A 57,671-nucleotide genomic window follows, 5' to 3' on the forward strand; every position below is an offset into this window, starting at 1 on the left:
AGTATTCATTAGAAAACCTCCTGTTTTGTAGTTTGGCGACCACAAAGTTCAGGAGGTTTTCGCTTTTTTAGTCAGACCAAAAATTCGGGATGACTCATGTTTGTTTGTATCTGAATTAACTTATTGATATTGAATATACATTGGCTTCGGCGTTAGGGCTAAAACCTCTTCAGGAGTCATGATACGTGAACCCGGTTTGCGGAAATCGTTGTCGTAGAACAGTTTAAATCCTGTGTATTGAACAGGCTCTTTCTGAATATAGTCATGATACGAGTCTTTTTTCAGAACTGGTGGACCCCAGCCATCCATGTCCATTACGATCTGTACGTTTGGGTCGAGCTTGATATTTTTGTAATTCTTAATCATACCCTGCGTAAAGCGGTGAACGACCAGCACTTTCGGAGGCAAATTATTGTCTTTAACTATTTTGCTCAAAAATCGCACGGCCTGATTAACATCGGCCGCATCGTAGCTACCAATTTTTGTACCTGGCTTATGACCAGTCACCATTGAAAACTCGGGGTCGATACCGAGGTGAACGAACGGTAATTTCAGGTATTTCGTCAGGTATTCCATTTCGCCACCCAAATCAGCATGGCCCCGCTGAATATCCAGGAAAACGATGGATTTATGCTCATTTCCCCATTTAATGACTTTTTTGATGGTTTTGTCCGACATTCTCAGTCGATAACCGCCATCTTTACCCGGAGCGCCCTGAGCCGAAATAGCCACTAAATGCAAAGCAGGCTGAATGGGTGTAGCCGGATCTGCTTTTTGCCAGTTCGCAATTTCTTTATCCAATCGCTGCAACATTTCATCCTTTTCATACTTGCCAAGAATCCCCATTTTTTTAGAATGAGGATTGCCATAGTAAGCAAAAATCCGTTTGCCTGGCAGAATCGCTCCGGTTGGGGCATAAGTCATCGAGTCGAGCGTAGCGTCGCCAGTGTTGGCAGATCCCGTCGATGCTGTAGGTGCAGGCGTTGGCGTTTTGGACGAATCGGCAACGGGTTCTGCGGAGGCTTCAGCCGTGATTTTGCCTTTTTTTGACGAATCTTCTTTCGATTCAGTCGCACAATTGGTGAGGGAACTAAGAGCCAGCAAAGAGAGCGCGGCCAGGGGAAAACGCATACTACTTAATTGAGGTTAAATAACAGTTGCAAAAAAGGTAGATCTAGGGCAAATGGGCTGATAATCTTCTAGTTCCACTGAGCAATAACCTTGCCGCTATGGTCGGTTGTGTTGAAAGAGTACTAACCCTACGATGCAAGTATACTTTCTTATTGCAACTTTTCAAAGTACTAATTCGCCCAGCCCCTGACGGACGATCGTAAAATCATCATCGGTGGCATCAACAATCGTAGATGCAACATTGCCGCCATATCCACCGTCAATCACCATATCGACCTGATGTTGAAATTTCTCAAAAATCAACTCCGGATCCGTCGAATATTCAATGATTTCGTCTTCGTCCCGTATTGACGTTGTAATAATTGGATTCCCTAATTCATGGACAATCTGGCGAGGAATGGCGTTGTCAGGTACGCGAATACCAACTGTTTTCTTGTTGGTATTAAGCAGTTTAGGGACCTGATTCGTTGCCTGGAGAATAAATGTAAATGGCCCTGGTAATACGCTTTTCATTAGTTTAAACGCCTGATTACTCACTCGTGCATAATCGGCGATATGGCTCAGGTCGTAGCAGATAAACGAGAAGTCATTTTTCGTAGGCTTAATGCCCTTAATTCGGGCTACTCGTTCTACCGCTCGGGTGTTGTGGATATCGCAGCCCATACCATAAATCGTATCGGTTGGATAGATGATGACTGCCCCGTCGCGTAACGCATTGACTACGTGAGCAATTCGACGTGGATCGGGGTTTTCGGGATATAACTTAATAAATTCAGCAGACATGGCAATTTTCGGTTTACGGTGTTCGGTAGTTAGTTTTCAATTAACGAATAAGTACTTGGGGTGAACACTGTAACTAATAAACGATAATCGGCCTAACGCGGTTTCCTCCGAAACTGTATATACAATCGATAAAGCCTGTTAATAGGTACTTGTAGGCGACTCAAAACAAGAATTAGGCAGGTTAATTGATCTGGTTTGGCTATTCTGTAGAGAAGCATTCCAAATTGACCTGCTAAGTCAAATTGTCCGACATAAAAGGCTTTGCGGATGAACGTTTGAATGCGGTTTGCCAGTATTCGATATTCGTCGGAAGTTTCGCATAGATCGTAGGCTTTCCGGCAAACAATGTATGTAGATAATAAAAGGCTGTTTGATGGTAGACTAATTTGTGCAGAGAGAGAATTGCTCAACTGTCGTTTCAGGGTAAGTATCTCATCCTGATATGCATACTGATAATACTTCGATGAGCGCACCCAAAAATCAAAATCTTCATAAAATAGTGATTCATCATACCCACCAAGTTGGGTCAATACATTCCGGCGAATCATCATAGTGGGCGAACAAATAAAATACGCCTTCAGAATATCCTTAAATACATGACCTGTTGGCACGGCTTTGCAAGCCCGACCTTGACTATCAACAGGATAATGAAAGCCGATTTGTTGGCCATTTGTGTTGATGTACGCTGCATTAGAAAAAATAACACCGTATGAATTCGGTAACTGGTTGAATAGCAAAACCTGTTTAGCAATTCGGGTCGGCAAAAACACATCATCGGCTGACAGATCAATGATGAATTGGCCACGAGCTAATTGAAGTCCCTGATTGAAAGCCCGAGTCAATCCTAAGTTGACTGGATTTTTGATGAACAAAGTAGTAGGATGCTGCTGAATAAATTTGGTAATATATTCGACAGACTGGTCGGTACTTCCGTTGTCAATGACAATTAATTCAATCGGGGAATACGTTTGATTGATGACGGATTGGAGAGATTCAAGAACAAAATCCTGGTGATTGTAACAGATACATATAACCGAAACCAGCGGAGAGCACAAAATGGGGTCAGAATTGATTGGCAGGGAATTTGTCTGGCCCATCGCAATCGGTAATAAACAGTTTTAGGCTGTATTACAGACGATTCTGCCCTCGGTTTGTCACTGTTTTTGTATATGACAAAACATTAATAATTTATTTTTCGGTATCGAGGAAGTTGGCACACTTTTCGCCATCCTAAAGCGAACACGTATCCATTGCGTCATTCGTGGCGCCTGTGTTTGAGACGTGTGCTTTACATTTATGGGTTAGGTTTTGCAAACGTCATCTCGAATTATGAGGTGGCGTTTGTTGTTTTTGCCGCTACACTCGGATTTTTATCCCCTTCGAGATTATAAAGTGACACATTCATTTCAAACCCTAAAATGAGTAGGAGGGAGACTAGATTGATCCAGATCATCAACGCAATCAGCGTTCCTATAGACCCATAAAGTTTATTGTATGAGCCGAAATTGGCGACATAAAACGAGAAACCAAGTGTCGTCAGTACAATCAGAATAGACGCTGTAATAGCGCCTGGCCAAATGAAAATCCATTTCATATTGACGTTTGGTCCGAAACGATAGATGACCGAGACGGTGGCAATAAATACAGCGAGAACGACCAGATACCGTCCGAGTGTCAATAAGTTGACGAAGACGACATTGTTGAAAATGCCGAAGCGGAGCAAATAATCGCTGACAATACCACCAATAATCAGGACAACAACAGCCAATAGTAAAGCAAAAGCCAGCGTAAACGTTAGACCAATCGCAATGAGTCTGATTTTGAGAAAGCTTCGTCGTTCGGATGAGTGGTATGAAGAGTTAAATGCCTGCATTAGGGCCACTAATCCACTCGTTGCTGAGTACAAAGCAAGAAAGAAACCCAATGATAATACACCACTTCTTGGACGATTAATAATATCCCGAATGGTTGTATCGACCGAACTGAAGGTATCGCCATGTAAAACCTGCTGAAGAAACCCCATGATCTGTTCTTCCAAATCCGGAATGGGTACATACGGAATCAGCGTGAAAAAGAAAATAACGGTCGGGAAAACGGCCAGAATCAGGCTATACGACACTGAAGCTGCTCGCTCGCTGGTATCATTATCTGTGATCTGGGCGAGCATCCGCTTCAAAAAGGTATACCAGGTGCTTTTCGAGTTAAAGGGATGATGGTCGAGCAACCAAACCCGAACTCCTCTTAACGCCTTAAAACCCAGTATTTTGTCAAACATAGTTGTCGATGATGGTTAAGTGAGGTCAGCCGTTATGCCCTGTTTCTCCAACAAAATTTAACGTAACTCCCTTGTTTGTGTCCTCACAGACACCTTTCCGGTAAGCTGATCTTTGCTGACGCACAGGCGCCTGTGAGGATACAGACACAGGAATACCCCAATTAAAGTCTTAAGCTAAACGACTACCGACTACTTTTGAAACCTACTGTTCAAAAAAAGGTTTGGCGGCCTGAACAAGTTCTGGCGGGGCTGCACAGGGGCGCCCTGTTTCGGTTCTTACAAACACAAGCGTTGTCTGACCTGTGTTAAGCAATTGTCCATCCTGATTAAAGATTTCGTAATCAAACATCATTCGGGTTTTGGGTAATTGCGAAATGGTGACCCGAATCGTTAGCAAATCATCGTATTTCGCTGGACGGATAAAGCGAGAATTCAGGTCATAGACGGGCATCGAAATCCCGTCTTCTTCCATTTTTTTGTACGTCAGTCCCAGGTTGCGCAATGCTTCAACGCGGCCTATTTCATAAAAACGGGCATAGTTACCATAATACACAATCCCCATCTGATCGGTATCATAATAACGCACCCGAATATTCGTAACGTCGTGAATAATCATAGGAAAGCAGTGATGAGTGATAACCGCTCCGGTGGCCCGGTTATCACTCATCGTTCAAAAACTTATTTCATAATTTTCATTCGAGTGAGGGCCTGCTGATATAGGCGGGCGTTGGCCAGGTGTTCTGCCATCGTTTTCGAGAATGTGTGATAGCCGTTGAATTTAGCATCGACCACGAAATACAGATAATCGTGTTTCTCTGCATTCAGAACATTATCGATGGTGGCTGGTGATGGTAGATTGATCGGGCCGGGAGGGAGGCCGGTGTGTCGATAGGTGTTATACGGTGAATCGACGGTGAGCTGACGGTTCAGTAGTCGACGAATGGTGAAATCACGCAGAGCAAAAATGACGGTTGGATCGGCTTCCAGTTTTATGCCCTGTTTCAGACGATTTAGATAAACACCCGCTACGCGCGGTTGCTCATCTCGTTTGTTGGTTTCAGCTGCTACAATAGACGCAAGTACTTGCACTTGCGTTTGCGTCAAATTCAATTCTTTCGCTTTGGCCTGACGGTCGGGTGTCCAGAATTTCTTGTATTCCGTACCCATTCGTTCTAACAGAGCTTCGGGTTTAATCGTCCAGAACATCTCATAGGTATTGGGCAAAAACATACAGACGATGGTTGTCGTATCGAAGCCAAATTTTTCGCAGGTTGCTGGGTCGTTCAATAACTTACCTAACGCTTCTGAACCAAATTCGAATTTGCTTCCCAGGCGTTGGATCAGATCACTTTTTTGCCGCATGCTATTGAACGTAACCGGCATAGCATCCTGATTCCCACTGCGAAGTTTAACCAATGCTTCACGGTTACCCATGTTAGGTTTGATTTCATACCGACCTTCTTTAACCAACTCAGGGTATTTCATCATCTTGGCCAGAAACCGGAACGATGTTTCATCATTGAGAACTTTATGCGTCTTGAGCGTATCGATGACCGATTCGAAGGTGGCTCCTCTCGGAATGAGAAGCGCAAACATTTTGTCGCCATCTTTTACCTGGAGATTGGGACTTTTGAAAACTTGCCAGAAGTAAAAGGTAAATGTCGTTAGCAGAATAGAAACGGTGAGGAACAGGCCAATTTTGAAATTGCGAGACATAGTATAATGACGATGTACGATGTTCGAATTACGATTTATTGTGGACGTGTTTTCACTAATCGTAATTCATTCCGCAAATTTACGCCAAAACATCACCAATCTGTTCACCTGACTCATGAAGTACGCATTATCTCTTTTAGTTCTTGGTTTTACAATTACGTCCTGCCGGACGAGCACGGATAGTCCACGATCCATGAATCCGGCTGCGGCAGTACGCCAGAAAGCCATTGACGAAATTCGTGAGGCCGACCAGAATTTTAGCCTTCTTTCTGAAAAACAAGGCATGGCGAAAGCATTTACGACCTACGCGTCGGATGATGTGATTAAACTAAATGACGGGGCAGCCCCTACAGTTGGGTTTGATTCACTCCGGGCGCAGATGAGTCGTCTACCAGCCAACGGCCCGGTTCTGACCTGGCAAGTTCTGAAAGCCGATGCCGCGCAATCAGGCGAATTAGGCTATACGTTTGGGCAGTGGATGCTTACTGGAAAAGATGATTCTGGTAAGAAAAAGACCCAATTTGGTGTATACGTGACCGTTTGGAAACGCCAGCGCAATGGTCAGTGGCGGTTTGTAATTGATGGCGGTAACACGACGCCGGAGCCAAAATAGTAAGGCATAGTAATAGGCTCATTTGTCATCCTGACCAAAGGGAAGGATCTTAAAGTATCCTTACTTGCGTAGTAGGAAATATTGAGATCCTTCCCTTCGGTCAGGATGACATAATTTTAGGATCAACTATGCACAAAAATAAACCCTAAAAGGAAAAGCCTTTTAGGGTTTTACAACGTATAAAGCAATCCAGGGTAATCGTTTATCGCCAGCCACCACCTAAAGACCGATACGCATTGATCTGTGCATTTAATTGCTGCTTACGAGTCTCAATCAATTCCATTCGAGCTTCCAATACATCCCGTTGAGTTAACAGCACTTCCATATAGTCAGCTCTGGCTGAGGTGAATAACTTGAGCGAAATACTGGTTGAGGCAGTTAACGCTTCAACCTGACTGTTTTTTGAATTATACTTTTGTTCCAGATTGTTTATGTTCGACAACTGGTTGGCTACTTCGATGTAGGCATTCAAAACCGTTTTCTCGTAATTATAAACAGCTTGTATCTGTTTGGCATTCGCACTTCTGTAAGTAGCCGTGATTTCATTCTTATTAACGATCGGCCCAACTAAATCCCCAACCAGCGAAGCAACTATCGACTCTGGCGTATTTAGTATGTACAACGGATTGTAGGACATCACTCCCAAAAATCCGCGAAGCGTTAATGAAGGATAAAAGTTAGCTCTGGCCACCATTACATCTAGTTTGGCTGCTTCCAGATTCCATTCTGCCTGCTTAATGTCAGGCCGGTTTTCCAGCAATTGGGGCGGGATACCCGCAGCCACTTTTGACGGTACCAGGTTGCCGAAATTCTGAGAATTTCGTTGAACTCGCTGCGGAAACCGACCAACAAGGAAATTGATATGGTTTTCCGTTTCAACAATACGCTGCTGAATTTCGTATTGTAGGCTTTGTGTTTTGAATACTTCCGCTTCGAATCGGCGTACAGCTAGTTCGGTTACTTTAGCGGCTTCTTTCTCCTGTTTTGTTATCGACAGGGCATTGTTCAGAATAACCAAGTTCCGCTGTATGATCTCCAACTGATTATCATACGACATCAACTCATAATACGAATTAGCGATTTCGGCTACCAGATTAGTAACCTGAAAGTTTCGTCCTTCAATAGAACCCAGGTACCGTTGAACAGCGGCTTTTTTAGAGTTCCGCAGTTTACGCCAAATGTCCACCTCCCAACTAGCCGTCGCACCAAAATAGAGATTTGGCAGAACGGCTGGCGTTGGTATACCAGGTTTAATCTCTGACACTTCATCTGCGGCCCCCTGACTCGTATATCGAGAGACTTTATCAACACCAGCGCCACCACCCAGGCCAACAAAAGGACGATAGGCCCCGGCTCTGGCTAACACTTCGTTGTTGGCAATCTGAATTTCCTGTAACGTAATATTTAGTTCCTGGTTGTTATGCAGCGCCGTATCGATCAGGGCAGCCAGATTGGGATCGGTAAAGAATTGATGCCAGGCCATCTTGCCCGTGTTGGTAGAGTCCTGTGAGCCGTTATAGCTCACAGGGACTGCTTTATTCTCTGTTTTCGAAACCAGATACGGTACGTTACAGGAGAAATTGAGTAGGGTAATGCTTACTATTCCCCCCCAACTTATGACTCGTTTAATGCTCATTGACTTCACTTTCTTCAGGTTGGGGAAAAATATCGACTGAATGAACCAGATTATCGGTTAACGAATCACCTTCTTCATCCTTAATCATCTTACGGCCGTCGGCCAGATTGCCAAAAATGTAGTACAATCCAGGGATGATGATTACCCCGAAAATGGTTCCGAATAACATACCACCCATGGCAGAACCACCAATCGTTCGGTTACCGATAGCGCCTGCACCGTGTGCAACGATCAACGGAATCAGACCGGCCACGAAGGCAAATGAGGTCATCAGGATTGGGCGGAAACGAACTTTGGCTCCTTCAATGGCGGCATTCAGAATCGTTTCTCCCTGCTGGCGTTTCTGTACGGCAAATTCCACGATCAGTACGGCGTTTTTACCCAACAGACCAACCAGCATGATGAGTCCGATCTGGGCGTAGATGTTGTTTTCGAGCCCCATCATTTTTAGCATCAGGAACGATCCGAATATCCCAACCGGTAGTGAGGTTAAAACGGCCAGCGGAATGATGAAGCTTTCGTATTGAGCGGCTAACACCAGATACACGAACGCCACCACAATTAGGAACACATATAAGGTTTCGTTACCCCGAATCGATTCGTCATAGGAAAGACCTTCGAATGCAATGTCGTACCCTTTCGGCAGCGTCTTAGCGGCTACCTCCCGAATGGCGGCAATAGCCTGGGCTGTGGTATAGCCTTTACCCGGTAGCCCCTGAATAGCGGCTGAATTGTACAAATTGAAGCGGGTAATTTCATTAGGACCCTGCCCTTTTTTCAACTTCATAAAGGCCGAGTAAGGTACCATTTCACCCGCATCGTTTTTCACAAACAGACTTAACAGATCGGACGGAAGTCTTCGAAAACTAGGATCAGACTGCACATACACTTTGAAGAACTGGTTGTATTTAATAAACCCTTGTTCGTACGTACTACCGATCATGATGTTGAGGTTATCCATCGCTTTCCCGATGGATACGCCTTTTTGCATGGCCAGATTATTGTCGATCTCCAGTTCGTACTGCGGATAGTTGGCGGCAAAGAAGGAGAACAAGCCTGTCAGCTCTTTCCGTTTTGCCAGATTATCCATAAACTCCTTCTGGATTTTATCGAACTCCGCGTAGTCGGTATCGGTGTTTTTATCCAGTAAACGCATGGAGAAACCGCCCGATGTACCGAAACCAGGAATGGCTGGTGGCTCGAAGAATTCGACGGTCGCACCGAGGTTTTTCGATTTAACCTCCAGCTCTTCCATGATTTCTTTCACATTCTTATCGCGATCTCCCCAGGGTTTCAGGTTGATCAGACACGTACCCGCGTTGGAACCCCGACCTTCGGTCATAATCTCGTAACCAGCTAGCGACGATACCGATTCGATGCCTGGAACCTCTTCGCAAATTCGCTGAAGTCGTCGGGAAACTTCATTGGTTTTTTCCAGCGTAGAACCCGGTGGTGTCTGGATAATCGCGTAAATCGTACTCTGGTCTTCGTTCGGAATGAAGCCCGCTGGCAGAATCTGATTCACATAAGCTATTCCAAGTCCGAACACTAATAGGATGACGAACGTAACCAAGCGTTTGTTGACGATTAAGCGTAACAGACCCACGTATCGTCCGGTCATTTTATCAAATCCCCGATTAAAGCTGTCGAGTGCTTTGGTCAATAAGCTTTTCTTCCGGGCGTGTCCATGATGATTTTTCAACAGCATGGCGCACAACACAGGCGTGAGCGTCAGAGCGATCAGGGCCGAAATCACAATCGAACTAGCCATCGTAATCGAGAACTGACGATAGAATGTACCGACCGGACCCGACATGAAGGAGATTGGTAGGAACACCGACACCATCACAAGGGTAATCGCAATAATAGCCCCACTGATTTCCCCCAATACTTGCCTGACCGCACCAAAAGGCGTCAAATACGGCTTTTCCTCCATCTTGGCGTGTACGGCCTCCACCACCACAATGGCATCATCGACCACAATACCGATAGCCAGTACCAGTGCGAAGAGCGTAATCAGGTTAATAGAAAGCCCAAATGCCTGTATCACAAAGAAGGCCCCAATCAGGGATACCGGAACGGCAAGGATTGGAATCAGAGTAGAACGCCAGTCGCCGAGGAATATAAATACCACCAGGGCAACCAGTAAGAAAGCATCGCGCAACGTGTCAATTACCTGCTCGATAGAGGCATCTAAGAAGGTAGATACGTCATAGCTGATTTTATAGTCGACCCCTGGAGGAAATGACTCTTTCATTACCTCAAGCTTCTTCTTTACTTCTTCAATAACCACGCTGGCATTACTTCCATAGTTTTGCCGCAAGACAATAGCGGCCGACGCGTGACCATCCAGATTCGAATAAATATCAAAGAATTCACTGCCCAATTCCACTCGGGCGATGTCCCGTAAGTGAATGCTTTCTCCCTGAGGATTGGCCCGGATAATGATCGATTCGTACTCTTCCGGCTTGTTATAGCGTCCTTTATAGGTCAATACATATTCCAGCGATTGGGCCGCAATACCAGAGCTTTGCCCGATCCGGCCCGGACGACCGATGATACTCTGCTCACCGATAGCCTTCATGACTTCTTCCGTGGAAATCTTGTAAGCCCGCATGCGCTCAGGATTCAACCAAACCCGCATGGCATACCGACGGCTACCCAATATTTGCGCCCGCGCTACCCCTCTGGTCCGCTGAATTTCAGGGATCATTTTAACGGTAGCGTAGTTGAACAGGAATTTTTCGTCAATGCTCTTTTCCTTCGAATAGAGGTTGACATACATCAGCATGGATGGCTGAATCGGTGTAATAATTACCCCTTCCCGTTGAACCAGTTCGGGTAGGAGGGGCATAACCTGGTCAACCCTGGTTTTTACCCTGATAACGGCGTCATTCGGGTCCGTCCCCGGTTCGAAAATGATCCGGAGGGTAGCCTCCCCAGCACTGGTGGCATCCGTAGCGATGTAGCGCATGTCCTGTACCCCGTTGATCGCCTGTTCCAGCGTAATCAGGGTGGATTTTACCAGTACATCAGCACTTGATCCGGGATAGGCAATAAATATATTTACGGTCGTAGGAGCAATGTCAGGAAATTGAGAAATCGGCAATTGCTTGATAGCCAGTACCCCAATGAAGACAATCATGACCGATATTACAATAGCGAATACAGGTCTTCGTATGAATTTACTAAACATATCTTCCGGTTTTTAAACTTGTTGAGTTACTCGGCATAAAGCTCTAAATGAGAGATAACAGAAGCAGGCTGAACGAATTTGGCGTGTATTTTTTCGTTTTCTCTTACCTGCCGTAAGCCTTCCAGTAGGATCTTATCGGTTGGAGCAAGACCACTTTTTACAACAAAAATGTGAGGCAGTTCCGCGCCAATCGTGATTTCCCTCGATCGAACCTTATTCTCTTTATCGATCACGTAGACATACTTCTTTTCCAGCACTTCGAAGGTCGCTTTCTGGGGGATAATCAGGGCATTCTTAAGTGGCAGGGTCATCTGGATATTACCCGTTTCACCATGACGCAATAGCCCATTTGGGTTCGGGAATGTGGCCCGGAAAGCAATGTTACCCGTTTCGTTGTTGAAGTCAGCCTCAACGGTTTGTACAACACCGGGATATTTAAATAGCTGTTGGTTCGCCATCAACAGGTTTACATGATCCATGTTTTCCTGCTGCGTGTGGCTTTTATAGTTCAGATATTCGGCTTCCGGTACGTTGAAGTAAACCCACATTTTACTGTTATCCGACAGGGTGGTTAGTAAATCCCCCTCGTCAACTAAGCTACCGAGTCGTACCTGGAAGTGATCCATAATGCCGTCGAAAGGCGCTCTTACTTCCGTAAAGCCTAAATGAACTTTTGCTAAGGACACTTCAGCATTTGCCTTGTCGAGCTTTGCTTTCGCCAACGCTAATTCGTTTTTAGAAACGATGTTGCTGTCTGCAAGCGCTTTGGTGTTACGGTATTCGACACCTACGAAATTGGCTTCAGCTTCAGCTTTTTGCAGTTCAGCCTGGTATTGTATGGGCAGAATCTGGAACATAAGCTGCCCTTTTCGGACAAGCTGCCCCTCATCTACATAGATTTTCTGCAGATAGCCTTTTTCCAGCGCCCTCAACTCGATATGCTGAATAGCATGAATCTGAGCCACATACTGATTGGTGATCGTAGTGTCTGCCTTTAAGGGACTTGTGACCTGAAACTCAGCTTCTTCTTCTTTTTCTTCTTCTTTGTGAGTACAACTTGTCGCGTAAAACAAGGCGCACAAGCTCATTAGCATCAGGATTCGCTTCATAAGTATTTTTAACGTTTTTAAGATTAGCATCGGCCAATTGACATTGCTGAAATGGGATAGTTGAGTTCGTTTCATTCTTCAGGTTGGCCTTCGCATGGTAGAATAGTGAGGGTTAATAATTATGTAAGATTTTATTTTGCTGGAGTACGTTGAACGGTGACGGGCTGATTGGTAGGTACGTTGAACGTGTGTTCCAGTCGCACAATCAAGCTGTCTTTCTGCTGATTGGATCGTTTACAATCTGAAAGTTGCTGCTGCCAAATCATCAGATCTGCCGGGTGTACTAAACTGATTAATTCAGATTCGTACATGCTACGCTGTCGGCTTTGATCATACAACAGAAACCCATTGAACCCCAGCGAAAGAGCTAGAGCCAATCCGAATCCATAAAGCAAAATCGAAGGGAAATTCCGGCGCTGCATTACTTGTATCTGTGTTGCTTGTACACAAACCAAGCGTCGCGACATTAAAACGGTATGAGAGAGAAATTAAAAAATATCGGAAAAGTTTAAGACCTAACCTTTTCTGTTGCGAATAATGCGCTTTTATTCTTTGATAAATTCAATTTTAACTTCGTATAGGAAAATTAATAACTGATTATATCTACTAATAGGCATGGAAATTCCTTACGGCCTATTTTAATCTCGTCGCATTTTCTGCCCGAGAATTGTATACTCTCCAGGCTATACGCAGTTGCTTTTTTTAGCTAAAAATGAGTTGGAGGATTTATACCTGACAAGGTAAATTTATCGTAACAGTTGTTCCTTGATTAACGTTTGAAGTAATTTGAAGTAAACCCTGATGCAAGTCGATGATCTTCTGGGTTAAGGCCAGACCAATGCCATAACCCGGCACATCCTCTACATTTTTTCCTCGGTAAAGTGGATCAAGTATATGAGATGCATCGGTTGTAGTAATACCTCGTCCCTGGTCGACTACAGTTACAATAATTTGCTCTTTTCGGACTTTTAGTTGCGTAGAAACCGCTTCGGTGGAGTATTTACAGGCATTATCGAGTACGTTCAAAAAAGCCGTAGTCAGTAATGTCGCGTTGCCTTTTACTGTGAACGATTCCTCCTCATTGGTCTTAAAACGAAGCGGGAGATTACGGTCTGGATATTTGGCTTGCACTTTCTCAATGGCAGTGAGCAGGCAATCATCGACTTGTACAGATGTTAAAGCAATGGTTCCATCAGTTACCTTGGCTAAACCCAATAAGCCATTCGTCAGGGAAATTACTTTTTTTAACTCGTCAACAGCAACTTCCATACTTTCGCGCCAATCGGCTGGATTCTGGTCGTATCGCAGAGACGTTTCCAGCGTGCCTAATGTGTTTGTGAGAGGGGTACGCAATTCGTGCGAAGCATGGGAAACAAAGCTTCGCTGAGAAACAAAGGCATCCTGTAAACGAAAGAGCATCTGGTTGAACGTCATGGCGAGTTGGGCTATTTCATCCCGACGATTTCCCTCATTCACGCGCTTGTGCAAATGGGTAGCGGTAATCTGCTCGACTTCATCGACAATCTGCGAAATGGGTTTTAATACTCGACCTGAAAAATACCAGCCCGCCAATACAATCAGCGTAAAACCCAGTAGATTAGCCAGTATCAGAATTTGTTGTAACGTACCCAGTTTGGAGAATCCAATCCGATCATAACCAGAGGCAAAAATGTAAAACCGTTGCCCTCGATCGCTGTAGGGCATGACGATGGACTCGAGGTGACCACTTTTGAATTCAAAAAGTGTATTGGTCGCTAGTAAGGGTATTTTTTCTTTGTAATAATCTGATTCTTTGAGTGTTCGATTGGTAAATACAAGTTTATGATACTGATCGTAAATACTGATTTGCTCCTCGACAATCGTGAGCAGGTCCGTCCGTACCATGTTTTTAAAAAAATCATCGTGCAAATGCCGTCGGGAGATCAGCACCCGACCCGCTACCCGAGCTTTCGATTCCAGTCGACTATAAAATTCCTCCTGCCGATACAGCGAATAGAAGTACCACACCAGCAACGATAGCGTAACCTGGATTGCCGTAGCCAGCAGAGTAAAAATGATTGTCAGGCGGTTGCGAATGAGCATGATTGTAGGTTAGTGATGAACGATGAGTGATGAGTTTGCTGACGCATTATATGATTGTTGGCGTCAGCAAACTCATCACTCATCGTTCAACGCTAAATATTTTAGTCTTCCCGAAGAACATATCCCATTCCAACAATAGTATGCAATAATTTAGGGGAGAAACCTTTGTCGATTTTCTTGCGTAAGTAGCTGATATATACGTCGATGACATTGCTGTTGTTGTCGAAATTCAGGCTCCATACCCGTTCGGTAATATCGACCCGCGAAATGATTTTGCCTTTGTTGAGCATCAAATACTCTACAAGTGCGTATTCGCGGGTGGTCAAGTCGATACGTTTACCAGCCCGAGTCACGGTTTTTGTGTCCAGATTCAATTCTAAATCAGCCAGTTGAAGTATCTGTTTCTGTTTGGAACCGCTCCGTCGTGTCAAAGCTCTAAGCCGTAACAGTAATTCCTGAAACTCGAACGGTTTGGCCAGATAATCATCGGCCCCCGCATTGAAACCATCTGCTTTATCGGAAAGGCTATCGAGCGCTGTCAGCATTAGCACGGGAATATTCTCATTTTCCGACCGGATCAGTTGACACAAATCAAAACCATTGATATGCGGAAGATTGACATCCAGAAGTATAATGTCATAAATATTCCGGCGAAACAGCGACAGTCCGGCGCGTCCATCATGTGCTACGTCAACTTCGTAACCTTCGGCGGATATTCCTTTATTAATAAACGAGGCCAACCGTTCTTCGTCTTCAACTAAAAGGACTTTCATGAAAAGATGAGGTTGGATAAAGCGTAGGTTGAGATTCCTACAAAAACAAAGATACTCAAGTTCTATTTCTCACCGGGAAATGCACATTGTTTAGCGTCATCAATTCGTTTCAGTTCAGAAAAGAATCGTAAATTTGAGCGAACCAAATCAACTCGTTTTGATAGTTCATTCCCATCAAACGCCACGCGGCTCCTCAATTTACACGCTCTCATTTTGGTTACTGTCGGTCAGTAACTTCCTGTTTTCGGCCAGTTTTTCAATGATGATTCCCGAACTACCTGCTTATCTGGTTAAGATGGGAGGGAAGGAGTACGTAGGGTTAATTATTGCACTTTTTACGTTTACAGCCGGTGTATCGCGACCGTTCAGTGGGAAAATCACCGATACCGTTGGGCGAGTGCCCGTCATGGCATTTGGCTCGATCGTCTGCTTTATTTGCGGGCTTTTGTATCCGTATTTACTTACTGTCTGGGGATTTCTAACGCTTCGACTCATTCACGGATTTTCGACAGGTACTAAACCTACCGCTACCGCTGCTTACGTTGCCGATGTGGTTCCGGCGAATCGTCGGGGCGAAGCGATGGGGATGTTAGGGTTATTTACAGCAATGGGAATGTCGCTGGGACCTGCCATTGGAAGTTGGCTGGTCAACAGCTTTTCTATGAACATCATGTTCTGGACATCTTCGGCATTTGCCCTGCTTTCCATCGGTATTTTGCTTCGAATGCCTGAAACATTGGCGAATACCCAACCTTTTCGATTTGGTTTATTGAAGCTGAAAAAAGACGAGATTTTTGATAAACAGGCCATACCGCCGTTTACGGTTCTGTTATTGCAATCGTTCTCGTCGGGTGTTATCCTGACGGTAATTTCGACGGTGAGCACTTCCTTAGGCATTACGAATAAGGGTCTGTTTTTCACGGTTTATACCGTAGCATCTTTGGTCGTTCGGATAATATTTAGCCGGTCGTCGGATCGGTACGGGCGCATTCCGGTTCTGGTCATTTCGACAATTGTGTTAGCGATTTCGATGGGTTTACTGATTGTAGCTGATTCGCCGATCGTATTCTGGACAGCAGCTATTTTGTATGGTATGTCGTGGGGAATGAATTCGCCAACAGTGCAAGCCTGGACAGCGGATTTAAGCGACGAACACACACGGGGTCGGGCAATGGCTACCATGTATATTGCACTCGAAGCTGGAATCGGACTGGGGGCTCTAGGGTCAGGTTGGTTACTGAATCATGTCGCTGCCCAACTGGGAATCAACGGTTCGTTTGCGGTATCAGGTATACTGTCGCTTATTGCCGTGGGCTATTTAGGGTGGTTATGGCAAAAAGGATTGAAAGCGAAGCGTCGCAGGATGGATGGTGCAGACGAGGTTGCCTTGCTCGACGAAGAACTCTAATGGATGCTATTGAGCCACGAATTCGACCACTCGTCGATGCGCTAAATCAAACGGGTATTATCCGGACATTTTCAAGTTGCGAAGGCCATTTTTTGCCAGAAGAACAAACCATTGTTGATCGCAATCAGGCGTATGTGCGCTTTGTTCCGAATACAGGTATTTCGAGTAGTCAGGTAGAAAAACTGGTGGCCACATTGCTTACTCGATTCAAAGGCCGGTACGGACTAATGCCGGTCAAATTGATAGGCTACAAACTTTATACACCCATTGACGACGAAACGATTGAAGAAACATTCGTTATCGAACTGACTCCCTTCAATCGTTTCGACCCTCCTGACCGAAAACGATCCGACGTTGATCGGGCGATTGCGCAAACGGAAAAGCTGATTTACGATATGAAGTTATCTTGAAAGGCTTTTTTGTCATACTGACGAAGGAAGCATCTTAAAGCGTCCAAACGAATTAACAAGGAGACCTTAAGATGCTTCCTTCGTCAGTATGACAAAAACGTTTACAATATGAACTGGCTTAAATCGCGGTTTTTTACCAGACCGCTAAGTTTTTCGCTGACCAGTTCCTTCGTCACGACGACTTTCGCATTAGCGCCAATCACGTCAGGAATCTCAAACATGAAGTCGTTCATGAGGTGACTCAGGACGGTTTGCAGACGACGGGCACCGATATTTTCTACCTCACTATTAACTTCAAACGCAACCCGTGCTAGTTCTCGCAGGGAGTCATCCTGAAACGTAAGTTCGACGCTTTCGGCTGCCAACATAGCTTCGTATTGCTTTGTAAGCGCATTTTTGGGCTCTTTCAGAATCTGATAGAAATCGTCTTCTGACAGACTTTGCAGCTCAACCCGAATTGGAAAACGACCCTGCAGTTCTGGAATCAAATCGCTAGGTTTCGCAACGTGGAAAGCCCCAGCGGCAATAAATAGTATGTGGTCGGTATGGATAACTCCGTATTTGGTGTTGACAGCACTGCCCTCTACAATTGGAAGCAAATCGCGCTGAACCCCTTCGCGGCTGACATCAGGTCCACCACCGCCATTGCCCGAACGCGCAGATGCTACTTTGTCGATTTCATCGATGAATATAATCCCGGCATCTTCAGCTTTTCGGATCGCTTCTTCCTTCACCTCGTCCATGTCGATGAGCTTGGCGGCTTCTTCTTCCAGCAGAATTTTGCGCGCTTCAGCAATGCTCACTTTGCGTTTTTTACCACGTTTGGGCATCATGTTGCCGATCATCTCCTGAATATTCATCATCGACAGATCATCAACCGTTCCACCCATTACGCCAATATTCGGCGTCTGGCTTTGTTGTACGTCGATGTCGATTTTGCGATCATCCATTTCACCGGAGCGGATTTTCTCCCGGAAGCGTTCGCGAGTACGCTCGTTTAGTTCAGCATCAGCATCTTTCTTTTCGCTCTCGAAACCTAGTTGGCCGTTTGTGGGCTTCACGGGTGGAATCAATATATCCAGAATGACATCTTCTACCTGTTGTTGCGCCTTTATCTGAACGGCTTCTTTCTTGGCCGCGCGCACCATGTTGACCGATTGCTCGACCAGATCGCGTACCATACTTTCCACATCGCGACCCACATAGCCGACTTCCGTGAATTTGGAGGCTTCAACTTTTATAAAAGGAGCATCTGCAATTTTGGCCAGCCGACGCGCAATTTCTGTTTTACCAACGCCCGTAGCACCAATCATCAGAATGTTGTTGGGGGTGATTTCGCGCTGCATATCAGCGCTGCTATTCATCCGGCGCCAGCGATTTCGGAGAGCGATTGCCACGTTCCGTTTCGCGTCGTTCTGGCCGATGATGTATTGATCTAATTCGGCGACAATTTGCCGAGGAGTAAGGTCTTTAAGTGAATGAGCCATTAATAGAGAATGAGGGCGCAAAAACAGCACGCCTTTCAGAAACAAACGCAGGAAATTTAAAATTGTGCCAATGCTACATAAAAAATAGGAGTTTGTGAGGGTAACGTTAAAATCTCAGCCTGACTCGCTTTGTCCTGTAATCATTAATTTTTCTCCGCATGAATGTCAGTCGAATACTTTTGTTTGTGTTGTGTGCTGTCTCGGCTTACGCCCAGGCACCGATTCAATTAATTCCGCAACCCGTTAAGGTACAGCCTCAATCAGGGGTTTTTGCGCTTACTAAATCAACAACCATTCAATACAACCAAGCCGATGGGCGCTCCGTTGCCGATATGCTTAGTATGCAATTGAATAGCCCAACCAGCTATGGTTTTATCGCCAAACAAGGCAATTCCGGGAAAATTCAACTGAACTTGAATGCGACTCCCAATACTCAACTGGGCGATGAGGGATACACTTTAGATGCTTCACCAAAGCGGGTCATTATTTCGGCGAATAAACCCGCTGGATTGTTTTACGGCATACAGACGCTTATGCAATTATTGCCGAAAGAGATTGAAAGCAAGGCGGTTGTTACGCAAACCTGGACGTTACCTGCTGTTCAGATCACTGATTACCCTCGCTTCGGTTGGCGGGGAATTATGCTGGATGTCAGTCGTAATTTCTTCACCAAAGAAGAAGTCAAACAATATATCGATCAACTGGCGAAGCTGAAATTCAATACGTTCCACTGGCACTTGACCGACGATAATGGATGGCGGATCGAAATAAAATCGTTGCCAAAACTGACTCAGGTAGGAGCATGGCGGGTTGCCCGTTCCGGCCATTTTGGCGATCGTGCTGAACCAAAACCAGGCGAGCCAACGCCTTCAGGTGGTTTCTATTCGCAGGATGATATTCGAGAAGTGGTTGCCTATGCACAGGCTCGAAATGTAACGATTGTTCCAGAAATCGACGTGCCGGGGCATAGCATGGCTGCTTTGGCTGCTTACCCTGAATTAAGTTGTACGAAAGCGCAGGTGTTTGTTAATCCTGGAACGCCCTTTTCAGAATGGTATGGTAATGGCACATTCAAAATGAAAGTGGAAAACACGTTGAACCCATCTGACGAAAATGTGTATGCATTTATGGATAAGGTTTTTACCGAAGTGGCCGCCCTTTTTCCGAATCCATATATTCACGTTGGGGGTGACGAATGTTACAAAGGTTATTGGGCTAATGACCCCGGTTGTCAGGCGCTGATGAAGCAACTTAATATTCGACACGTTGAGGATTTGCAGGGCTATTTTATGGGCCGGGTCGAAAAAATATTAACGGCTAAAGGAAAGAAACTACTCGGTTGGGACGAAATTCTGGAAGGTGGTATTTCGCCAGGCGCCACGGTTATGAGTTGGCGGGGTATAAAAGGCGGAATCGAAGCGGCTCATGCTGGTCATAATGTTGTTATGACGCCAACTACGTTTGCTTACCTCGATTATAACCAGGGCGAGCCGACCATCGATCCGCCAATTTATGCGAACCTACGCGCGCAAAAAACCTATAGTTATGAGCCTGTGCCAGATGGAGTTGACGCTAAGTATATTTTGGGTGGGCAGGGCAATCTCTGGACGGAACAGATTCCCACATTACGCTATGCACAATACATGACTTATCCACGCGCCTGGGCTTTGTCGGAGGTTTTTTGGTCGCCGAAAGAAACTAAAAACTGGGCCAATTTTGTGGAACGTATGGAGTCGCACTTCAGCCGTGCCGATGTGGCTCAAATCAATTATTCAAAAGCGATTTATGACGCCATCATCAGAACCAGCATGAAAGACGGAAAACTACGGCTGGAACTGGCTGGCGAAATTCCTGGACTGGACATTTATTACACCATTGATGATACCATGCCCGACCAATTTTCAACAAAATACACTCAACCCATCGATCTGCCCGAAGGACCAATTAATCTCCGGGTCATTACCTATCGGGCCGGTAAACCAATTGGTCATTTAATTACTCTTTCTCGGGATGCATTACAGCGTAGAGTGGGGAGGTTTTGATCGTTTGTAAACGAATTATTGATCGTCAATTCGCTTCACTTTTGCGATGTACCAGGGTACCGGCTCGACCGCTGCTTCTGGGCTATTTAGATACTGCCTGATCAACTCGGGTTGTTTGACGGAGTCGAACAACCCGTTTTCATTGATGGACAATGAGAATAGCCTTTCTAACTCATTGCCAATGCCGTGACAGTAAAAGGAATGAAAGCTGCCGTCTATGTCAACGCCAATAAAATCGTAACCTATAAAGACTTCTCTGGGATCAGTTTCTTCTACAACTCTCTCCGCTAAGGTATGGTACAGGCTAAAATCTCCCTTGTTGTGCGGTTCAGTTTGAAAATAGGATGAAAGCGAATTTGCATCCGTTTCAGATAGATAAATCGCATAAATGTGAATGTCAGGCGATTCGGGGAAAAATGTATTTTTGAATGACTTGGCTGTTGTTAAATCAGAAAAGTTGTCACCCCATTTGATGAAACCCTGCTTATACTTTTCACCCGACCACTTTTTGATGTGAACTATTTTTTCTGGCGTTAAATCAAGTACCTGAATTGATTTTTCGTCAGGCTGGCTGGTGGATAGACACCAATAATCAAACGCATATTGATTAATGCAACCACTACATGTTTGGTAAATTTGGGGCTGCCCCGTAAATAAATCAACGGGCGACAATTTTATCAGGTAATACCCACCTAAATAATAGTTTTCCATCGAACGAAAAATCAATTAAGCAAAAAGGTGTAATTAGTCACTTTGAAAGTCGTGCTAAATCAACACGCAACGATAGTTGACTCGTACCTGCGGTAGGGACCGTCGAAAAACGACCATAGGTGAGTTGAAATGCCTTGGCCTGCACGGAGATACCAAACGAAAAACCTACCGCTGCACCACCCGTTGTGAGTTTGCCTTCCTGCTGTTTTTGGTGATTATACCCCACTAATAGATGAACATTTCGGTGGACCAGTAGCTCCGCGCCAACACTTAAATGGCGGGCTATTTTTTCGGTTACGCTAGTCGTTTGGGGAATTGGATTACCGCTTAGATCGTAGCGAACGTTCAGGTTTGGGTCGTTATAACTAATGTCGAAGCGTTGGAGATGATGAGCCGTTAATGTCAGTCGGATCGGCGCATGTTGTGGTTTTAGCGTGACTCCTGCCTGTAAATCAAATGGGAGATTAGCATCGATGGCGCTATAATTTTTGAGTACGTAGCCGACGTTTTTGGCCACCAATCCAAAGGTTAACTCTTTTTTGGGATGTCGCCAGACCACGCCCAAATCGGCCAGAACACCGAAAGCCGAATACATTTCGATACTCGATCCGACGGCTTTTATTGTAGCTCCAAGTGTGAAAGCACCTTCAGTTCGGGCATGACTTAGGCTCAGAGCATAATCGTTGGCTGTGAAGGTGCCGATTGTATTGCCAACCGGGTCAGTCATGGCAAATTGGCCGTAACTCAAATACTGCAAACCAGCGGCCCATTTCCCTTTCGACTGAATGGGCAAACCATATTGTAGAGTATAATATTTAGCTGCGGCCAAATAGGGCATGAAGCTGATTGACAATTGGTTGGTAGGAGTGGAGTCGGCCAGGGCAGGGTTATTCAGGTGATAGGAACCGTCGGGTCGAATGGCAGTTGCCACTTGTCCGCCCAGCGCAGCAACTCGTGCATGAGTAGGTAAGTCGAGAAACGAAAAGATACGCTGTCCGCCGAGAGGTTGAGCGACCGTTAGGATTGGCAACAGCCAGGAAAACAGAAAAAAGAAAATTCGGGCTTTCAATCGGTTGTTCACGGTTTGTTACAAAGAAACGCCAATTTTCAGCCCGGCAATAATAGAGTTAGCGAATTGAGGTAAAATAAACTCAAAAAGTATAGCCAATTTTTAGTCCAAATGACACACTTAAAGCCGGATAGCGATTTGTTAAGAACGGGCTGAATAAAGGATTCTGGGCATAAAAAGTATATCCATCAGGTCGATCAGGTTCGTATATAGTTTGGTGGCGAAGACCTACACCACCATAAAAATCGCCGACAAGTCGATTATTCGCTGATAAAGGAAATTGGTTCCCGAGTTTCAGGTTGAATGCCCAAACCTGCGCTGAAATAGGGAGAGAATACATTTGATAGTATTGATACTGACCGGCTTCGAATCCAATGCCAACTGTGCCGTTTTCGAGGGCATTCACCTGTTTGTAAATACCTTCCAGAGCTGCATAACTCCCAAACGGAGCCTGGTTCTGGCGTAAATAATAACGCCACTCAGCCCGGCCACGCCATACCTGACCATTACTATAGCGCAAATTTTGACCACTATTTCCCCAACGATTCAGACCCGGTCCTGCATAACCAAATTCTGCTTGAACGGAATGTTGTTGACTGACTAACCGTTCAACGGCAAACTCAACGGTACTACTAGGATCAACCAGGCTAAGAGGGGCAAATTTTACAACCCACTTCGGAGAAGGCTTATAACCAGTCGAATACGAAAGCTGCTGCGTAGCAGATTGTGCTTGAGCGGTTAATATGCCAGCCCAAATTGCGCCAAGAAATCCAATTAAATACAACTTTTTCATGGCTGAACAGGAATCTCGCTAAGTAGCTTTAACTGGCTGAAATCGGCGTAGCTATATTGATAGATTCCTTTCGGTCCTGTAACAATGAGCCGCTTTTGCGTCGGAATAACGTCGTACGTCTTGGTGTCGTAAAAGTACTGGAGTTCGCGAATCGCTGTTGGCTGACTGATATCCATCACTCGCAGTCCATAATCGCCTTCCCCCACGAACAATAGTGTGCTATCGGCACCCAACCCATGTGGATTGGTCATCGGGTAACTGCGCAGTAATTTGGGTTTGGTCAGGTCACTAATGTCAACAACATCGAGGCTATTCGTCGTTATCTGTTGATTTCGGCAGTTCGTTCCACTTCGAAGCGTCACGTAAGCATAATTCCCCTGAGCCACAACCGGATCGCAACTAAGAATGTGGGTGTAGATGCCTACACGCTTCGGTGAATTGGGCTGACTGATATCATAAATGTACATGCCTGTTTCTGTGCCGATAAACAAATTGTTCCGATAAGGGAAAATGGTTTCGACACCAAAGCCAAGCGGAGTTTTGGTGCCTTTTTGAGGATTCCCACTGTTCGAAATATCGAAGGCTTGTAAGGCCGTACTACTAACCGTGTAAAGTGTATTGCCGCTGATCGTAAATCGGGCGGTTGAACCGCCAACGCCGGTGCCAGGTGAAACCGAATCGTTTCCAGCACTGCAAGACAGGAGTAGAAAAAAAAACGAAAGAATGAGTAGATTATAGATAGATCGCATGGAATTCAGGAGGTTAAAGCAGAATTGATCGTGCCATCAAATGGATAGGGTGCTACCTGTAACACTGCGGATTCTGGACATCGGTCTTTTCCCAGCGTATTACAGCGCCTTTAGCAGGATCTGCACATTCAAACCGTATGTTGGTCGCTAACGGGTAAGCTGAATACTCGAAAGCGTTTTCAACTCGCTTCACTAATTTGATATTAAGGGGATTCGCAATGTTAAGCGCAACCAGGTCAGTTACGTTGTCAGCATAAAGTGTACTGTCTTTTATCGCTAATTCCTGATTACCCAGAATGCCCAGAAAAGCAATTTGCACGGGCTTTTCGGGATTCCGATTGTCAACTATGTGAATCCCGCTACCAATTTCATTGATATACATGAAATTGTCTTTTACGTAAATTTTGCCCACATTTTTAAGCGGTTGAGGAGCTAACGTCTGAATCTCACGAACGGCTGCATACGACGCATAAATCGGCCGGTAGGTATCACCGGATTGGGGAGGAGCGGGGGCGTAAGGGTGTTTACAGCTATCCAATAGAATGAAGCCATTCAGGAGAAGAACCGCTAAAAATAATCGCTTCATGGTGTAAATACGTTTAGGAAGATAGGGAGACAAAATCAATTCGAATCGTTGGAATTAAAAGGAAAATTTAACTTTGCCAACTTACGCATTTTACCAGCTCACCTGTATGCAACCCGAAGGCCGTTCAGATAGTAACTCTTTATTAGCATCCTCCCCATCGAATGCCGAGATTTTAGCGAAGAAAAACGCTGAGGCTGAACTGGGTGGTGGTCAGAAACGCATTGACGCACAGCATCAAAAAGGCAAACTAACTGCTCGTGAACGAATAGGCCTACTGGTTGATGAAGATTCGTTTGAAGAAATCGGAAAGTTCGTCATGCATCGGACTCGTGATTTTGGTCTGGATAAAGAACATTACCTGGGAGATGGCGTAGTAACCGGATACGGAACCGTTGATGGGCGGTTAGTTTACGTATATGCACAGGATTTTACCGTATTTGGTGGAGCATTATCGGAAACGCACGCAGAGAAAATCTGTAAAATTATGGATCTGGCGATGCAAAACGGCGCTCCCGTTATAGGGCTGAATGATTCAGGGGGAGCCCGTATACAGGAAGGGGTGTTGTCGCTGGCGGGGTACGCCGATATTTTTTACCGAAATACGAAAGCGTCGGGCGTTATTCCGCAATTGTCAGCAATAATGGGGCCATGTGCTGGCGGAGCGGTTTATAGTCCAGCCATTACCGATTTTATTTTTATGGTCGAAAATACGAGCTATATGTTCGTTACCGGCCCAAACGTCGTGAAGACGGTCACGCATGAAACTGTTACGGCTGAAGAACTGGGTGGAGCCAGCACGCATAGCGTCAAGTCGGGTGTAACGCACTTCGCCTGCGAAAATGAAATTGCGTGTATTCAGCACCTTAAACAGCTACTAAGCTACATTCCTCAAAATTGTGAGGATGAGCCACTGAGACTTGCCTATGAGCCCATCGACGAAACACGTTCGGCATTGAACAGCATTATTCCCGATAATCCGAATCAACCGTACGACATGCGTGAGGTGATTGAGGAATTGGTCGACGCGGGTAGCTTTATGGAAGTCCATAAGAGTTTTGCTGAAAATATTGTCGTTGGATTTGCCCGAATAGCTGGTCGAAGCATTGGCATTGTTGGGAATCAACCCGCTGTGTTGGCGGGGGTTCTGGACAACAATGCCAGTATTAAGGCCGCTCGTTTCGTGCGTTTTTGCGATTGTTTCAATATTCCCCTTTTGGTTCTTGAAGATGTACCCGGATTTATGCCGGGCACTGATCAGGAATGGAATGGCATCATTACCAATGGCGCTAAATTATTATTCGCGTTTTGTGAGGCAACGGTACCCCGTATAACTGTCATCACGCGCAAAGCCTACGGTGGGGCCTATGATGTTATGAATTCCAAACATATTGGTGCCGACATGAACTATGCCTGGCCGTCGGCTGAAATTGCGGTAATGGGCGCTAGCGGTGCTGCGGAAATTATTTTCAAACGCGAAATCGCAGAGGCAGAAGACCCGCAGGCAAAGTTGCAGGAGAAAGTTCAGGAATACACGGCGAAGTTTGCTAACCCATATCGGGCTGCCCATCGCGGTTATATCGATGAAGTGATCATGCCCGATCAAACGCGTCAGAAACTCATTCGAGCCTTTCAGATGCTGGAAAATAAAGTAGCCAGTATGCCGAAGAAAAAGCACGGTAATATTCCGCTTTGAATTCGCGAATGAATATATAACAGGTTGCTATTCAGACGGTAATGATCCATGATAAATTGAACGAGTATGAACCAGAAACCCGAACGGCCAGGAAGTTTACTGAAAACGGTTCTAATTGGACTGCTGATCATTTTCGGGTTGGCGTTACTTGTCGGAACAATGACGGTATTATTTCCATAAGTGACCTCGAGGCTCTCGTGCGATAATTTGTGCTAAAAGAATAAACTGAACGAGGTCGAATGGGTTATCCTATAAAATTAACCTGCAACAATTATGGAAAATGTGAATCAGGATGCAATGCTCAATAGCCAATCGCAGACGTTTAACCCTGATACAGACGGTCCCGCACAAACGCCCGATGAGAGCATCATGATTAATGAAGATTATAACCCAGTTGATCTGGTTGGTGATGTCGATAGCGGACCTGATGGTATGGGTAAGCCTTCGGGTAGTCCGAATATGGAACCTGATACGAATTCTTACGGCAACGACGATTCGCTTGGCAATAACGATGGCACCGAACCAGATCCTGCAATGACGGATGGGGATTAAGAATTGCCTGATGGCGTAAAGCAGTCAATTTGGTTGCCGATATACAGGTATAATTTTGTTTCCCGGCGCAATGTGGTAAATCAGCCTTATTTTTGCTTTTAGAATAAGCTTTATTTAACTGCACTGCTTGGTGAAATTTTTACTTGTTGCTTCATTTTTATATATCTCCCTGGGCCAATCGATTCTACTGGCCCAGAAAAAAAACGAGAATTATCAGCTTCACATCAACCGGGCTAGCTCACCCATCATTATTGATGGAGCTATTGACGAACTCGCCTGGCAATCAGCAGAAATTGCTACCGATTTCTGGATGGTGTTGCCGATGGATACCAGCCGGGCCCGTGTACGAACGGATGTTCGGATGGCCTATGATGACCATAATATCTACCTGAGTGCCATCTGCTATCATGGGTATGTTGAAGGGCCTTACATGGTCGAGTCGCTCCGGCGCGATTGGGCGTTTGTAAAAAATGATAACTTCATTTTTTTCATGGATACCTTCGATGATCAGACCAACGGATTTACGTTTGGTACGAATGCCGCTGGAGCGCAATGGGATGGATTATTGTATGAAGGTGGTAAAGCGAATCTGAGTTGGGATAATAAATGGACATCCATTGTCCGGAATTATCCAGATCGATATGTGTTGGAATTAGCCATTCCATTTAAAACGATCCGCTACAAAAAAGGAATTACGAGGTGGGGAATTAATTTCAGCCGCCAGGACCTCAAAACAACCGAAAAATCTTCCTGGACACCTATCCAACGCCAATTTCCGACTGCTTCACTAGCACTGACTGGCGTGCTGGTTTGGGACCAGGCACCGCCACAACCAGGCCCGAATATTTCAATTATTCCGTATGCCCTTACCGGGCTGACTCGTGATTATCAGAATAATGTCCCAACAAATAGCCGGTTCGATGCGGGCCTTGATGCGAAAGTCGCCGTTACCTCATCACTTAATCTGGATTTGACGGTAAACCCCGATTTCTCGCAAGTAGATGTCGATCAACAGGTAACCAATCTGGATCGGTTTGAATTATTTTTCCCGGAGAAACGACAGTTTTTTCTGGAGAATGGTGATCAGTTTACCAATTTCGGGTATTCAACCATTCGCCCGTTTTTCAGTCGCCGAATTGGGTTGGGGGGCGTTCCCATTCGCTTCGGTGCTCGCCTGAGTGGAAAACTCAACAAAGATTGGCGACTGGGAGTCATGGATATGCAAACTGGTCGAGTGGATGATACGGGTTTGCCAGCACAGAATTTCGCGGTGATAGCTTTGCAACGGCGGATATTTGCCCGTTCCAACATCGGGATGATGTTTGTTAATAAAGAGTCGCTTTCGTATCAACCTGAGGCTAATAAACCGCTTTATTCGCGTTATAACCGAAATTTTGGCCTGGAATATAATCTGGCTTCAGCCAATAACCTCTGGAGCGGGAAGGCATTGTATGTGAAATCGTTCAGTCCAGATCAATCGGGCGATGATGCCGTTTATGCGGCCAATTTGCAGTATTTCAGTCGTAAATTACTGATCGGTGGGCAGCTTGAATCGGTGGGTAAAAACTATACAGCTGAGGCCGGTTATGTTCCTCGCCGGGGCTATCATCGTGGTATGGGTACGTTTGGTTATACCTTTCTTCCAACCGGCAGTGGGGTTTTAAATCACGGGCCAACGCTCACATCAACTTACTTCTTCGATCCAGCCTGGAAACAGAGCGACAACGAAAGTATGTTAAGTTATGCCATTACCTTCCGCAGTCGAAGCGTTTTTACAGCTTGGGTGGCTACGGATTATGTCCGGCTGCTTCAGCCCTTCGACCCAACGAATACCGGACGTGAAACGCTGGCAACGGGTACCGAACACAATTGGACGGCCTGGGGTACTGATTTTGACTCAAAACCACAGAGTGTATTTACGTATGGTTTTTCATCACGTTATGGTGGATATTACGCAAATGGTACACGTTTGAATCTGACTGCTGACCTGGGCTTTCGAATACAGCCATATGTTAGCTTAGCGGCTAGTTTGAGTTATAACGACATACGATTGCCTCAGCCCTGGGGCAAAACAACGTTCTGGCTTATCAGTCCCCGTTTCGATTTAACAATGACCAATACGCTGTATCTGACCACCTTTATTCAGTATAATGAGCAGCAAAAGAACATGAACATCAATGCTCGTGTGCAATGGCGGTATAAACCTGCTTCTGACTTTTTTCTGGTATATACCGACAATTATTTGCCTAACTCTGCACAGATCGGGCAAGACGTTCCCGGCTTTTTTTCGATCAGGAATCGGGCGTTGGTCCTGAAGTGGACATATTGGTGGAATCTTTGACAAACGGGTTTTTAAACAAACTGAATCTGTGCTAGTTAATTTGGCAATCGTCGAAAGGCGTACGGTTTAACGACTACACTAAAATTCAGTCAACGTTTATGAAAACTCTGTTGCGTATTTTTCCAATAGCCTTTGTGGCTTTATTCCTTACTTTCTTTCTGACCAGTTGCGAAGTTGTTGGCGATATTTTCAAAGCGGGCGCTTGGACTGGAGCATTACTTGTTATACTTGGAATTGGCATCGTAATCTGGCTCGTATCGAAATTATTTGGTGGTGGAAGCAGGTAAATGACTTCGCCTTCTTGCCCATAAAAAAGCCGGTCTTGATTTGTCAGGACCGGCTTTTAGTTTACAAGTCTATTGTCTGCTAGGCGACCAGTTCCAGCAAGCCATCGCGCTGAAGTACAGCTCGTTGACGATCACTCAGATCATCAGACGCTTTCATAAGTGGTAATCGTACCTCAGCTGAGATAAGCCCGAGAATTTCCAGAATATTTTTTACACCAACTGGATTTCCTTCTTCGTAAAGTAGAGGATCAATGCGTAAGAAATGACCTAGTTCTTTCTGAGCAAACGCGAAATTTCCCTGAAGTGCTGCTTCTATCAAACCACAGAATTTCGCAGGGAAAGCATTGGCAATCACCGACATAACGCCTACGCCACCAATGCTGATGATCGGCACGCCCTGAACATCATCGCCTGAAATGAGTAGGAAATCATCTGGTTTATCGCGGGCAATTTCCATACACTGCTCAATCACACAGGAAGCCTCTTTCACGCCAATAATATTCGGATGTTGAGCTAACTCACAAATGGTTTCGGCCGACATATTAATGCCTGTCCGAAACGGAATATTATACAGAATGACAGGGACAGGACTGGCATCCGCAACACGAGTAAAGTGTTCAATTACACCACGTTTACCTGGTTTATTATAGTAAGGGCAAACCGAAAGAATGGCATCTACCCCCTCAAAATCAATCGACTTCATGCCCGATACAACATCGGAGGTAACGTTTCCCCCTACACCATATACGATAGGTAATTTCTTCGGATTGTTTTCCTTGAGGTATTGCAGCAACTGAGCTTTTTCCTGTTTTGTCACGGTTGGCGATTCGCCTGTGGTGCCCTGCAGGACAATGTATCGGACACCGCCATCAGAGACGTGCCGAACGATGCGGCCAAAGCCGTCGAAATCAATTAATTGGTCGGCATTAAAAGGGGTCACAATAGCGACGCCAACGCCGTGGAATTTAGTATCCATTCTGGAAACAGGAATGTAAAGGCTGCAAAGTTACAGGAATTTCAAACTCAGTTGACAGACTTGGCCGAGAAGTCTTTAGGAACAAAGTATGCCGGTGTGTTCTTCTACACCTCCAGCATCGCCAGGAACTCATCTTCGCTAATCATGGGCACATTTAGTTTTTGTGCTTTTTCGACTTTCGATGGTCCGGCATTTTCACCGACAATTAAATAGTTTAGTTTTTTCGAAATACCACTCAGCAGCTTACCACCGTTGGCCGCAATTCGATTTTCAAGCTCTTCCCGACTAAAATTTGCGAATGTACCGGTGTAGAGGAATGTTTTTCCGGCTAATGTATCGCCTTCCTGTTCAACCACTTTTTTCTCACCAGCAAACTGAAGCCCGGCTGCCCGTAATCGCTCGACAAAAGCGCGATTGTAGTCGTCGGCAAACCATTGGACAACGCTTTCGGCAATTCGTGGTCCCGTATCGGGTACAGCCAGTAGCTCTTCCTGACTCGCGTTCATGATTGCGTTCATAGAACCGAAATAATCGACGAGTTTCTCGGCGGTAGTGGCTCCTACGTAGCGGATTCCCAGCGCAAATAATACATTGGCAAATGGCTGAGCTTTCGACCGTTCGATCGCGGTTAGTATATTTTCAACGGTTTTCTCGCGGAAGCTAACAACTCGTTTTTTGCCAGTCTCTTCCTCAACAAACGTTTTTTCTATACCCAATAACTGGTCAAACGTTAGATCATAAAAATCGGCAGGTGTTTGGACAAGGCCACGATCAATTAATAATTCAATTTTACCTTCCCCAAGACTTTCGATATTCATAGCCCGACGTTGAATAAAGTGCTCAAACCGAGTTTGTCGCTGAGGAGGGCAGCCTCGTTCGTTCGGACAATAAAAATTGGCTTCGCCTTCCTTACGGATCAAAGGAGTTCCGCAGGCCGGACAGGTGGATGGGTATACTATTGGCTGACTTTGATCGGTTCGTCGGGTTAGATCTACACCCGTAATTTTTGGAATAATTTCGCCCCCTTTCTCAACAAACACAGTATCGTTTATAGTAACACCCAATCGCTCAATCTCGTTAGCATTATGGAGCGAAGCTCGTTTTACAGTGGTTCCGGCCAGAAGTACGGGAGTAAGTAAAGCAACAGGCGTAACGGCTCCCGTGCGACCAACCTGGTACCGGATACCTTTCAGTACTGTAGTGGCCGCCAAGGCTTTATATTTAAATGCTATAGCCCATCGAGGGCTTTTGGCCGTGAAACCGAGTTCACGTTGTTGATCGTATCGGTTCACTTTGATGACGATTCCATCGGTTCCAAGGGGTAATGTAAAACGTTTCTCTTCCCATTGGTTGATGTATTCCATTACCTCTCGAATATCAGCGCATTTTTGCCAGGTCGGCGATACGTTGAATCCCCAGTCCTTCATGGCGATAAGACTTTCTTCGTGCGTCTGAAAGACGTTGGTATCGGACAAAAAAGAGTAGATATAACAGTCGAGCCGACGTTTCGCTACGGCTCCCGAATCTTGTTGTTTAAAGGTTCCTGAAGCCGCATTCCTTGGATTGGCCAGCAACGGTTCGCCAATATCTTCGCGCTCTTTATTGATTCGATCGAATTCAGCAAGGGGCAAAAATCCTTCCCCGCGTACTTCGAACAGGGCGGGGGGAATTTGAGCATGGGGCATGGAGTTTTGGGCAGAGGGTGCGTTGTCAAATGTGAGTGCTAATTGCCCTGAAGGTCCTTTTTGTTCAGTTATTTCCTGCTGCCCCTTGCTCTCTGCTCTCTGCCCACCATCCACCCGCAAAGGCACCGTACGAATCGTTCGAATATTGGCTGTAATATCATCTCCACGAACGCCGTCTCCACGGGTTGCCCCCTGAACCAGTACGCCGTTTTCGTAGGTCATACTCAGCGCAACTCCGTCGAATTTGAGCTCACAAACGTACTCATAAGCTTGGCCGTTTAAGCCTTTCTGAACTCGTTTGTCAAATTCAATTAAGTCAGCTTCGGAGTAGGTATTCCCGAGCGATAACATGGGAAAGCGGTGATAAACAGTGGCAAACTCCTTGCTTATCGTTCCACCAACACGGGTTGTTGGAGAATCGACCTGCCGAAATTCAGGATATTGCTTTTCAAGCGCCGTTAATTCTGTCAATAGTTGGTCGAAGGTGAAGTCGTCCACTTCGGAAATACTATTCTGATAATACTGATGATTATAGTAATTTAATTGATTCGTTAATTCGGTAATCCGTTCCTGAGGGTTCATAAAATAAACGTTTAGTCGGTAGTCGTCAGTCAAAAGTTCACACGCGTTAGCCTCTCTGGGTAAAGACTATTGACCGATGACTAACTGGCAATATTGGGTTTGTTTCCTCGTTCAAGCAAAAAAAGTTAGTTTTACAGGATAAAAAAAAGAGAATAAAGTACGAACCTTAAAATCAGTCATTCGTTTTCAATCGATTGACCGATCTGGACCGCCGATATCCATGAATCAACCCTTGATAGCGCCTTCATTGTTAGCTGCCGATTTCGCAAATCTGCAAACGGAACTGGATCTAATAAACCGAAGTGAAGCCGACTACCTGCATTTTGATGTCATGGACGGTTTGTTTGTTCCAAATATTTCCTTTGGTTTTCCCCTTCTGGAAGTTGCTCATAAATACTGCCAGAAATCGCTGGACGTACATCTGATGATTACCCAGCCTGAGCGGTATATTGACCAGTTTGCGAAAGGCGGAGCTTCCGTTATTCATGTTCATTACGAAGCCTGTACCCATCTGCATCGAACGCTGACAAGCATCCGCGAAGTGGGGTGCCGGGCAGGAGTTGCGCTGAATCCACATACACCTGTTAGCGGCCTTGAAGACGTCCTGGAACAAATTGATGTCATTTTAATCATGTCTGTCAACCCCGGTTTTGGTGGACAATCCTTTATTCCACACACGCTTAAGAAAGTCGCGAAATTGAAGCAGCTACTGACCGCCAATGGTTTACCGGCGTTGATCGAGATAGACGGTGGAGTCAGCGAGAAAAATGCTCAGGCTTTAGTGAATGCAGGGGCTGATATACTTGTAGCAGGCAACTCGGTCTTTAAAGCGAGTGACCCGTTGCTGGCAATTCGCCAATTGAAAAATAGTACTATGCCGATGATGGCCTAATCCTTTCCGTAACCTTTAATTCGCATCAGTCGGTATCCCTTTATGAAGAAAGTTTTCCTGGTCATTCTAGTCAGTTCGCTGATCTTAACCACGGCCTGTCGCAATAATCGCCAGAACCAGTCTGAAAGTTCGCCTTTGGATACAACCGCACTGAAGGCTCCTCCTTCGCCTGATTGGGCAAAAAATGCAACGATTTATGAAGTGAATACCCGACAATTTTCGACGGCCGGTAATTTTAAATCCATTGAAGCTCAGTTGCCCCGACTGAAAGAAATGGGGGTAGATATTATCTGGCTGATGCCAATTTATCCAATCAGTCAGGAAACGAAACAAGGTACGCTGGGAAGCCCATATGCCGTTGCTGATTATAAAGCTGTAGACCCTGCCTACGGTACCGTTGCCGACCTGAAATTCCTCGTAAACCGAGCCCATGCGTTAGGATTGCGGGTTATTTTGGATTGGGTTGCTAGCCATACGGGTCGCGATCATGTCTGGGTAAAACAACATCCTGACTGGTATATTAAAAAGAATGGTGCCATGATTGCACCAATTGATCCGCATACGGGTAAATCAACGAAATGGCCCGATGTGTATGGACTTGATTACGCTAATCCGGACATGCGGAAAAGCATGATCGAAGCAATGCAATATTGGGTTAAGGAGGCTGATATTGACGGGTTTCGATGCAATACTGCCGGATTTGTTCCCGACGACTTTTGGGCTCAACTACGTCCTCAATTGGATAAAATAAAGACGGTCTTCATGCTCTCCGAATGGGAAGATAGTCCGGATCAATTGAAAAACTGCTTCAACATGAACTATAGCTGGAGTTTATATAACATGATGCGTGCAGTTGCCAAAGGGGAGCGGACAGCCGATAAAATTGACTCGGTGCGTGAAGCTAACGAGGCTAAATTTCCTGGGTGGTATTACCAGATGCTGTTCACCCAAAACCATGACGAAAACACAAATAGCGGTACGTTAGCCGAATCGTTTGGTCCTGGTATTGATGCATTTATTGTGTTGAGTAGTACGCTTGAAGGAATGCCGTTGGTGTATAATGGGATGGAGTCGAATCTGAATAAACGACTGGCTTTTGCCGAAAAAGATACCATTTCGTGGGGCAACTACAGCAAGAGCGATTTTTTCAAGACGCTGCTTACCCTTAAACACCGAAACCGTGCGCTTTGGAATGGTCTGGCTGGTGGGAGAGCGGAGAAAATCGAAACAGACCACGATGATAAAGTGTACGCCTTTCATCGCCAGCGGGATAATGATAAGGTAGTGGTTGTCCTGAATCTAAGCAATCAGCCGCAAACCGCCCGGCTGATGGGCGACGGCTATTCGGGTATGTATACGGAAATTTTTAGTCATCAGCAGGTAGAATTGAAACCTGAACTAATTGTTACGCTAAAGCCCTGGGAGTATCGGGTGCTAACGAATTGATTTTTTGTTTAAATTATAGGTCAAATCTGTCGTTTAACGTACAGGGTGCAACGTTTATCATCAACTACTAGTCTATTAGTACTCATCGTTTTAGTGATTATGCGAGGTTGGCATAGTTTGGCAATCTTATTGGTTGTAATGGCCAGTTCAATTGGCCGGGCGCAAACAACCATTTCCCCCAGGCAAGCGGATAGCCCATCAGGATCGGTTCAGTGGGCAAGTCGGGTTATTGGGGTGTCTTCAGAAAAAAAAGGTGAACCAACCGGGGAACAATATAAAGCTACCCAGGCTTTAGGACGACCCAGTAAAGTACCTGAGATAGGAGAGAGTCCCTGCGCCTGGGCACCTTTCTATGCCGATGGCACTCAGGATGAGTGGATTCAGGTAGCGTTCGCCAAGCCGATCGTCGCTCAGCAAATTGTGGTCGCTGAAAATGTGAATCCAGGTTCTGTCGTAAAAGTGATTTTGATTGACGATAAAGGCGTTGAACACACGGTCTATCAATTGGCTAGTATGCAAGCCCGACAAGATCCACTTTTGCACATCTTCCTTAAAGATTCTGCCCGGATGTGTACACAGCTGAAAGTTGTGATCAACGGCGCAGCGCTAAAAGGCTTAAATCAGATTGACGCCATCGGTATTTCGGAAGATACGAAACCAATCGTTGTTGGACTCAATGTGTCCAAAGACACGCCGAAGGAAATCCAAAAGGAAAATCTTGGCAAAACAGTGAATTCGCCTGGGCAGGAAGTTGCTCCGGTTATCGCTCCCGATGGGCGTACACTCTATTTCACCCGCAATTACAATAAGGCAAATACCGGTGCTTCTGACCGGCAGGATGTTTGGTATTCAACACTCGAACCAGCCGCAAATGGTAATCCCGCAGGGTGGAGTGAAGCGGTCAATATTGGTGCTCCCATCAACAATGCGGGCGATAATGCAATTAGTGGGCTAACCACCGATGGGCGAACCGCTTATCTAATAAATGTTTATAGACCCGATGGCGGAATGTCGTTTGGAATTTCCAAATCGATACGAACCAAAGCAGGCTGGTCACAGCCCGTCGAATGTCGGATTCCCAATAATTACAATCTGCACGAAAAAAATCAACTGGAGTTTTGTGTTTCTCCGGATGGACGGGCAATCATATTAGCTGTACAGCGGAAAGATACACGGGGTAACCGCGATCTTTATGTGTCATTGCAAAAAGCGGATAATACCTGGTCAGAGCCAGTTTCGTTGGGAGGAGTTGTCAATACCGCCGACTTTGAAAGCTCACCATTTTTAGCGGCCGACGGTCGGACACTCTATTTTACGTCAGCAGGCCATCCTGGTTATGGTAATGGCGATATTTTTGTTAGCCGCCGACTCGATGATTCCTGGGGAAACTGGAGTGAACCCGAAAACCTGGGTCCTTCGATCAATACGGATGAATGGGATGGGTATTTCACCATTCCTGCATCGGGAGATTTTGCCTATTTGAGTTCACGGGCGGGGTCGCTGGGAGAAGATGATATTTTCCGTCTGAAGCTCTATCCCGCTATCAAGCCTGATCCAGTTGCCATTGTTTCGGGACAAGTACTGGATTCGCAGAGCAAAAAGCCCGTAGCATCTGAAGTTGCATCGGGGTTATTAGGCGATACAAAAGAAATTTCCAAGGTGGATTATACCCCCGAAATGGGCGATTATAAGATCATTTTGCCCACCCAGAAATCATATACGCTAAAAGCTAGAAAAGAAGGATACTTCACCACCACGGAAACACTTGACTTAAGTAAAGACAAACGATTCCGTGATATTCGACGCAATCTGTACGTTGTGAAAATTGAGACTGGCCAGAAAATCATCATGCGTGATGTGTTATTTCAGCAAAGCCAGTTTGAATTATTGCCCGGCGCCAATAACGAATTAGATCAGGTGGTGGCGATGATGGAAAAATATCCGGCTATGGAATTGCTGGTTGAAGGGCATACTGATAATCAGGGCGATTGGGCTCCTAACATGAAGCTTTCTGAAGATCGGGTTCGGGTTGTGAAAGAGTATTTGATAGGCAAAGGCGTTACCGAAAACCGCATTCAAACCAAGGCTTGGGGGCCGAGTAAACCCATCGCCAGCAACGAAACCGAAGAGAAGCGCAAACAGAACCGGCGAGTCGAATTCACGATTCTGAAACTATGAGAACCCGGATTTTGGCGTAGTTTTGCCCCAATGTCAGTTCCACTATCACGTAATACCCTGCTTTTGCTAAGCGCCTTATTGGTGCTGGCGTTAGGGCTTCGCCTGTATCGAGTCGGTACATACGGCATTTATTTCGACGAAAAATCGACACTGCTCATCAGTCAGGGCGTGTGTCTGGAAGGTGCTAACCAGAAAGACGTTTTCAGTAAACCGTATTTCACTCCTGCCGAATTCTGGAAACCCAAAACTATTTCCGACTTTATCGAAGCGAATATTCGGGGCGATATCGGTAACAGTCCATCGTATTATGGTATACTGTCGCTTTGGCTGAGCATATTTGGCCTGAGCGATGCGTCGCTTCGAATGCCATCCGTCATCTTTAGCACACTGATTGTTGCTCTGTTATTCATTTTCGTAAGGAGGCATTTTCAGCCTGTCCAACGATCAGCAGGCTTTGGCCGATCGCTTTCACGGCAATCGATCGATACGCTTGCTCTGACCAGCGCTGCCATTGCGACAATAGAGCCGTTTTTTGTGTCCTATAGTCACATTGCCCGCAACTACTCCATGTCTTTTTTTCTGACGTTGCTGGCGACGCATATTTTTCTGATCATTATCGAGAAGGTTCAGGCAAACTCGAGCAAAGCAACGCGTTCACTAATTGGCCTTTATCTCGCCTACGGAGCTGTCTTTGTGACGGCAATTCTATCGCACTACCTGACCATTACGGTCTTTCTGTGTCACGGTCTGTATGCATTGCTTTATCTGCGAAATATTCGCGCCTGGGTCAGTTTGGGACTGACTGCTATTGTTGGCGTAGGACTGATTTCGCTCTGGTTTCTATATGGAGGAGGTACTTATACCTTCTATATTCTGGAGGAGCAAAAGAATTTCTATCGGAGTCTGGCCCTGACGAATCCATTACATAATGGATTTGGAATCATTCTGCCCGCTACGATTCCCAACATAGCTACTCGGGCCGTTCCTGTTTTTTCTGACCTGTTTATCGTCACGAATGGATTAAGTGCCGTAATCGGAGGTATCCGGAATTCGCTGTTGGCCCTTGGGTTAGGAGCAATAGCCACACTGGTTATGCATCGATATTTTTCCGTACCCAAACCGCCAGTTTGGGTGTACGGAGCTATTCCAGTGATTTTATTAGTTGGTTTGCCATTTTATACGGTTCTCCCGATCCGGCTATTAGTCTTATCCATTGCCATTCCGTTTATCTATCTGCTCAGTCGTTACGCTCTCGAACAAACCGACACACAGCAGAAACGATTGGTCCTTCTTTTGCTGATGTTAGCCTTGGTGCCTACGTTTTTTCTGTTATTCATGGCCTGGCGTTCGGGACATACGTACGGAATTACACAGCGCTATTCCGGGTTTTCGTTTCCGTATGTGTGTATTTTAGTGGCTATGGGATTGCTTCATCTAACTAAGATACGCTGGTGGTTTAGCTTACCAATTGCCGTCGTACTACTCATACAGGCTGGCTTTATTGTGCAGCTACTGATGGGTATTTATGCCGACACAGCTGCAAAATACACACTGTTTGGTCAGCCCCGAATTGCCAATCCATATTGGTCATCGGCTCAGCAATTGAAGGAGCTATATGCACCGGGCGATACGATTCTGTATCCTAATAAACAACGGGTTATTTTAAACGAGAAAAACGACCGGACGTTCTCGCCCGTTTCGCTTTACGACGCGCAATTAGTGAATCTCTATCTGCCGAAAGATGCCCAATACATTCAGCGTGTAGACCCGAACGAGCGCGACCGAATTGTCCTGGTGAAGGGGAATTCGGATAAAAAAATCACTATTTTTGACTTTCAGGGCAAAACTTATCGCTACGGCGATTAAGCTTTACGCATCAACCAACCATGACTTCGACAACAGAAAATATAGATTTACAAACGCTTCAAGGCCAGCTACGGCTAAAAATATTGAGTCTGTATAACCAGGCTCATGCCGGTCATATTGGCTGTTCGCTGAGTTGTATCGATTTGATGATTGCTACGCTCGTTTTGCGGAAGCGGGAGCAGGATACGTTTCTTCTCTCGAAAGGCCACGCGGCTGCCGCATTATATGTATGCCTGAATCATCTCGGCGAAATTTCTGACGAGGTATTGGCAACCTATTATCTGAACGGAACTTCGCTGCCTGCACACCCGGCCCCAAACCAGCACAAAGGAATCCCATTTGCGACGGGATCGCTGGGGCATGGATTGCCAATTGGCGCAGGCATTGCCCAGGCAGGTAAACTAATTGGTGACGATTCGCGGGTGTTTGTCCTGATGTCGGATGGCGAAACCAACGAAGGTACAACTTGGGAAGCGGCACATTTTGCGATTCAGCACAATCTGGATAATCTCATTGTTTTGGTCGATAAAAATGGGTTGCAGGGTTTTGGCCAAACGGCGGAAGTACTTGGCGATACAGCGGATGTGCAAACCTGGAATGCTATTGGTTTTGAAACCGTTGTGGTTGACGGACACTCTATTGAAGACGTACTGAGGACCGTTGATAAATTGACGGCCACACCGAACGGAAAGCCAAAGCTGGTGATTGCTAAAACCGTTAAGGGAAAAGGAGTTTCCTACATGGAAAACCGACTCGAATGGCATTATTTGCCCATGAATGAAACGCAGTATAAGCAGGCTTGTGGCGATGTCAATGCTCGCTATTTGCAGACCCAGCCTGTTTAGATTTTAAAGCTTACCGGTTGCCGTTCCCTATAAAACTGCCTGCTAAAGCGGTCATGTTCGTCTTTTGCCGTAATATTGCGGCCTGAATGAATTCGTCTGTCCCCAATTTGCTACCTACGGATATTACACGACTAAACGGGCCGATCGTCGTTTTTGGAGCCAGCGGCTTCATCGGCGCTAACCTGTTTGAGCAACTCTTCCGCGTTCGCAAGGATGTGTACGCGCTGACTCACGACGCCACCAAAGCCTGGCGACTTAAATTGTTAGATGTTCCAGCCGAAAATATTGTTCACTGCGATATTTTGTCGAATACGTCTGTTCAGGACGTTTTTGGCCGAATCAAGCCCCGAACGATCTTTAATCTGGCGGCTTATGGAGCGTACAGCAAACAGAAAAATGTTAGCCTGACCTATGAAACAAACGTGCTGGGAACGGTCAACATTCTTGAAAACTGCACGCCCGATATGGTGTATATCCATGCCGGAAGTAGTTCAGAATACGGCTTTAATTGTACTGCCCCCAAGGAAACGGATCCTGTAGAACCCAATAGTCACTACGCGGTTTCGAAAGTGTCGGGGGCTTATACCCTTGAGTTTTACGCCAAGATTCACCAATTAAATACGCTCAACCTACGCCTATACTCTATTTATGGCGGATGGGAAGAGCCCGATCGGCTCATTCCCCGACTGGTGGAGGAGAACCTCAAGGGTAAATTGCCGCCACTCGTATCGCCCGATATAAGTCGCGATTTTGTCTATATCGACGATTGCGTAAACGCGTTTGTGCAGGCGGCATTAAAAGTCAATCCTGAGATTCGCGGACGGTCTTACAATATTGCTACCGGCAAAAAAACGACCATGCGAGAGCTAGTGGACGTAGCTCGCGAAACCTTCGGATTGGCACAAGAGCCCGTTTGGGGAAGCATGACCAACCGTAACTGGGATTTGGCTGATTGGTACGGTGATCCGACGGCTGCCGAAGCCGATTTAGGTTGGAAAGCGACTACGTCGCTAAGCGATGGCCTACGCCGAACCGCTGACTGGCAGATTGCGAACCAATACGAAAATCGGGTAATTCCAGCTTTCCAGACGCCAACGCTCAATCCTGTTATTTCGCCAATTATTGCTTGCTATAAAGACGCGCAGGCCATTCCGTACATGTATGAGCGATTGGTGAAAACGTTCAACGAGATGAAGGTTCGGTACGAAATCATTTTCGTAAACGATAATTCACCCGACAATTCGGATGAGGTGCTGAATGAAATATGCGCTAAAGATCCGAATGTGATTGCCATCAAACATTCGCGTAATTTCGGATCGCAATCGGCTTTCTTGAGTGGAATGGAAATCTCAACGGGCGACGCCGTTGTGCTGATGGATGGTGATCTACAGGATCCACCCGAAATCATTCCAAAGTTTTATGAAAAATGGCAGCAAGGATTCGACGTTACGTATGGCGTTCGGATACAGCGCGAAATGCCTGCCCATGTCCATTTTTTCTACAAGCAATTTTACCGGCTCTTTAAGCGAACAGCATATATCAATATCCCGGTCGATGCGGGCGATTTCTCGATGATCGACCGGAAGGTCGTGCGTGAATTAGTAGCGTTACCCGAAACCGAGCAATTCCTTCGTGGATTACGGGCATGGGTCGGTTTCAAACAGACGGGCGTAGATTACGTACGTCCTGAGCGTATGTTTGGCGTGTCAACCAACAACTGGACGAAAAATATCTGGTGGGCTAAAAAAGCCATTTTTTCATTCAGCTTTGCTCCGCTCGAACTAATGACCTACGCTGGTTTCGTGTTGACAGGATTGTCGATGTTGGGTATTCTCTGGCAGATACTTTCCCGGATTTTTAACTTCGATCCGAATACACCGTATGGTCTCTCTACCGTTATTGTGCTGGTAATGTTCTTCGGTGGTATTAACCTGCTGGGCATTTCGTTTCTTGGCGAGTATATCAGCAAGATATTTGAGGAGACTAAAAAACGCCCGAAATTTATTCGAACCATGGTTCGAAAAGGCGATCGGGTTTATAAAACAGCTGCCGAGATCGGTACTCTGATCGAGCAGCGAAAAAGCAAATAAATTTATGTATGCTGTAGAATATATAATGTACGATGTAATACTCTCATCTTCCCACTATATACTCTACAGCATATTTCCTACAGCATACTTCTGCCATGCGTAAAGAATTTTCAGCCGCTGTCGAGCGAATCGCGCGGGAAGACGAGAAAGTCATATTCATCACGGGAGATCTGGGTTATAGTGCGCTTGAAAACGTGGCCGAAGCAATGGGGCCGCGCTTCATTAATGCAGGTGTAGCCGAGCAAAACATGGTTGGCGTAGCCGCTGGAATGGCCTATAAAGGCTATAAGGTGTTTTGTTATAGTATTGCTCCCTTTGTGGTGTATCGGTGCCTGGAACAGTTTCGGAATGACGTCTGCCTGCACAGAATGCCTGTTTTTCTGGTCGGTAATGGCGGTGGCTATGGCTATGGAATTATGGGAAGCACGCACCATGCTATCGAAGATCTAGCTTGCCTGAGCAGTTTGCAGAATGTGAATACGTATATACCAGCCTTCGCTGACGAAGTGCCGACCATGCTGGATCAGATCGTTTCGGAGGGACGGCCTACCTACCTGCGTTTGGGGGCTGGTCCGAATACACCTGATGGCGCTGAAACATACGGATCATTTAAGCACATAGTTCGGAGTTCAGCCTCCATTGGCACGGTTGTCGTACTAGGTCCTGTAGCTGCAAATGTTCTAACAGCCCTTCAAGATGAATTGCTTACGGGACAATTCGACGTGTTTACTGCGACAAACCTTCCTCTTGATTTACCGGCTGATTTGGCGCATCGATGGGCAGGAAAACCAATGCTGGTGGTCGAAGAGCACGTATCAATTGGTGGATTAGCGCAGCAGTTGTCCGTTAAACTGCTGGCTGACGGAGCTGCTCCAAGTCACTTTGTAAGTTTATCGGCAAAGGGCTATCCAAACGGTTTGTACGGCGATCAGAAATACCATCAGCAATTGTCGGGGCTCGATCCTGCGAATATCGCTCGGCAATTAGCGTTTTTTATGAACAATTAGTGTTCTTCACGAATCTGTTTTCGGCCAGATCAATTGGTAACCTTATCTGATATTCAAAAGAAACAACAGACCCGTTATAGCCTATTTCAGCTACTTGGGGCAGTATTGCTATTGTTGATTCCCATCGTTGTGTTCTGGTATGTTTGGGCAACTTATGCTGTAAATATACCCAAATGGGACGACCATGCGTTGAGGGCTTTTCTGGCCAATGTGGATAAAGAGCCCTCGATTACGGGTAAGCTTTACGAATTTTTTCGACAGCACAATGAGCATCGAATTGTGCTGGATCGTTTGGTTACGTGGTTGGACTATACACTGGTTGGTAAGTTCAGCTATCAACATCTCATGGTTGTTGGTAATCTGAGTTTACTAGGTTTGATCGCGATTTTCGGATTAGCACTAGGCCAGGCGATTGGAGAAGAGGCAAAGAAGAAATCCACTCAGTTTACCACAACACTGGCTGATTCAATCATTTACTTACCACCTGTTGCCTTCCTGATTCTGAATCTTTCGCACTGGGAAAATATGTTTTGGGGCATGGCTGCCTTGCAAAATTTTACGGTGTTGCTGTGGGTGATTGGCGCGATTTATCTATTGTCATTTACAGAACATCTTATTGGTGCCATTCTGCTGGCGACGGCGGCTACACTGACGAGTGGAAATGGCTTACTCGTTTGGCCTGTTGGATTCGCTATACTATTGCTACAGTGGATTCTTGAAAAACGATCTAATTGGAAAGCATTACTCGGTTGGGTTGTTGTTGCTGGGATAGAAATTGCACTGTACTTTCTGGATTACAAAAAACCAGAAGGAAATCCCCCTGTCAGAGGATCGTTTATCGATTTGATAAAGGGTTGGCTGGCTTTCAATGGAGCAGCTGCGGAAGCCTTTCCAATGGGAACTGCCTTTTCAAAATGTGTGATTATTGGAAGTATTGCAACCGTTCTGCTGGGTGGGGGTTGGGTTTATTTATTGGAAAAAGGGCTAGTGAAAAAGCGGTTTCCGGCATTCAGTTATTTCTTTGTAGGAGCTAGCACCTTTTTGCTGGGAACAGCAGCTATCGTGGCCTGGTCGCGGGTTGGATTTGGGTTACAGGGGCTGATTACCAGTCGATACAAAATTTACTCGCTATTACTATTGTCTCTGGTTTATTGCTTCGTGATTATACACCAGAAAGGATCGGCCCGAGTATGGACTTTTCTTGCCGGTTTAGTTTTCAGTGTCGGCCTGATGGTGAGTTCGTATTTCACATATCTGAGTGATACGATCTGGTGGAGACATTGGCTCGTAACCAGTCAATTTAACTGGACACACAATAGCAATACCCCTGAGATTAGTATCGATTCAGTATCAAAGCATTACACAACCCTTGCCCCTGCTTTCTACGACACAATACTACCCTCTATCTTTGGGCCGACTCAGGAACTACCCGTTAAATTGGAAATGACAAAAACTGCTGGTAGGTATGCTATTGAAAGCACGTTATTGTCTACTGAGCGAGTAAATGACTCTGGCCTTTATTTGTTAGCTCGTTCAGATAAACGCTCGTATTTGTTTCCGGTCAGACAAAACCAGCAATCGATTAAGAGGGCGGGATTTAAACCTACGAACCTGTTTACAACCGGTTTCCGGGCCGAAATTAGCCCGGAAGGTATGATCAATGGGGTATATCCGTTATTTGTTCTACGGGTTTGGAATGGGAAAGCCAACTTATATCCAACAAACAAAACTATAGAGGCAACCGGCGAAACAACAGCAACACTAAAAAAGAACTGGTAAATTCTAGTATATATGTCGGTATCGCTTCCATCGAGCCAATATCAACCAAACCAAAATGGTATCCTGGCACGAATCGGGGAGCTGTTGCTGATTGGCCTACCAATTGTTGTGGTGGGTTCGATCGTTATGATATACGCCGTTAATCTGCCTTATTGGGATGATTTTATAGTACAGGAGCATTTATTGATGCTCAAAAATAGCTCAGGAAGGGAGAAGTTAGCTCATATTTTCGACCAGCATTGGGAACATAGAATTGTTTGGACACGCCTGATTTTTGCCACTTATGCTGAAATCAATGGCTCGCTGAATTATTACAATCTGACGCTTATTGGTATCAGCGGGCTTCTAGCCGTACTAGGTATTCTCTTTGCTGAATTCCGACGGCTTGAATTACCCCTGATTTATTTTGCTCCGTTACCATTTCTACTCTTGACCCTACAGTCCTATGAGAATCTGATTTGGGCAATGGCCTCTATTCAGAATTTCTGGGTTCTTGTGTTTGCGCTTGGTAGTTTTTACTGGCTTGCCCACAACACACCACTTACGCGTATTGTGGCATTTGGATTGGGTTTATGGGCAACCTTCACAAGTGGGAATGGTCCTTTAGTGCTTATCGCAGGATTATTTGTATTAGCGTACCAAGGACACTGGCGATCTGTACTGATTTGGGCGTTGACGACGGCTGCTTCGCTGGCAGGCTATTTCTACAATTATAAGCCAGTTACTTTTTTTCCTTCCCCATTCAAGTATCCTTTTATTGATTGGATAAAAGCATTCTTTGTGTTTTTGGGTGGCTTTGCCGATCCAGCCATCAACTCAAAGTCGGAAGGAATCACCTTATGGCTTGCTGTCGTAATTGGTGTAATCATAGGATTTGCCATTTGCCGTTTTCTTGTTGCCTTATTTGAAACAACCAGCAAAACGAACGAACACAGCATTGATAGTTTCTTTCTGGGATGTGCCCTTTTTCTGCTGGCAACAGCTGTAACAACTGTCTATCACAGAGTCGGGTTTGGAGGGCCAAGCTACCTGCTACAGAGTCGATATAAAATTTATTCCGCTCTGATACTGAGTGTCGTTTACCTATATAGCCTATATCGTTGGAAGCTGAAGTCATTCCTTCTGAGATTTGCGCTAGCTGTCCTTATCGTCTGCATTTGCCAAAATTTCCTGTCGAATTACTTCGGGCTGGAAGGCTTAATAAATCAACATAGACGAACTACCGCCGAATATTTTGGCTATGTTGCCAACACATCACCCGACAAACTGCAAGCGAGTCGTCAGGTATTTACACCAACCAATCCGCCCTTCTTTATGCGTAACGTCGGGCAATTATCGAATAATGGCTGGCTATCAACCCCGGCAAGTACGGATGTTGATGGGGTTGATGAACAGCCATTTATATGCAATATTCCTAAAGCGGAGGCACTTAATCCAACGTTGACTCTGCCTGACGAGGGTTCCTATATTTTTCTGAAAGATTCGACATATACCTACTTATTTGCTGCTCAACCTGTACGCAATCCGTTTGGAAGCAGACGCTATTATAGATCTAGTGGGTTCTTTGCACAGGTATTAAAAGAAAAATTAAAACCTGGCCATTATCGAATTGGGGTGTTAACACATCAAAATAAACGTATTCATCTTGCCATGACTAACCGATACATTACTTTTGTATCCTTATAACTCCACATCAAATAGACCTTGATTCGTGTCGTTACACGACGTACGTGCTTTGTAAATTATTCCCAGACTGCATGCAGCTTACCGCAAATCCAACATCCTCAACCGTTCGGAAAGAAATCAATTATTTAATCCAGTTAGATGGTGTCCGATTTATTGCCGTTGCGTTGGTATTGTTCGATCACTGGACAATGGAACATATCCAACTGCCAGTGGGCGCTCTGGGCGCTTTAGGAGTAACCATTTTCTTTGTGTTGAGCGGTTTTTTGATAACTCGAATTCTGCTTTCCAGTAAAGATAAACTGAGCAACCAACCAAACGGCGGCTTAGGAAAGTACCTGAAAACGTTTTATATCCGCCGAACCATTCGAATTTTTCCCGTCTACTACCTAACCCTGTTTATATTGGCACTGGTCAATGAGCCGCCCGTTCGACAGAAATTTGCGTGGTTAGCCTTGTATGCCACAAACATTTACATCGCGATTTATCACACCTGGATGGGAACAGTCGATCATTTGTGGTCGTTGGCGGTTGAAGAGCAGGTGTATATGATATTACCCCTGTTGCTTTTCTTTGTCCCTCGTCGCTATGTTCCCATCACAACCCTGATTATGATTGTAGGTAGTGTTGGCCTGCGCTATGCATTGTACCGAGCTGATTTAGCCTGGTTTATTGGATATGTGTCAACACCTACCTGCCTGGATGCCTTTGGGTTAGGAGCGATTATGGCCTATGGCTGGCTGTATCGTCGTGACCTGTTTGAAAAAGTATTTCGCTCGTCGGCCTGGGTTTGGATTAGTCTGGGGGGATTTATTCTGGTTGGCATTCTAAATCATTGGATGGAATCCGATTCGCCAAGGGGGTACCATAACATAATGTCAGATGTATGGGAACGGCTTTCTGCTTCGGTGTTTGGTTTTTTCCTGATCGGTCGGGCTATAGTGGGGTATGGAGGTGTGATGAAATGGTTTCTGGAAAATCCGGTTACTCAGTATCTGGGTCGAATTAGTTATGGACTGTACCTCTACCATAACTTCATTTTCAACGTTTACCATACACGGCCAACGCATTTTACGGTTCGGTCCTGGCGCCGGATTACGGATATGTTGCCGGTGTTGAACAGTTCGTATTTTTTTCAATTCTCCTATTTTGTCTTCTTGACAATTCTGGTGGCTACGATTTCCTGGTACCTGATTGAGAGGCCAATTAATGGCTTAAAGGATAAGTTTTCCTACTAATTCAGTCCATTGCATACAATTTAGAAATGTACCGTTAACTAACCGCTTACATTTCCCCGTGAACAATACCTATATTTGCAGTATTGATAGGTTAAACTATCGGGTTGTACCGTCTGTTGGTTCAACTTATTTCAAACCCGTTGGTGAATCAAAACGGATCGCCGACATCCTAAAGTAGACTGAATGAGCCTCCTGCTGTCCATTGTAATGCCGGCTTACAACGAAGAAGAAGTTATTGAAACTGTTGTTAAGCAGTGGAGCGATTTGTTGACCCGCCAGTTCCCAACCGAAAATACCCGCCTGATTGTCGTTAACGATGGTTCCCGCGACAAAACCGGCGCGATCCTTGACGAAATTAAACCCCGATATCCTAAACTAATGGTTGTCCATCAGGTAAATGGTGGCCATGGGAATGCAGTGGTTAATGGGTATCGGCAAGCTGCTGCGTTGGATTCAGACTATGTTTTCCAGACCGATAGTGATGACCAGTTTATTACGGACGACTTCGGGAAATTGTGGGCAAAGCGTCATGAATCACCGTTTATTCTAGGGTATCGTGAAGAACGATTCGATGCGCCCGCCCGACTATTGATCACCAAAATTCTTCGTTGGAGTATTGCCCTTATCTACGGAACTTACATCATGGATAGTAACATTCCGTTTCGGCTTATTCGGGGGACGTTCCTTCGCAAACTGCTGGCGCAATTACCCACTCCTACGCCTTTTGCTCCTAATATATTTCTGGCTGTTATGGCGAAAAAAGCAGGCCATAATACGTTCGATATCCCCATTACACACAAAGAGCGCTTAACCGGGACGGTGTCTATTTTAAAGTGGAAGTTGTTGAAAGTCTGTATCCAAAGCTTTAAAGAGCTGGCACAATTCCGTTTCGAATTAGGTGGCAAGGTAAAAGAACTCAAAAAACCTGAACCTGTAGCAGCATAAACGGATGTATGATGTAGGATATATGATGTAGCTGGTCTACTTCTTGGGCATCTGATTATACACCCTATATCATACTTCATACATCCTACATCAACTTATGAAGTATAAATATGTCATTATTGGCTCCGGTCCGACGGGGCTTGGTGCCGCTTATCGCCTGAAAGAATTAGGCATAACCGACTTTATTGTTTTAGAAAAAGAAGCTCGGATTGGCGGTTTGTCTAAAAGTTTTGTCGACGAAAAAGGCTTTACTTGGGATGTCGGCGGACACGTACAGTTTTCGCACTACAAGTATTTTGATGACCTGATGCACAAAGCGTTGGGCGAGGAGGGTTGGTTGAGCCACCAGCGCGAATCATGGGTCTGGATTGAGAACCGGTTTGTGCCGTACCCGTTTCAGAATAATATTAAGTACCTGAGCCCAGAAACAATGTGGAAATGCCTCGAAGGTATTATTCACAACTATAAATTCCCAACCAATCAAAAACCGGCCAATTTCCGCGAGTGGATTTTGGCAACGTTCGGTCCTGGCTTAGCAGAAACGTTCATGTTCCCTTATAATTTTAAGGTATGGGCGTATCCACCGGAGGATATGAACGCTGTTTGGGTAGGCGAACGAGTGGCCGTAACTGATCTTCAGCGGGTTACGAAAAATATCATTTTCAATCAGGATGATTTTTCCTGGGGGCCGAATAGTACATTCAAATTCCCGAAACATGGCGGTACAGGCGGTATTTGGGAAGCCGTTGGTGATTTGATTGGCCGGGAATATGTCAAACTGAACGCGACAGTTGATAAAGTAATTGGGACAGAAAAGAAGGTTATTCTGACGAGTGGGGAAGAAATTGAATACGAATACCTGATGAGCACCATGCCTCTCGATTTGTTTACACAACGCGTTGAGGGATTGGATTCTGAACTCATTGAAAAGGCGCAGGGATTGAAACACTCGTCAACAAATGTTGTGGGTATCGGCCTAAAAGGTAAGCCAAAAGAAAGCCTGAAAACCATGTGCTGGATGTATTTCCCGGAATACAACAGCCCCTATTATCGGGTGACGGTCTTCTCGAATTACAGCCCCAATAACGTTCCCGATATTAATCAGCACTGGTCACTGATGACCGAGACGAGCGAGTCACCTGCGAAGCCAGTTAACAGAGAAAACTTAATAAACGATACGATTCGTGCGCTAATCGAAGATCAACTGATTGAGTCGGCAGATGATGTAATCTCGACATTTCACATGGCATTCGATTATGGCTACCCAACTCCGTCGGTTGAGCGGGACGGTATCCTGAAAGCTGTTTTGCCAAAACTGGAACCGTTTGGGATTTATTCCCGGGGCCGGTTTGGAGCCTGGAAATATGAAGTTAGTAATCAGGATCACTCGCTCATGCAAGGGGTAGAATGGGCCAACCGGGTAGCTGCCAACGTTCCCGAACTAACCATGCCTTTCCCCGAAACGGCAAATGCAATGTGGGGAAAATAGAATGTTAGTCGATAGTCATTAGTCAGGAATAAGTAAATTACAAATCACCCTTGGCTAATGACTATCGACTATTTTTAATTTATGAAACGAAATATCCGGATCGGTGCGGGTGCTTTACTGTTGGGGCTACTGAGTTGGTTTGTATACCGACAGGTTGTACCAGCAACTCGTACTGTTGGCTCACTAATGCCGCCGGGAGCTTTGCTGGTCTTGACCAGCAACCGCTTGCAGGATAGCGTTTCCGCGCGTGCATTACGCACCGAAATGTCGTTACGACAAATTCCTGTTTTTGACGAAGCTCGTCAACGGGTTGATCGATTTCTTTATGCCGCTGCCGATTCTGCATCCGTACACAAGTTTATTGCAGGACGGACAATTCGGTATTCGCTTCATTCGATTTCAAAAACAACCCTTGACTTTATTTTTTACATTCCTATTAGCGGTAAAGACGAGGCTTTTATCAAGCAGATCACCACACCCGATCCTCGTCAGTATCGAATTTTAAACCACTCCTTCGCAGGTGAAAAAATTCTGGATTTAGTATCCAGGATGAACGAACCGATTGGCTCCTTCATTCTGACTGACGATTTTCTGATCGGAAGCGTTTCGGGTATTCTGATCGAAAACGTTGCCAAACGAATGCATCAATCGCTTAAACTGGTGCAGCAGGAAGCTGATTTTCGGGTCGATGCCGATCGGCTGGCTGGCGTTTTTGTGCGTCCAGAAGTACTTCAATCGCTATTTAATAATGTCGGCTCACTGGTTCGCTTATTTCTTCCTGAGGAATTAAATCTACAGTTTCGTCAGGCTGCTTCCCGTTCGCATATTATTGGTTATGCGATCGACAAGATTGGGGGGCGACGGGATGTTGCTGCATTGTTTTCTGGTCAGACTCCACAGCGCATCCAACATGCTGACTTAATTCCGCAAACGACGGCAACCCTTTATCACATTGCGATCAGTGATGCGGCTCTGTTCGGGAATTCGCTCAGCAGTTTATTGAGTTCCGCAACCAGCGATTTTCTAAAGGTTCGTTCTCGGCAAATTCGGCCTGCTGCCAAGGCATTATATGAATCGTTAGGGAGCGACTTGCTTCTGTCGCGTATGGAGTCGCCGACGGGCGATCTTCGACAGGTGCTGATATTGACAACGAAGAATGGTAAACAACTCGCTAACGCGTATCAACAAGCCGCTTTTCAGGCTGGCGTACGAACTTCTGGGAGCGCAAAGGATTATCTTGGCCATAAGCTACTCCTATTGGATATTGCTGAATTACCAGCGTCTTTATTCAGTAGCTTATTTTCAGGCTTTTCGCAGAGCTGGATAACCCTGCACTCGAATGCCTTGATTGTGGCTAATAGCGAGGAAACGATGCAGGAGTATCTGCAGCAAGTACAGCGTGGAGCTGTTTGGACTGCCGATGACCGTCAGGCCGATCTCCTGAATACAACCTTACGGCCAGCTAATTTTACCGCCTTCGTACGGTTGAATCGTGCGCAAACGACCGTACCACCAACCTGGCCGCAAGCCTGGCAAAACCTGCTTGATCAGGTTGATCCAACTACGGGGAATACAGCATTGGCGAATCTGGAGAATATGGCTTATCAGGCTAGCTATGGCAACGAGAATATTCAATCGACAGTAGTATTAGGGCGAACGACGAGTCGGGCGAGTCGGGCTGTACGCAATAAATTGCTTTTGCAGAAAAAGGTAGAATTTAACGCCCAATTGATTGCGGCACCCATCGTTACGGGTAATTTGAGTGATAGTTCCGCTCAGTTTTATGCGCAGAATAATTCAGGGCAGTTCGTATTGGTAACACCCCAGGGTGATAAACTTGTCCAGAATAACATCGACGGACCTATTCGTAGTAATGCGTTGGGCGTTGATTTTCTAAATAACGGTCGGTTGCAGTATCTATTTATGACCGATCAGACACTTTACATTGCCGATCCTGTACGGACGAGTAGTGAGGTTGCCCTCCAGTCTATCCCGTTACCAAAAGGGGTAGATCCGACGTATCTGGCCCGACCACGCGGGAGCCATCGGCCTAATCTGGTCGCGTTGACAGCGCATGAAGATGGCCATATCTATGCGTTAGATCGGCAACAAAAAGCGTTTGTTCGCATCATGTCGGCGCCTAAAAAAGGGCAATTACAGCTGCCTTTTCAGGTAATTACTACGCCAAAGGGTATGAATGTGCTGGCGATTCAGGCTGATGGAACATTGAACTACTGGCAGGAAAACGGAAGTGTATTGCCCCATTTTCCAACTCGAATTGAGCGCTCGAACGAAGATGAATATCAATTGGAATTTGTTGGTCCGGCACTCTTGCCCGCTGGCCAGACAATGATTCAAACGATTGCTAAAGAGGGGCAGCTATTCACGCTAAACGCTAACGGATTGATAGCCAAGCGAACTCAATTGTTCCGGCCTATTCGTAACGAGTCGTTCCGGCTTTTTCCAGATGAAGATCAAACGAATTGGTTATTGCTTCGTACGAGTGATACAGAGGTAACTATTTTGGATCAGCGTGGCCAACGCATGTTTGATGTTCGTGCTTTGCAATCGGGGCGTAATAATGTTCGTTATCACCGACTCGGCGCCGGCATTGAACTGGTCAGTGTGAAATCAGGTGGATTTACAACCTTGTATGACATGAATGGTCGGATTATTGGCGAACGGCCCATTCCAAGTGATTTTCCGGTAGCTTTGCAATTCGACGAACGCACCAACGAGTTATATATTTTGAGCGGAGTCCAGCAAGCCGTTCAGTTATTCAGCATCCGACTTAGATAGCTAGGGGCATTAGTCCTTATCATCCATATTTATGCGTATTCTTCGTTACACAGTCTTATTAGTTGCGCTTATTCTCTGGGGAGGAGGCTTATCGACGACTGTATCGCGTTGGCTTTATCGAACTGGCGTCATTGTTGATGATTACCGATTTGGAGATTTATACCGGCTCTCGGCCTTGCCTCAATTTAAAGTACCTCAACCTGTTTGTCCACCGTCAAACCGATCGTCAGATACAGCTTCAACACACCTGTATCTGATTGGTGATAGTTTTTCGGAGCCACAGCGCCTAAGCCAATCCGATTTTCAGGTAAGTCACTATCAACGAGTTGGCTGGGATAATCAACAACGAATTCAACTAGATACAAGCAAACGTAATGTGTTGCTCATGGAAACGGTGGAACGCCATTTTCGGGAGCATTTCGCCAAACACATTACGGAATTTGTGGTGGCAACGGATACAATTCAGTCCCCGACGCCAAAGCCTACATTCTGGCAACGAACCCTGAAAGAGTTTCATCTGAGTGATGTAGAGGAGCGACTTGAATCGGCACTTTTTAGCCGCGATTGGGCATTTTGGTTTAAGGAACTGAAAGCAACGTTGACATTAAATTGGTTCGACCGGGAAAATGGCAGTGTTAGCCTCTCTAAGAATCATCAGCATATTTTTCTGCATAGTGATTCGGATTCGACAAAACGTTTGAATTCGTCTTTTTCGCCTTTGGAAGATGCGGAAGTAAATAGACTGGTCGATAGTGTCAATTCAGTAGTTGCTCACTACAAGAGATCAGGTTTCGATGAAGTTTATCTAGCCATCGTTCCTAATAAGGCAAGCATAGTTGAAACGCAACGCACAAGTTACAATCACCTGATTGAGCGTGTTCAGAATCACCCAGGGCTTACAGTGCCGTTCATTAATGTGTATGATCCATTTAAACAGGCTAGTCAATCGCCTTATTTAAAGAGCGACACCCACTGGAACTGTGAAGGCCGAAAAATTTGGCTAGATCTATTCAGGCAGAAAGCCAGGATTTAATCGACTAAATAGGGGAGGTATGGCTCCAGTTTGTCGGTATCCCGAAAAGCCGATACCTGATGGAGCTGATTATTGTAGGCATCGTACCGAAGTTCGACGTAGAAATCGCGTAGGTTATACAGCAGGAAGATATTTTCCCCTTCATACCGATTGGCAAGGATGTCTCCCGCAAAGTAAAGAGTGTCGAGCTGCTGTTCAGCAGGAAGTCGGGTAAAATCGGCGGGTTGCATAAGCGGACGGGGTTGACAAGCGAAATAAACAAAAGTCGGGCGGCTCACCAAATGAACCGCCCGACTTTGTATAATACAACTAAAATAGTTTGCTGTATAACTTAAATAGTTTTTTGGGGTAATAATCCCAATGTCAGCCTATTACAGTCACAACTTAAACCTACTATTTTCAACGAAAATCTTACCCTATTTTTACTTCTTTTCCCGATTTCGCTGCGGCATAAATAGCCTCTACAATTCGAATGTCGCGCAACCCTTCTTCACCCGGTACCAGCATAGGCTTTTTGCTCATAATAGCTTCGGCATCGTCATCCATTTGTCTGGTTTGCTGCCCTGGTACGTCATACGGATGTTCAATGCGTCCGCCATTACTCCAAATGCCTTTCTGCCCATTATACCCTGAGTACGGTTCCATGTGTAATGTACCTTTTGAGCCTGTAACATTCAGGTAATTCATGCTCATTCCATAGCTGGTTTGCAGGGCTGCCCGGGCACCACTCGGAAAAACAAGCTGGACCATGGACGTTTCATCGAGGCCATTTTTGTAAACGTTAGGACGGGTCGTATACTGCTGGGCTGTCACGGCAATCGGTTCTTCACCAGTAGCCAGCCGAGCCCCCTGAATTACGTAAACACCCATGTCGTACATAACTCCGCCACCCATTTCTTTCTTCTGTTTCCAGTGATCCGTACGCGCATCGTAGTAAGCAGCCGAGCAACTAACCATCAGTACCTTACCAATTTTACCGTCGCGTAATGCCTTTACATATTCTTGAGTGTTTGGTTCATGATGCAACCGATAGCCGATGGACAACGATACTTTGTTTTTCGCACAGGCATCAATCATATTCTGGCACTCCTTTGCCGTAACGGCCATTGGTTTTTCGCACCAAACGTGTTTTCCCGCTTTCGCTGCCCGGATTACATACTCTTCGTGCATGGAAGGAGGGAGCACCACGTATACGACGTCGATGTCGGGATTATTGGCAATTTGATCGAAATTCTGATACGTGTAGATATTTTTATCGGGGATATTATACTGCTTTTTCCATTTTTCTGCCTTAGCAGGTGTACCTGTCACAATACCTGCCAAATAACAATTCTTCGTTTTTTGTAGGGCAGGAGCCAGTAGATCAGTACTGTAATAACCCAGCCCAACTAAAGCAACACCGAGCCGATCTTTGGCCGGACGAGTCGCTGACCAAAGTGCATTGGGAGTAATCGTAGTCGCCAAGCCAGTTAGTCCAGCTGTTTGAAGGAATATGCGTCGTGAAGCCATGCTCTTTCCAGGTTTGATGTTAGAAACTAAAAAATGAAACTTTACCAGACAAACTCAAAAACTTTTCTGTTCTAATTATGGAACCACCTATTTTTGCCCCATGTCTAAAAAAGTCAATATTGGTTTAGTGCAGATGAGCTGTTCGGCAGATGTCGAAGCGAATGTGCAGAAAGCCATCGATGGTATTCGTAAAGCGGCCCAATTAGGGGCTCAGATTGTTTGCTTACAGGAATTATTTACATCGCTTTATTTCTGCGATGTTGAAGATCATCATAATTTCAGTTTAGCTGAAGCCATTCCCGGTCCAACGACGGATCGACTGGGAAAATTGGCAGGCGAGTTAGGCGTTGTTATCATTGCATCGCTGTTCGAAAAACGTGCTCAGGGGCTGTATCACAATACCACAGCTGTACTGGATGCGGATGGGACCTATCTGGGAAAATACCGGAAGATGCATATTCCCGATGATCCAGGTTATTACGAAAAATTCTACTTTACACCAGGCGACCTTGGCTACAAAGTTTTCGATACAAAATTTGCCCGGATCGGCGTGTTGATTTGCTGGGATCAATGGTACCCTGAAGCAGCCCGGATTACTTCGTTGATGGGTGCCGAAGTTCTTTTTTACCCAACTGCCATCGGTTGGGATACGGCCGAGCCCGATCCGCAACAGAATGAAGAGCAGTACAATGCCTGGCAAACGATCCAGCGCAGTCACGCTATTGCCAACGGCGTTCATGTAGTATCCGTAAACCGAGTTGGCCGGGAAGCCGATCAGCAGTTTTGGGGTGGATCATTTGTTGCAAATCCATTTGGTTCATTACTCTATCTGGCTCCGCACGATCAGGAAATTGTTCACGTGCAAACGGTTGATCTGGCTCTTTCGGAAAAATATCGCACCACCTGGCCCTACTTCCGCGATCGACGCATCGACTCCTACAAACCCATTACGAAACGATACATAGACTGATGTAGGGTATATGATGTATGGTGTATGCTATAGGACGTAAAAATGTCTTTCCAATAGTCTACATCGTATATCCTACATCTTACTTCATACATCTTTATGAACCTTGGTATTGAAATTGGTGGAACGAAGCTGCAATTGTTCACCAGCAACGACAGCCGCCAGATTACACAGCGGTTTCGATTGGCGATTGATCCGACTCAGGGCGCAGAAGGAATTCTGACGCAAATTGCCGACACCATACAGCAGATTTCTGGTCCAATTAAGTCGATAGGGGTAGGATTTGGCGGTCCGGTCGATTGGCAAACGGGACGGATTGCAACCTCACATCAGGTAGGAGGCTGGTCTGGTTTCGAACTCGGCGATTGGCTTCGTAATCAAGTTCCAGGTGCAACTGTTCGAGTTGAGAATGATGCGAATGTAGCTGCACTTGGTGAAGCTCGGCGGGGCGTTGCCACTGGCTTTACGAATGTGTTTTACGTCACACTGGGTAGTGGATGTGGAGGGGGGATGGTCGTCGATCAAAAACTCTATCACGGAGCATTACCCGGCGAAGCTGAGATCGGTCATCTGTGGCTGGTTCCGCCAGGGGATTCTTCAGAAGGCCAGACAATCGAACAGACAGTATCTGGCTGGGCGGTCGATCAACAAATCCGGACATTATTGCCGCAATTACCGGATGATTCGGCTCTAAAAATCGCTGTACAACAGGCACATAATCAGGGAAAAGTGGGAAAAGAAGCCCAATTTCTGCATGCAGCCTACGAAGCGAGCGATCCAGTAGCTCGTATGCTGATTGAACAAATTGGCTCCGTCCTGGCACTTGGATTATCGCACGTTGTTCACCTGTTTCACCCCGATGCAATTGTATTAGGTGGGGGGCTCTCACTAATTGGCGAACCCCTACGTGCCGCCGTTCGTCAGGCATTACCCCGTTTTGTCATGAAGGCATTTCAACCGGCTCCTATCGTTTTACTCGCTAAACTTGGCGAAGATGCCGTTCCGATTGGTGCGTTAGAATTAATGAACAATTAGGGTTTACTATAAACCGTTTACCATGAATCAAGCCTATTTTAAGAATTACCTCGAGCAACAGAAAGCGGCCTACGACGCTATTCCAACGGATCGTGTTGAGCACTTTATCAATCTGATCAAAAAAGGCTGGGAAGAAGACAGGCAGCTGTTTGCATTCGGAAACGGCGGCAGTGCATCCAATGTGT

47 protein-coding genes (1 of these 47 running past the window's edge) are annotated in these 57,671 nt (G+C 45.7%); 25 read left to right on the top strand and 22 right to left on the bottom strand.

Going from position 1 to position 57,671, the window contains the following annotated elements; translation table 11 throughout:
• Nucleotides 1–120 precede the first annotated feature (120 nt).
• The 6 genes from ACYVE4_RS24340 to mltG all read right to left on the bottom strand — a co-directional run bounded on the left by ACYVE4_RS24340 (nt 121) and on the right by mltG (nt 5,905).
• Entirely contained in the window at nt 121–1,131 is a 1,011-nt protein-coding gene (locus ACYVE4_RS24340) for a hypothetical protein (RefSeq protein WP_461042873.1), read from the bottom strand.
• Nucleotides 1,132–1,293: 162 nt separating this feature from the next.
• A complete protein-coding gene (locus ACYVE4_RS24345) occupies nt 1,294–1,914 on the bottom strand; it encodes an L-threonylcarbamoyladenylate synthase (protein WP_461042874.1) in 621 nt (206 codons plus the stop codon).
• A gap of 92 nt (nt 1,915–2,006) precedes the next feature.
• Nucleotides 2,007–3,011: a glycosyltransferase gene (locus ACYVE4_RS24350; protein WP_461042875.1), complete on the bottom strand. Its 1,005-nt coding sequence runs from the start codon at nt 3,009–3,011 to the stop codon at nt 2,007–2,009.
• A 230-nt stretch (nt 3,012–3,241) separates the two neighbouring features.
• Nucleotides 3,242–4,189: a YihY/virulence factor BrkB family protein gene (locus tag ACYVE4_RS24355; RefSeq protein ID WP_461042876.1), complete on the bottom strand. Its 948-nt coding sequence runs from the start codon at nt 4,187–4,189 to the stop codon at nt 3,242–3,244.
• 202 nt (nt 4,190–4,391) lie between these two features.
• The gene (locus tag ACYVE4_RS24360; protein WP_461043014.1) at nt 4,392–4,805 is read right to left on the bottom strand and encodes an acyl-CoA thioesterase; all 414 of its coding nucleotides are present in this window, start codon (nt 4,803–4,805) and stop codon (nt 4,392–4,394) included.
• A gap of 62 nt (nt 4,806–4,867) precedes the next feature.
• A complete protein-coding gene (gene mltG, locus ACYVE4_RS24365; protein ID WP_461042877.1) occupies nt 4,868–5,905 on the bottom strand; it encodes an endolytic transglycosylase MltG in 1,038 nt (345 codons plus the stop codon).
• Nucleotides 5,906–6,020: 115 nt separating this feature from the next.
• Between mltG and ACYVE4_RS24370 the strand changes: the two genes are divergently transcribed.
• Entirely contained in the window at nt 6,021–6,518 is a 498-nt protein-coding gene (locus ACYVE4_RS24370) for a YybH family protein (protein ID WP_461042878.1), read from the top strand.
• Nucleotides 6,519–6,720: 202 nt separating this feature from the next.
• Here ACYVE4_RS24370 and ACYVE4_RS24375 read toward each other — a convergent pair whose 3' ends face one another.
• The 6 genes from ACYVE4_RS24375 to ACYVE4_RS24400 form a co-directional block, all read right to left on the bottom strand.
• On the bottom strand, nt 6,721–8,154 hold the full coding sequence (locus tag ACYVE4_RS24375; protein WP_461042879.1) for a TolC family protein: 1,434 nt from the start codon (nt 8,152–8,154) through the stop codon (nt 6,721–6,723).
• Entirely contained in the window at nt 8,144–11,350 is a 3,207-nt protein-coding gene (locus ACYVE4_RS24380) for an efflux RND transporter permease subunit (RefSeq protein ID WP_461042880.1), read from the bottom strand. The genes ACYVE4_RS24375 and ACYVE4_RS24380 overlap by 11 nt, the downstream gene beginning before the upstream one ends.
• 26 nt (nt 11,351–11,376) lie before the next feature.
• Nucleotides 11,377–12,459: an efflux RND transporter periplasmic adaptor subunit gene (locus tag ACYVE4_RS24385; RefSeq protein WP_461042881.1), complete on the bottom strand. Its 1,083-nt coding sequence runs from the start codon at nt 12,457–12,459 to the stop codon at nt 11,377–11,379.
• Nucleotides 12,460–12,590: 131 nt separating this feature from the next.
• Nucleotides 12,591–12,926, bottom strand: coding sequence for a hypothetical protein (locus ACYVE4_RS24390; RefSeq protein WP_461042883.1), 336 nt, complete (start codon nt 12,924–12,926; stop codon nt 12,591–12,593).
• Nucleotides 12,927–13,185: 259 nt separating this feature from the next.
• Nucleotides 13,186–14,541, bottom strand: a complete 1,356-nt coding sequence (locus ACYVE4_RS24395) for a sensor histidine kinase (protein WP_461042884.1) — start codon at nt 14,539–14,541, stop codon at nt 13,186–13,188.
• A 101-nt stretch (nt 14,542–14,642) separates the two neighbouring features.
• On the bottom strand, nt 14,643–15,314 hold the full coding sequence (locus ACYVE4_RS24400) for a response regulator (RefSeq protein ID WP_461042885.1): 672 nt from the start codon (nt 15,312–15,314) through the stop codon (nt 14,643–14,645).
• 157 nt (nt 15,315–15,471) lie between these two features.
• On the opposite strand from ACYVE4_RS24400, the gene ACYVE4_RS24405 reads away from it, so the two are divergent.
• A complete protein-coding gene (locus ACYVE4_RS24405; protein WP_461042886.1) occupies nt 15,472–16,722 on the top strand; it encodes an MFS transporter in 1,251 nt (416 codons plus the stop codon).
• Complete coding sequence (locus tag ACYVE4_RS24410) at nt 16,722–17,132, top strand: hypothetical protein (RefSeq protein WP_461042887.1); 411 nt, start codon at nt 16,722–16,724, stop codon at nt 17,130–17,132. The genes ACYVE4_RS24405 and ACYVE4_RS24410 overlap by 1 nt, the downstream gene beginning before the upstream one ends.
• Nucleotides 17,133–17,233: 101 nt before the next feature.
• Here ACYVE4_RS24410 and hslU read toward each other — a convergent pair whose 3' ends face one another.
• On the bottom strand, nt 17,234–18,619 hold the full coding sequence (gene hslU, locus ACYVE4_RS24415) for an ATP-dependent protease ATPase subunit HslU (protein ID WP_461042888.1): 1,386 nt from the start codon (nt 18,617–18,619) through the stop codon (nt 17,234–17,236).
• A 158-nt stretch (nt 18,620–18,777) separates the two neighbouring features.
• Between hslU and ACYVE4_RS24420 the strand changes: the two genes are divergently transcribed.
• Nucleotides 18,778–20,661, top strand: coding sequence for a beta-N-acetylhexosaminidase (locus ACYVE4_RS24420; RefSeq protein ID WP_461042889.1), 1,884 nt, complete (start codon nt 18,778–18,780; stop codon nt 20,659–20,661).
• A gap of 15 nt (nt 20,662–20,676) precedes the next feature.
• Here the strand turns inward: ACYVE4_RS24420 and ACYVE4_RS24425 are convergent, their stop codons facing one another.
• From ACYVE4_RS24425 to ACYVE4_RS24445, 5 genes are all read right to left on the bottom strand, one after another.
• Nucleotides 20,677–21,372: a hypothetical protein gene (locus ACYVE4_RS24425; RefSeq protein ID WP_461042890.1), complete on the bottom strand. Its 696-nt coding sequence runs from the start codon at nt 21,370–21,372 to the stop codon at nt 20,677–20,679.
• A gap of 37 nt (nt 21,373–21,409) precedes the next feature.
• Nucleotides 21,410–22,453, bottom strand: a complete 1,044-nt coding sequence (gene porQ, locus ACYVE4_RS24430; RefSeq protein ID WP_461042891.1) for a type IX secretion system protein PorQ — start codon at nt 22,451–22,453, stop codon at nt 21,410–21,412.
• A gap of 70 nt (nt 22,454–22,523) precedes the next feature.
• Nucleotides 22,524–23,234, bottom strand: coding sequence for a hypothetical protein (locus ACYVE4_RS24435; RefSeq protein ID WP_461042892.1), 711 nt, complete (start codon nt 23,232–23,234; stop codon nt 22,524–22,526).
• Nucleotides 23,231–23,983: an LVIVD repeat-containing protein gene (locus tag ACYVE4_RS24440; protein WP_461042893.1), complete on the bottom strand. Its 753-nt coding sequence runs from the start codon at nt 23,981–23,983 to the stop codon at nt 23,231–23,233. Before ACYVE4_RS24440 ends, ACYVE4_RS24435 begins: the two co-directional genes overlap by 4 nt.
• 52 nt (nt 23,984–24,035) lie before the next feature.
• Nucleotides 24,036–24,569: a hypothetical protein gene (locus tag ACYVE4_RS24445; protein ID WP_461042894.1), complete on the bottom strand. Its 534-nt coding sequence runs from the start codon at nt 24,567–24,569 to the stop codon at nt 24,036–24,038.
• A gap of 106 nt (nt 24,570–24,675) precedes the next feature.
• On the opposite strand from ACYVE4_RS24445, the gene ACYVE4_RS24450 reads away from it, so the two are divergent.
• From ACYVE4_RS24450 to ACYVE4_RS24465, 4 genes are all read left to right on the top strand, one after another.
• On the top strand, nt 24,676–26,262 hold the full coding sequence (locus ACYVE4_RS24450) for an acyl-CoA carboxylase subunit beta (protein WP_461042895.1): 1,587 nt from the start codon (nt 24,676–24,678) through the stop codon (nt 26,260–26,262).
• Between the two features lie 273 nt (nt 26,263–26,535).
• A complete protein-coding gene (locus ACYVE4_RS24455) occupies nt 26,536–26,814 on the top strand; it encodes a hypothetical protein (RefSeq protein WP_461042896.1) in 279 nt (92 codons plus the stop codon).
• Between the two features lie 130 nt (nt 26,815–26,944).
• On the top strand, nt 26,945–29,155 hold the full coding sequence (locus ACYVE4_RS24460) for a carbohydrate binding family 9 domain-containing protein (RefSeq protein ID WP_461042897.1): 2,211 nt from the start codon (nt 26,945–26,947) through the stop codon (nt 29,153–29,155).
• Between the two features lie 98 nt (nt 29,156–29,253).
• Nucleotides 29,254–29,442 carry a hypothetical protein gene (locus ACYVE4_RS24465; RefSeq protein WP_461042898.1) on the top strand — a complete coding sequence of 63 codons (189 nt, stop codon included), beginning with the start codon at nt 29,254–29,256 and terminating at the stop codon, nt 29,440–29,442.
• A gap of 79 nt (nt 29,443–29,521) precedes the next feature.
• Here ACYVE4_RS24465 and dapA read toward each other — a convergent pair whose 3' ends face one another.
• Together dapA and ligA are read right to left on the bottom strand one after the other, a co-directional pair.
• A complete protein-coding gene (dapA, locus tag ACYVE4_RS24470; RefSeq protein WP_461042899.1) occupies nt 29,522–30,418 on the bottom strand; it encodes a 4-hydroxy-tetrahydrodipicolinate synthase in 897 nt (298 codons plus the stop codon).
• A gap of 104 nt (nt 30,419–30,522) precedes the next feature.
• The gene (gene ligA, locus ACYVE4_RS24475) at nt 30,523–32,685 is read right to left on the bottom strand and encodes an NAD-dependent DNA ligase LigA (RefSeq protein ID WP_461042900.1); all 2,163 of its coding nucleotides are present in this window, start codon (nt 32,683–32,685) and stop codon (nt 30,523–30,525) included.
• A gap of 220 nt (nt 32,686–32,905) precedes the next feature.
• Between ligA and rpe the strand changes: the two genes are divergently transcribed.
• From rpe to ACYVE4_RS24545, 14 genes are all read left to right on the top strand, one after another.
• Nucleotides 32,906–33,577 (top strand): ribulose-phosphate 3-epimerase, encoded by a 672-nt coding sequence (rpe, locus tag ACYVE4_RS24480; RefSeq protein ID WP_461042901.1) that lies wholly within the window; start codon nt 32,906–32,908, stop codon nt 33,575–33,577.
• A gap of 42 nt (nt 33,578–33,619) precedes the next feature.
• Nucleotides 33,620–35,023, top strand: coding sequence for an alpha-amylase family glycosyl hydrolase (locus ACYVE4_RS24485; RefSeq protein ID WP_461042902.1), 1,404 nt, complete (start codon nt 33,620–33,622; stop codon nt 35,021–35,023).
• 138 nt (nt 35,024–35,161) lie between these two features.
• On the top strand, nt 35,162–37,201 hold the full coding sequence (locus ACYVE4_RS24490; RefSeq protein WP_461042903.1) for an OmpA family protein: 2,040 nt from the start codon (nt 35,162–35,164) through the stop codon (nt 37,199–37,201).
• Nucleotides 37,202–37,231: 30 nt separating this feature from the next.
• The gene (locus ACYVE4_RS24495) at nt 37,232–39,067 is read left to right on the top strand and encodes a glycosyltransferase family 39 protein (RefSeq protein ID WP_461042904.1); all 1,836 of its coding nucleotides are present in this window, start codon (nt 37,232–37,234) and stop codon (nt 39,065–39,067) included.
• A 20-nt stretch (nt 39,068–39,087) separates the two neighbouring features.
• On the top strand, nt 39,088–39,912 hold the full coding sequence (locus ACYVE4_RS24500) for a transketolase (protein WP_461042905.1): 825 nt from the start codon (nt 39,088–39,090) through the stop codon (nt 39,910–39,912).
• Between the two features lie 86 nt (nt 39,913–39,998).
• Nucleotides 39,999–42,002 carry an NAD-dependent epimerase/dehydratase family protein gene (locus ACYVE4_RS24505; RefSeq protein WP_461042906.1) on the top strand — a complete coding sequence of 668 codons (2,004 nt, stop codon included), beginning with the start codon at nt 39,999–40,001 and terminating at the stop codon, nt 42,000–42,002.
• 95 nt (nt 42,003–42,097) lie between these two features.
• Nucleotides 42,098–43,009, top strand: coding sequence for a transketolase family protein (locus tag ACYVE4_RS24510; protein WP_461042907.1), 912 nt, complete (start codon nt 42,098–42,100; stop codon nt 43,007–43,009).
• A 33-nt stretch (nt 43,010–43,042) separates the two neighbouring features.
• Nucleotides 43,043–44,788, top strand: coding sequence for a hypothetical protein (locus ACYVE4_RS24515; protein WP_461042908.1), 1,746 nt, complete (start codon nt 43,043–43,045; stop codon nt 44,786–44,788).
• 12 nt (nt 44,789–44,800) lie between these two features.
• Nucleotides 44,801–46,474: a hypothetical protein gene (locus ACYVE4_RS24520; RefSeq protein WP_461042909.1), complete on the top strand. Its 1,674-nt coding sequence runs from the start codon at nt 44,801–44,803 to the stop codon at nt 46,472–46,474.
• 71 nt (nt 46,475–46,545) lie between these two features.
• Nucleotides 46,546–47,709, top strand: a complete 1,164-nt coding sequence (locus ACYVE4_RS24525) for an acyltransferase family protein (protein WP_461042910.1) — start codon at nt 46,546–46,548, stop codon at nt 47,707–47,709.
• A 183-nt stretch (nt 47,710–47,892) separates the two neighbouring features.
• Nucleotides 47,893–48,654 carry a glycosyltransferase family 2 protein gene (locus ACYVE4_RS24530; RefSeq protein ID WP_461042911.1) on the top strand — a complete coding sequence of 254 codons (762 nt, stop codon included), beginning with the start codon at nt 47,893–47,895 and terminating at the stop codon, nt 48,652–48,654.
• A gap of 97 nt (nt 48,655–48,751) precedes the next feature.
• Entirely contained in the window at nt 48,752–50,143 is a 1,392-nt protein-coding gene (locus ACYVE4_RS24535; protein WP_461042912.1) for a protoporphyrinogen/coproporphyrinogen oxidase, read from the top strand.
• A gap of 81 nt (nt 50,144–50,224) precedes the next feature.
• Nucleotides 50,225–52,942 carry a hypothetical protein gene (locus tag ACYVE4_RS24540; protein WP_461042913.1) on the top strand — a complete coding sequence of 906 codons (2,718 nt, stop codon included), beginning with the start codon at nt 50,225–50,227 and terminating at the stop codon, nt 52,940–52,942.
• Between the two features lie 31 nt (nt 52,943–52,973).
• Nucleotides 52,974–53,975, top strand: a complete 1,002-nt coding sequence (locus ACYVE4_RS24545) for a hypothetical protein (protein ID WP_461042914.1) — start codon at nt 52,974–52,976, stop codon at nt 53,973–53,975.
• Here ACYVE4_RS24545 and ACYVE4_RS24550 read toward each other — a convergent pair.
• Both ACYVE4_RS24550 and ACYVE4_RS24555 read right to left on the bottom strand, forming a co-directional pair.
• Complete coding sequence (locus tag ACYVE4_RS24550) at nt 53,972–54,205, bottom strand: hypothetical protein (protein WP_461042915.1); 234 nt, start codon at nt 54,203–54,205, stop codon at nt 53,972–53,974. The two genes, ACYVE4_RS24545 and ACYVE4_RS24550, sit on opposite strands and share 4 nt — an antisense overlap.
• Nucleotides 54,206–54,386: 181 nt before the next feature.
• Nucleotides 54,387–55,484, bottom strand: a complete 1,098-nt coding sequence (locus tag ACYVE4_RS24555; protein WP_461042916.1) for a Gfo/Idh/MocA family protein — start codon at nt 55,482–55,484, stop codon at nt 54,387–54,389.
• A gap of 100 nt (nt 55,485–55,584) precedes the next feature.
• Between ACYVE4_RS24555 and ACYVE4_RS24560 the strand changes: the two genes are divergently transcribed.
• From ACYVE4_RS24560 to ACYVE4_RS24570, 3 genes are all read left to right on the top strand, one after another.
• Nucleotides 55,585–56,454: a carbon-nitrogen hydrolase gene (locus ACYVE4_RS24560; RefSeq protein WP_461042917.1), complete on the top strand. Its 870-nt coding sequence runs from the start codon at nt 55,585–55,587 to the stop codon at nt 56,452–56,454.
• A 96-nt stretch (nt 56,455–56,550) separates the two neighbouring features.
• Nucleotides 56,551–57,486 carry an ROK family protein gene (locus ACYVE4_RS24565; protein WP_461042918.1) on the top strand — a complete coding sequence of 312 codons (936 nt, stop codon included), beginning with the start codon at nt 56,551–56,553 and terminating at the stop codon, nt 57,484–57,486.
• A 22-nt stretch (nt 57,487–57,508) separates the two neighbouring features.
• Nucleotides 57,509–57,671, top strand: the 5' end (the start) of a protein-coding gene (locus ACYVE4_RS24570; RefSeq protein WP_461042919.1) for a D-sedoheptulose-7-phosphate isomerase. The gene runs 395 nt beyond the window's last position; the window shows 163 of its 558 coding nt (coding positions 1–163); it begins with the start codon at nt 57,509–57,511; the stop codon falls past the right edge of the window.

It is taken from the genome of Spirosoma harenae, from assembly GCF_054776975.1.

What these genes read in the sequence shown, in the direction of transcription:
- ACYVE4_RS24420 (WP_461042889.1), top strand. Translation starts at nt 18,778, where the DNA reads ATGAATGTCAGTCGAATACTTTTGTTTGTGTTGTGTGCTGTCTCGGCT.
- ACYVE4_RS24510 (WP_461042907.1), top strand. Translation starts at nt 42,098, where the DNA reads ATGCGTAAAGAATTTTCAGCCGCTGTCGAGCGAATCGCGCGGGAAGAC.
- ACYVE4_RS24400 (WP_461042885.1), bottom strand. Translation starts at nt 15,314, where the DNA reads ATGAAAGTCCTTTTAGTTGAAGACGAAGAACGGTTGGCCTCGTTTATT.
- ACYVE4_RS24545 (WP_461042914.1), top strand. Translation starts at nt 52,974, where the DNA reads ATGCGTATTCTTCGTTACACAGTCTTATTAGTTGCGCTTATTCTCTGG.
- ACYVE4_RS24495 (WP_461042904.1), top strand. Translation starts at nt 37,232, where the DNA reads ATGTCAGTTCCACTATCACGTAATACCCTGCTTTTGCTAAGCGCCTTA.
- ACYVE4_RS24425 (WP_461042890.1), bottom strand. Translation starts at nt 21,372, where the DNA reads ATGGAAAACTATTATTTAGGTGGGTATTACCTGATAAAATTGTCGCCC.
- ACYVE4_RS24410 (WP_461042887.1), top strand. Translation starts at nt 16,722, where the DNA reads ATGGATGCTATTGAGCCACGAATTCGACCACTCGTCGATGCGCTAAAT.
- ACYVE4_RS24340 (WP_461042873.1), bottom strand. Translation starts at nt 1,131, where the DNA reads ATGCGTTTTCCCCTGGCCGCGCTCTCTTTGCTGGCTCTTAGTTCCCTC.
- ACYVE4_RS24560 (WP_461042917.1), top strand. Translation starts at nt 55,585, where the DNA reads ATGTCTAAAAAAGTCAATATTGGTTTAGTGCAGATGAGCTGTTCGGCA.
- ACYVE4_RS24380 (WP_461042880.1), bottom strand. Translation starts at nt 11,350, where the DNA reads ATGTTTAGTAAATTCATACGAAGACCTGTATTCGCTATTGTAATATCG.
- ACYVE4_RS24385 (WP_461042881.1), bottom strand. Translation starts at nt 12,459, where the DNA reads ATGAAGCGAATCCTGATGCTAATGAGCTTGTGCGCCTTGTTTTACGCG.
- ACYVE4_RS24540 (WP_461042913.1), top strand. Translation starts at nt 50,225, where the DNA reads ATGAAACGAAATATCCGGATCGGTGCGGGTGCTTTACTGTTGGGGCTA.
- rpe (WP_461042901.1), top strand. Translation starts at nt 32,906, where the DNA reads ATGAATCAACCCTTGATAGCGCCTTCATTGTTAGCTGCCGATTTCGCA.
- ACYVE4_RS24565 (WP_461042918.1), top strand. Translation starts at nt 56,551, where the DNA reads ATGAACCTTGGTATTGAAATTGGTGGAACGAAGCTGCAATTGTTCACC.
- ACYVE4_RS24485 (WP_461042902.1), top strand. Translation starts at nt 33,620, where the DNA reads ATGAAGAAAGTTTTCCTGGTCATTCTAGTCAGTTCGCTGATCTTAACC.
- dapA (WP_461042899.1), bottom strand. Translation starts at nt 30,418, where the DNA reads ATGGATACTAAATTCCACGGCGTTGGCGTCGCTATTGTGACCCCTTTT.
- ACYVE4_RS24350 (WP_461042875.1), bottom strand. Translation starts at nt 3,011, where the DNA reads ATGGGCCAGACAAATTCCCTGCCAATCAATTCTGACCCCATTTTGTGC.
- ACYVE4_RS24395 (WP_461042884.1), bottom strand. Translation starts at nt 14,541, where the DNA reads ATGCTCATTCGCAACCGCCTGACAATCATTTTTACTCTGCTGGCTACG.
- ACYVE4_RS24450 (WP_461042895.1), top strand. Translation starts at nt 24,676, where the DNA reads ATGCAACCCGAAGGCCGTTCAGATAGTAACTCTTTATTAGCATCCTCC.
- ACYVE4_RS24390 (WP_461042883.1), bottom strand. Translation starts at nt 12,926, where the DNA reads ATGTCGCGACGCTTGGTTTGTGTACAAGCAACACAGATACAAGTAATG.
- ACYVE4_RS24465 (WP_461042898.1), top strand. Translation starts at nt 29,254, where the DNA reads ATGAAAACTCTGTTGCGTATTTTTCCAATAGCCTTTGTGGCTTTATTC.
- ACYVE4_RS24455 (WP_461042896.1), top strand. Translation starts at nt 26,536, where the DNA reads ATGGAAAATGTGAATCAGGATGCAATGCTCAATAGCCAATCGCAGACG.
- ACYVE4_RS24360 (WP_461043014.1), bottom strand. Translation starts at nt 4,805, where the DNA reads ATGATTATTCACGACGTTACGAATATTCGGGTGCGTTATTATGATACC.
- ACYVE4_RS24520 (WP_461042909.1), top strand. Translation starts at nt 44,801, where the DNA reads ATGTCGGTATCGCTTCCATCGAGCCAATATCAACCAAACCAAAATGGT.
- hslU (WP_461042888.1), bottom strand. Translation starts at nt 18,619, where the DNA reads ATGGCTCATTCACTTAAAGACCTTACTCCTCGGCAAATTGTCGCCGAA.
- ACYVE4_RS24355 (WP_461042876.1), bottom strand. Translation starts at nt 4,189, where the DNA reads ATGTTTGACAAAATACTGGGTTTTAAGGCGTTAAGAGGAGTTCGGGTT.
- ACYVE4_RS24525 (WP_461042910.1), top strand. Translation starts at nt 46,546, where the DNA reads ATGCAGCTTACCGCAAATCCAACATCCTCAACCGTTCGGAAAGAAATC.
- ACYVE4_RS24345 (WP_461042874.1), bottom strand. Translation starts at nt 1,914, where the DNA reads ATGTCTGCTGAATTTATTAAGTTATATCCCGAAAACCCCGATCCACGT.
- ACYVE4_RS24550 (WP_461042915.1), bottom strand. Translation starts at nt 54,205, where the DNA reads ATGCAACCCGCCGATTTTACCCGACTTCCTGCTGAACAGCAGCTCGAC.
- ACYVE4_RS24535 (WP_461042912.1), top strand. Translation starts at nt 48,752, where the DNA reads ATGAAGTATAAATATGTCATTATTGGCTCCGGTCCGACGGGGCTTGGT.
- ACYVE4_RS24530 (WP_461042911.1), top strand. Translation starts at nt 47,893, where the DNA reads ATGAGCCTCCTGCTGTCCATTGTAATGCCGGCTTACAACGAAGAAGAA.
- ACYVE4_RS24555 (WP_461042916.1), bottom strand. Translation starts at nt 55,484, where the DNA reads ATGGCTTCACGACGCATATTCCTTCAAACAGCTGGACTAACTGGCTTG.
- ACYVE4_RS24490 (WP_461042903.1), top strand. Translation starts at nt 35,162, where the DNA reads ATGGCCAGTTCAATTGGCCGGGCGCAAACAACCATTTCCCCCAGGCAA.
- ACYVE4_RS24435 (WP_461042892.1), bottom strand. Translation starts at nt 23,234, where the DNA reads ATGAAAAAGTTGTATTTAATTGGATTTCTTGGCGCAATTTGGGCTGGC.
- ACYVE4_RS24440 (WP_461042893.1), bottom strand. Translation starts at nt 23,983, where the DNA reads ATGCGATCTATCTATAATCTACTCATTCTTTCGTTTTTTTTTCTACTC.
- ACYVE4_RS24445 (WP_461042894.1), bottom strand. Translation starts at nt 24,569, where the DNA reads ATGAAGCGATTATTTTTAGCGGTTCTTCTCCTGAATGGCTTCATTCTA.
- ACYVE4_RS24505 (WP_461042906.1), top strand. Translation starts at nt 39,999, where the DNA reads ATGAATTCGTCTGTCCCCAATTTGCTACCTACGGATATTACACGACTA.
- ACYVE4_RS24375 (WP_461042879.1), bottom strand. Translation starts at nt 8,154, where the DNA reads ATGAGCATTAAACGAGTCATAAGTTGGGGGGGAATAGTAAGCATTACC.
- ACYVE4_RS24370 (WP_461042878.1), top strand. Translation starts at nt 6,021, where the DNA reads ATGAAGTACGCATTATCTCTTTTAGTTCTTGGTTTTACAATTACGTCC.
- ACYVE4_RS24500 (WP_461042905.1), top strand. Translation starts at nt 39,088, where the DNA reads ATGACTTCGACAACAGAAAATATAGATTTACAAACGCTTCAAGGCCAG.
- mltG (WP_461042877.1), bottom strand. Translation starts at nt 5,905, where the DNA reads ATGTCTCGCAATTTCAAAATTGGCCTGTTCCTCACCGTTTCTATTCTG.
- ligA (WP_461042900.1), bottom strand. Translation starts at nt 32,685, where the DNA reads ATGAACCCTCAGGAACGGATTACCGAATTAACGAATCAATTAAATTAC.